At 63.1% G+C, this 56,667-nt stretch carries 51 protein-coding genes (2 of these 51 running past the window's edge); 34 read left to right on the forward strand and 17 right to left on the reverse strand.

Annotated elements, in window-relative coordinates; all coding sequences use genetic code 11:
• Together FXB41_RS30665 and FXB41_RS30670 are read left to right on the forward strand one after the other, a co-directional pair.
• Nucleotides 1-258, forward strand: the 3' end of a protein-coding gene (locus FXB41_RS30665) for a hypothetical protein (RefSeq protein ID WP_219684439.1). The gene continues 1,383 nt to the left of window position 1, outside the view; only the last 258 of its 1,641 coding nucleotides appear in the window; its start codon lies beyond the left edge, outside the window; its stop codon occupies nt 256-258.
• Nucleotides 212-706 carry a thiol-disulfide oxidoreductase DCC family protein gene (locus FXB41_RS30670; RefSeq protein ID WP_007595275.1) on the forward strand — a complete coding sequence of 165 codons (495 nt, stop codon included), beginning with the start codon at nt 212-214 and terminating at the stop codon, nt 704-706. Before FXB41_RS30665 ends, FXB41_RS30670 begins: the two co-directional genes overlap by 47 nt.
• Before the next feature lie 41 nt (nt 707-747).
• On the opposite strand, the gene FXB41_RS30675 is transcribed toward FXB41_RS30670, so the two are convergent.
• Entirely contained in the window at nt 748-1,899 is a 1,152-nt protein-coding gene (locus tag FXB41_RS30675; RefSeq protein ID WP_007595274.1) for a glycosyltransferase family 2 protein, read from the reverse strand.
• A 618-nt stretch (nt 1,900-2,517) separates the two neighbouring features.
• Entirely contained in the window at nt 2,518-2,808 is a 291-nt protein-coding gene (locus FXB41_RS30680) for a hypothetical protein (protein WP_007595273.1), read from the reverse strand.
• A 1,001-nt stretch (nt 2,809-3,809) separates the two neighbouring features.
• Here FXB41_RS30680 and FXB41_RS30685 point away from each other — a divergent pair.
• Complete coding sequence (locus FXB41_RS30685) at nt 3,810-5,033, forward strand: acyltransferase family protein (protein ID WP_219684440.1); 1,224 nt, start codon at nt 3,810-3,812, stop codon at nt 5,031-5,033.
• Nucleotides 5,034-6,523: 1,490 nt separating this feature from the next.
• Here the strand turns inward: FXB41_RS30685 and FXB41_RS42190 are convergent.
• The gene (locus FXB41_RS42190; RefSeq protein WP_446479886.1) at nt 6,524-7,597 is read right to left on the reverse strand and encodes a glycosyltransferase family protein; all 1,074 of its coding nucleotides are present in this window, start codon (nt 7,595-7,597) and stop codon (nt 6,524-6,526) included.
• Between the two features lie 307 nt (nt 7,598-7,904).
• Between FXB41_RS42190 and FXB41_RS30700 the strand changes: the two genes are divergently transcribed.
• From FXB41_RS30700 to FXB41_RS30710, 3 genes are all read left to right on the forward strand, one after another.
• On the forward strand, nt 7,905-8,912 hold the full coding sequence (locus FXB41_RS30700; protein ID WP_219684441.1) for an NAD-dependent epimerase/dehydratase family protein: 1,008 nt from the start codon (nt 7,905-7,907) through the stop codon (nt 8,910-8,912).
• 24 nt (nt 8,913-8,936) lie between these two features.
• Nucleotides 8,937-10,349, forward strand: a complete 1,413-nt coding sequence (locus tag FXB41_RS30705) for a mannose-1-phosphate guanylyltransferase/mannose-6-phosphate isomerase (RefSeq protein ID WP_219684442.1) — start codon at nt 8,937-8,939, stop codon at nt 10,347-10,349.
• 74 nt (nt 10,350-10,423) lie between these two features.
• Complete coding sequence (locus FXB41_RS30710; protein ID WP_219684443.1) at nt 10,424-11,314, forward strand: aldose 1-epimerase family protein; 891 nt, start codon at nt 10,424-10,426, stop codon at nt 11,312-11,314.
• A gap of 30 nt (nt 11,315-11,344) precedes the next feature.
• Here the strand turns inward: FXB41_RS30710 and FXB41_RS30715 are convergent, their stop codons facing one another.
• On the reverse strand, nt 11,345-12,193 hold the full coding sequence (locus FXB41_RS30715; protein ID WP_007595263.1) for an MBL fold metallo-hydrolase: 849 nt from the start codon (nt 12,191-12,193) through the stop codon (nt 11,345-11,347).
• A 248-nt stretch (nt 12,194-12,441) separates the two neighbouring features.
• On the opposite strand from FXB41_RS30715, the gene FXB41_RS30720 reads away from it, so the two are divergent.
• Nucleotides 12,442-13,254: a response regulator transcription factor gene (locus FXB41_RS30720; RefSeq protein ID WP_007595262.1), complete on the forward strand. Its 813-nt coding sequence runs from the start codon at nt 12,442-12,444 to the stop codon at nt 13,252-13,254.
• Nucleotides 13,255-13,486: 232 nt separating this feature from the next.
• On the opposite strand, the gene FXB41_RS30725 is transcribed toward FXB41_RS30720, so the two are convergent.
• Together FXB41_RS30725 and FXB41_RS30730 are read right to left on the reverse strand one after the other, a co-directional pair.
• The gene (locus FXB41_RS30725) at nt 13,487-14,293 is read right to left on the reverse strand and encodes a transglycosylase SLT domain-containing protein (RefSeq protein WP_219684509.1); all 807 of its coding nucleotides are present in this window, start codon (nt 14,291-14,293) and stop codon (nt 13,487-13,489) included.
• 97 nt (nt 14,294-14,390) lie between these two features.
• A complete protein-coding gene (locus tag FXB41_RS30730; protein WP_219684444.1) occupies nt 14,391-15,533 on the reverse strand; it encodes an alpha/beta hydrolase family protein in 1,143 nt (380 codons plus the stop codon).
• Between the two features lie 143 nt (nt 15,534-15,676).
• Between FXB41_RS30730 and pgm the strand changes: the two genes are divergently transcribed.
• From pgm to FXB41_RS41590, 6 genes are all read left to right on the forward strand, one after another.
• Complete coding sequence (gene pgm / locus FXB41_RS30735) at nt 15,677-17,323, forward strand: phosphoglucomutase (alpha-D-glucose-1,6-bisphosphate-dependent) (protein WP_219684445.1); 1,647 nt, start codon at nt 15,677-15,679, stop codon at nt 17,321-17,323.
• A 294-nt stretch (nt 17,324-17,617) separates the two neighbouring features.
• Nucleotides 17,618-18,667 carry an aromatic ring-hydroxylating dioxygenase subunit alpha gene (locus FXB41_RS30740; RefSeq protein WP_198957655.1) on the forward strand — a complete coding sequence of 350 codons (1,050 nt, stop codon included), beginning with the start codon at nt 17,618-17,620 and terminating at the stop codon, nt 18,665-18,667.
• 6 nt (nt 18,668-18,673) lie between these two features.
• Complete coding sequence (locus FXB41_RS30745) at nt 18,674-19,426, forward strand: GntR family transcriptional regulator (protein ID WP_007595257.1); 753 nt, start codon at nt 18,674-18,676, stop codon at nt 19,424-19,426.
• Between the two features lie 10 nt (nt 19,427-19,436).
• Complete coding sequence (locus FXB41_RS30750) at nt 19,437-20,417, forward strand: PDR/VanB family oxidoreductase (protein WP_219684446.1); 981 nt, start codon at nt 19,437-19,439, stop codon at nt 20,415-20,417.
• A gap of 72 nt (nt 20,418-20,489) precedes the next feature.
• A complete protein-coding gene (locus FXB41_RS41585) occupies nt 20,490-21,170 on the forward strand; it encodes a serine hydrolase (RefSeq protein ID WP_219684447.1) in 681 nt (226 codons plus the stop codon).
• Between the two features lie 55 nt (nt 21,171-21,225).
• Nucleotides 21,226-21,690 carry a serine hydrolase domain-containing protein gene (locus FXB41_RS41590; RefSeq protein WP_283843478.1) on the forward strand — a complete coding sequence of 155 codons (465 nt, stop codon included), beginning with the start codon at nt 21,226-21,228 and terminating at the stop codon, nt 21,688-21,690.
• A gap of 31 nt (nt 21,691-21,721) precedes the next feature.
• On the opposite strand, the gene FXB41_RS30765 is transcribed toward FXB41_RS41590, so the two are convergent.
• Nucleotides 21,722-23,683, reverse strand: coding sequence for a putative bifunctional diguanylate cyclase/phosphodiesterase (locus FXB41_RS30765; RefSeq protein WP_219684448.1), 1,962 nt, complete (start codon nt 23,681-23,683; stop codon nt 21,722-21,724).
• 410 nt (nt 23,684-24,093) lie between these two features.
• The gene (locus FXB41_RS30770) at nt 24,094-24,465 is read right to left on the reverse strand and encodes a hypothetical protein (protein WP_007595254.1); all 372 of its coding nucleotides are present in this window, start codon (nt 24,463-24,465) and stop codon (nt 24,094-24,096) included.
• A gap of 662 nt (nt 24,466-25,127) precedes the next feature.
• Between FXB41_RS30770 and FXB41_RS30775 the strand changes: the two genes are divergently transcribed.
• Nucleotides 25,128-26,585, forward strand: a complete 1,458-nt coding sequence (locus FXB41_RS30775; RefSeq protein WP_219684511.1) for a DUF1254 domain-containing protein — start codon at nt 25,128-25,130, stop codon at nt 26,583-26,585.
• A 165-nt stretch (nt 26,586-26,750) separates the two neighbouring features.
• On the opposite strand, the gene FXB41_RS30780 is transcribed toward FXB41_RS30775, so the two are convergent.
• Nucleotides 26,751-27,116, reverse strand: coding sequence for a nuclear transport factor 2 family protein (locus FXB41_RS30780; protein WP_219684449.1), 366 nt, complete (start codon nt 27,114-27,116; stop codon nt 26,751-26,753).
• 98 nt (nt 27,117-27,214) lie between these two features.
• Between FXB41_RS30780 and FXB41_RS30785 the strand changes: the two genes are divergently transcribed.
• Genes FXB41_RS30785 through hemC form a run of 3 tightly spaced genes read left to right on the forward strand, consistent with a single transcriptional unit; the run spans nt 27,215 to nt 30,490 of the window.
• Nucleotides 27,215-27,805, forward strand: coding sequence for a TetR/AcrR family transcriptional regulator (locus tag FXB41_RS30785; protein WP_219684450.1), 591 nt, complete (start codon nt 27,215-27,217; stop codon nt 27,803-27,805).
• Between the two features lie 53 nt (nt 27,806-27,858).
• Nucleotides 27,859-29,484: a GMC family oxidoreductase gene (locus FXB41_RS30790; RefSeq protein WP_219684451.1), complete on the forward strand. Its 1,626-nt coding sequence runs from the start codon at nt 27,859-27,861 to the stop codon at nt 29,482-29,484.
• 25 nt (nt 29,485-29,509) lie between these two features.
• Nucleotides 29,510-30,490: a hydroxymethylbilane synthase gene (hemC, locus tag FXB41_RS30795; RefSeq protein ID WP_219684452.1), complete on the forward strand. Its 981-nt coding sequence runs from the start codon at nt 29,510-29,512 to the stop codon at nt 30,488-30,490.
• Nucleotides 30,491-30,693: 203 nt separating this feature from the next.
• Here the strand turns inward: hemC and hemE are convergent, their stop codons facing one another.
• A complete protein-coding gene (gene hemE, locus FXB41_RS30800; protein ID WP_219684453.1) occupies nt 30,694-31,728 on the reverse strand; it encodes a uroporphyrinogen decarboxylase in 1,035 nt (344 codons plus the stop codon).
• Between the two features lie 110 nt (nt 31,729-31,838).
• Between hemE and FXB41_RS30805 the strand changes: the two genes are divergently transcribed.
• The gene (locus FXB41_RS30805) at nt 31,839-32,054 is read left to right on the forward strand and encodes a hypothetical protein (protein ID WP_007595236.1); all 216 of its coding nucleotides are present in this window, start codon (nt 31,839-31,841) and stop codon (nt 32,052-32,054) included.
• A 170-nt stretch (nt 32,055-32,224) separates the two neighbouring features.
• Nucleotides 32,225-34,129, forward strand: a complete 1,905-nt coding sequence (locus tag FXB41_RS30810; RefSeq protein ID WP_219684454.1) for a sensor domain-containing diguanylate cyclase — start codon at nt 32,225-32,227, stop codon at nt 34,127-34,129.
• Nucleotides 34,130-34,135: 6 nt separating this feature from the next.
• Here FXB41_RS30810 and FXB41_RS30815 read toward each other — a convergent pair whose 3' ends face one another.
• Together FXB41_RS30815 and trhO are read right to left on the reverse strand one after the other, a co-directional pair.
• Nucleotides 34,136-34,354, reverse strand: coding sequence for a SlyX family protein (locus tag FXB41_RS30815; protein WP_007595232.1), 219 nt, complete (start codon nt 34,352-34,354; stop codon nt 34,136-34,138).
• A complete protein-coding gene (gene trhO / locus FXB41_RS30820; protein ID WP_219684455.1) occupies nt 34,344-35,141 on the reverse strand; it encodes an oxygen-dependent tRNA uridine(34) hydroxylase TrhO in 798 nt (265 codons plus the stop codon). Before trhO ends, FXB41_RS30815 begins: the two co-directional genes overlap by 11 nt.
• Before the next feature lie 186 nt (nt 35,142-35,327).
• Here trhO and ggt point away from each other — a divergent pair, with 186 nt between their 5' ends.
• From ggt to FXB41_RS30845, 5 genes are all read left to right on the forward strand, one after another.
• On the forward strand, nt 35,328-36,914 hold the full coding sequence (gene ggt / locus FXB41_RS30825) for a gamma-glutamyltransferase (protein WP_219684456.1): 1,587 nt from the start codon (nt 35,328-35,330) through the stop codon (nt 36,912-36,914).
• A 169-nt stretch (nt 36,915-37,083) separates the two neighbouring features.
• Complete coding sequence (locus tag FXB41_RS30830; protein ID WP_219684457.1) at nt 37,084-37,698, forward strand: (2Fe-2S)-binding protein; 615 nt, start codon at nt 37,084-37,086, stop codon at nt 37,696-37,698.
• A gap of 4 nt (nt 37,699-37,702) precedes the next feature.
• On the forward strand, nt 37,703-38,719 hold the full coding sequence (locus tag FXB41_RS30835; protein ID WP_219684458.1) for an FAD binding domain-containing protein: 1,017 nt from the start codon (nt 37,703-37,705) through the stop codon (nt 38,717-38,719).
• A 2-nt stretch (nt 38,720-38,721) separates the two neighbouring features.
• Nucleotides 38,722-41,013, forward strand: coding sequence for a xanthine dehydrogenase family protein molybdopterin-binding subunit (locus FXB41_RS30840; RefSeq protein ID WP_219684459.1), 2,292 nt, complete (start codon nt 38,722-38,724; stop codon nt 41,011-41,013).
• A gap of 62 nt (nt 41,014-41,075) precedes the next feature.
• Nucleotides 41,076-41,540, forward strand: coding sequence for an FKBP-type peptidyl-prolyl cis-trans isomerase (locus tag FXB41_RS30845; RefSeq protein WP_219684460.1), 465 nt, complete (start codon nt 41,076-41,078; stop codon nt 41,538-41,540).
• 58 nt (nt 41,541-41,598) lie between these two features.
• Here FXB41_RS30845 and FXB41_RS30850 read toward each other — a convergent pair whose 3' ends face one another.
• Nucleotides 41,599-41,817: a CsbD family protein gene (locus tag FXB41_RS30850; RefSeq protein WP_007595214.1), complete on the reverse strand. Its 219-nt coding sequence runs from the start codon at nt 41,815-41,817 to the stop codon at nt 41,599-41,601.
• Between the two features lie 128 nt (nt 41,818-41,945).
• Between FXB41_RS30850 and FXB41_RS30855 the strand changes: the two genes are divergently transcribed.
• From FXB41_RS30855 to FXB41_RS30865, 3 genes are all read left to right on the forward strand, one after another.
• Nucleotides 41,946-42,458 (forward strand): cupin domain-containing protein, encoded by a 513-nt coding sequence (locus FXB41_RS30855; protein ID WP_007595213.1) that lies wholly within the window; start codon nt 41,946-41,948, stop codon nt 42,456-42,458.
• A 131-nt stretch (nt 42,459-42,589) separates the two neighbouring features.
• Nucleotides 42,590-43,018, forward strand: a complete 429-nt coding sequence (locus FXB41_RS30860) for a VOC family protein (protein ID WP_219684461.1) — start codon at nt 42,590-42,592, stop codon at nt 43,016-43,018.
• Between the two features lie 40 nt (nt 43,019-43,058).
• On the forward strand, nt 43,059-43,547 hold the full coding sequence (locus FXB41_RS30865; RefSeq protein ID WP_219684462.1) for a VOC family protein: 489 nt from the start codon (nt 43,059-43,061) through the stop codon (nt 43,545-43,547).
• A gap of 124 nt (nt 43,548-43,671) precedes the next feature.
• Here the strand turns inward: FXB41_RS30865 and FXB41_RS30870 are convergent, their stop codons facing one another.
• Entirely contained in the window at nt 43,672-44,835 is a 1,164-nt protein-coding gene (locus FXB41_RS30870; RefSeq protein WP_219684463.1) for a hypothetical protein, read from the reverse strand.
• 2 nt (nt 44,836-44,837) lie between these two features.
• A complete protein-coding gene (locus FXB41_RS30875) occupies nt 44,838-45,539 on the reverse strand; it encodes a FecR family protein (protein WP_007595209.1) in 702 nt (233 codons plus the stop codon).
• 51 nt (nt 45,540-45,590) lie between these two features.
• On the opposite strand from FXB41_RS30875, the gene FXB41_RS30880 reads away from it, so the two are divergent.
• The gene (locus FXB41_RS30880) at nt 45,591-47,021 is read left to right on the forward strand and encodes a phospholipid carrier-dependent glycosyltransferase (RefSeq protein ID WP_035993302.1); all 1,431 of its coding nucleotides are present in this window, start codon (nt 45,591-45,593) and stop codon (nt 47,019-47,021) included.
• Nucleotides 47,022-47,077: 56 nt separating this feature from the next.
• Here the strand turns inward: FXB41_RS30880 and FXB41_RS30885 are convergent, their stop codons facing one another.
• Nucleotides 47,078-47,719, reverse strand: a complete 642-nt coding sequence (locus tag FXB41_RS30885) for an OmpA family protein (RefSeq protein WP_219684464.1) — start codon at nt 47,717-47,719, stop codon at nt 47,078-47,080.
• 502 nt (nt 47,720-48,221) lie between these two features.
• On the opposite strand from FXB41_RS30885, the gene FXB41_RS30890 reads away from it, so the two are divergent.
• From FXB41_RS30890 to FXB41_RS30900, 3 genes are all read left to right on the forward strand, one after another.
• Nucleotides 48,222-48,467, forward strand: coding sequence for a hypothetical protein (locus tag FXB41_RS30890; protein ID WP_018455000.1), 246 nt, complete (start codon nt 48,222-48,224; stop codon nt 48,465-48,467).
• 119 nt (nt 48,468-48,586) lie between these two features.
• The gene (locus FXB41_RS30895; protein ID WP_007595197.1) at nt 48,587-48,835 is read left to right on the forward strand and encodes a hypothetical protein; all 249 of its coding nucleotides are present in this window, start codon (nt 48,587-48,589) and stop codon (nt 48,833-48,835) included.
• Nucleotides 48,836-48,951: 116 nt separating this feature from the next.
• Nucleotides 48,952-50,115, forward strand: coding sequence for a winged helix-turn-helix domain-containing protein (locus tag FXB41_RS30900; protein ID WP_007595195.1), 1,164 nt, complete (start codon nt 48,952-48,954; stop codon nt 50,113-50,115).
• Between the two features lie 92 nt (nt 50,116-50,207).
• Here the strand turns inward: FXB41_RS30900 and FXB41_RS30905 are convergent, their stop codons facing one another.
• Nucleotides 50,208-50,636: a ribosomal maturation YjgA family protein gene (locus tag FXB41_RS30905; protein WP_219684512.1), complete on the reverse strand. Its 429-nt coding sequence runs from the start codon at nt 50,634-50,636 to the stop codon at nt 50,208-50,210.
• Between the two features lie 79 nt (nt 50,637-50,715).
• Between FXB41_RS30905 and FXB41_RS30910 the strand changes: the two genes are divergently transcribed.
• From FXB41_RS30910 to FXB41_RS30920, 3 genes are all read left to right on the forward strand, one after another.
• Nucleotides 50,716-52,050 carry an MFS transporter gene (locus FXB41_RS30910; protein ID WP_219684465.1) on the forward strand — a complete coding sequence of 445 codons (1,335 nt, stop codon included), beginning with the start codon at nt 50,716-50,718 and terminating at the stop codon, nt 52,048-52,050.
• A gap of 222 nt (nt 52,051-52,272) precedes the next feature.
• Complete coding sequence (locus FXB41_RS30915) at nt 52,273-53,379, forward strand: efflux RND transporter periplasmic adaptor subunit (RefSeq protein ID WP_219684466.1); 1,107 nt, start codon at nt 52,273-52,275, stop codon at nt 53,377-53,379.
• Nucleotides 53,380-53,558: 179 nt separating this feature from the next.
• Nucleotides 53,559-56,667 carry the 5' portion of an efflux RND transporter permease subunit gene (locus tag FXB41_RS30920; protein ID WP_219684467.1) on the forward strand. The gene runs 29 nt beyond the window's last position, so 3,109 of the gene's 3,138 nt are visible here — the first part of the coding sequence; its start codon is at nt 53,559-53,561; its stop codon lies beyond the right edge, outside the window.

Genomic DNA, 56,667 nt, shown 5'->3' on the forward strand with positions numbered 1-56,667 from the left:
ATGGAGGCGGTGGAAAAATTAGTGCGCGAGACGGATCGCTTTTTCCGTGTCTATCCCTGGGTGAAGGACAACAACAGCTTCTATGCCTATCCGCACCACATGCTCTCCAATCCATGGCTGTATGGAGAATTCAACAAGCTGACCATGGACGATATTGTCGCCTATCACTATGTGGTGGACTCAGTATGCCTCGGTCTGGTGGAGGGCAAGCTTGTGCGCGACGTTCGGAAGCGAACGGATTATCGAATTGCCCCATAGCGATGACGATATCTGGGTGGTCTATGACGGCGAATGCCCGTTATGCAGTCGCTATGTTCTGCTGTACCAGTTGCGGGAACGTGGGCAGCGCATTCACCTGATCGACGCGCGTTCGGAGCATCCAATCATAGGCGATATCCGCGCGCGCAACCTCGATTTCAATGAAGGCATGGTGGTTCGCTGGCGTGGGCAGCATTACCATGGGGCCGATGCAATGCATCTGCTGGCAACGCTTGCCGGCAAGGCGACAGTCTTCAATCGCCTCAATCGACTCGTGTTCTCCCGGCCACGCCTCGCAAGGGCACTTTATCCGGCGCTGGTGCGCGGAAGGAAGCTTCTCCTTCGAGTTCTCGGCCGCAAGCTGATCGTTGAAATCAATGCTCCAGAGCAGCGGATACCGGTCGGTCCTTCCGACGAAGACATCAAGCACGACGACGGGGTCCGGTGACGATTGGAGGAAGGCTCCAGCGCGACTCCTGTGCGTCAGGATTATCGCATCGCGGCCTGGTAGGCCGGAGAGAGACGCATCAGACCGCAGCGGACAAGATCGTCGGATGATTGGTAGATCAGGCTTTTGGGATAGATGAGTTCGAATGACGGATTCTGATCGAGCCGCTCCGCGTAGCGTTGATACTCGACCGATCCGAGATAGTAGTTCCCCTCACGGACCGCGATTGCGACCTTATCGGTGAAGTCGTGGAGAAATTTGAAATGGAGCAGGGCGCCTGTGACGTCGCCTGGCTTGCCTGGCGGAGCCATCAGGTGACCGGCGGCGATATAGCGCCGGCCAGGCAACCAGCGCGCGAACGGCACTTTAGTGAGCAGCGGTGGCTGCCAGCGCGTGATGTTAACTGCAGGCAGCAGCCGCGCCAGCCCATATGGCTCAAGCAACTGTACAAGTGCGTCGTAAAGCGCGATCTTCGGCGGCATCGGTTCGTCATAAAACAGCCTCGCTCGCGCACCACCCACCAGGTAGCTGGTCGGAAAGCCGCGCCGACGGCGCTTCACATAGGTATCGGAATCGAAGTAGGAGGAGAAAGCGACGAGGCTCTCGCCGGCATGGTAGCGTTCCGGACCGCCGAGCCAGCGTGGATACATATCGACCATCTCCGCGGTCATGCAATCAGCGCCGACGCTCTCCAGATAACGGCACAGCCATCGAAGATCAAAATTTTCGCAGCCGGGGTAGACAAAGAGTTCGTCGGCGTCGAGCGTCAGCGCCCACCGTCCTGGCGCGAATTGGTCGAGCACGGCGCTGGTCCAACGCGCGCCACCACTTGATTCTGCAAAGGGCTCCCGGATCTCGAACACGTGAACGTCCGGCTGATCGAGCAGGAATGCTCGCGTGCCGTCATCCGAACGGTCGTCGATTGCGAGGAAACGTCCGACCCCGAGCCGGCGATGATGGCGCAGGAAATCGGGTAATCGCAGCATCTCGTTCCGGAGCTTGCCGACAGCCACGATCTCATCGGCGCCGAAGTCGAGCGGCCGGGTGTCGATCCGGTGAATGACCGGATCGGGGCGCTGCTTGGTCCGTGATCGCGTTGGCGTCACGACAGCCGCTTGACCCCTTACAATCGACTGTTGTAACGCGTTCTGCGCGCGGTTCCCGCCCGCCGCTGCTCTCGCCAGCAATTCCATAGAGTGTCCAGCCAACCGATCACATCTGCATTATTTTCGATAAAAGAAGGCGAATATAGGTGCTATGGACGGTCACGATGTCCCAACGGGTTGATCTAGCCTCATAAGCCGTGGTGAGGGACAATGTGCGCCTCTTCTTTGCAATCGAGGAATATCGGCCGGCGGCTTCGCGCCGGTTCTAAATAAATTGCATCGCCATTCGTTCCCAAACGTCTTGAGCATACAGTGATGTGTCGCGGCAGCTTGTTGCGCATTCGTCTCGTCCGAAAGCATTTGCGCCAGTTGATTTTGTGCAACACAGCCACTGAAGTTTCAAGGAGCTGACATCAAAGTCAAAGGAAGGAGCCTCCGCCACGCATTCACACGCGTATTCAGTTGGGTGCAGGAGATCTTTCGGTTGAGCAGATTAGCGCTTGGCCACCAGCTTGTGCGGAGCATCACTCGTGCGCGGGATCATGCCGCGTAAACGAAGCGCGCTCACAAGCACACCACCAGGAATGCGGCCCTGCGGGATGATCTACATGGTAATTAATCAGGTGCGGAGCTTCTACAGGAGGATGTGTCAATGAACCGGCTAAGAGCACAACATCCTCGCTGGCCGCTTATGATAGGGGCTGACTAGAAGGCAATTTGCGATTCAGGCATCTGCGGTGATGCCTCCGACTGCACCTGGTCGAGCACCGAGAGGTTCGCGATGAGCAGATAGATCAGCAGGCTCGCGCAATAGACGACTTGCAAAATCACCGCGCCAGCGACGAATGCTATCGCGCCCGTGGCGAAACCCTGCTCGAGGCCCAAATACCACGATGCAACTAGGATCAGCGCCGTTGCGGGAATAAGCGCGTATGCGCGAAGAAATCGCCCCAGAACAACTCCCGCCACGGCGCTGGCAATCATCAGCACGATCAAAATCTGCCCTCCTGCTCTTGCACCAGAGATGTTCCGGACGCATGACAGGCCGTATTGTAGCCACAGAACCGCTAAACACATACCACTTTTGCGCAGCGGACGCCAGTCTTTGGTGCGCCTGCCGCTGCGCTGCGGGCGGGCGGTTCTTTCCCGGAACGTGTTCGGCCATTGGCCCGGTTCCTTTGACCCCAGTCTCTCCGAAATCTGGTGCTTTGTTCCAGGGGTTTAATTCTTCGACGCGAAGTGGTCGACCTGGCAACGGGCCGACCCGCAGATGCCGCAAGAGACTTGTGACCAACACGCCCCGGGAGGGCGAGCGGCCTACCTTTCCTGTTTTTTGCGCAGCAGGAGCCCGACCAGTTCTTCGAGGCTCTGCTCAATCTCCACGGACTCCAAAGATCGCGTGTCGGGCTTAGACAAAGGAGGCTCGATGAGACGCAAGTTTGCGCCGGCAGGCCGGGCGGGTTTCACTGGGTTCGGCTCCCCGACGGATATGCCTTGAAACGACTGAGGCATGTCATGGCTCGTCCGCTCAGGCATTGCGGGATGGGATGAGGCGGATCGCGTCCTGGTGCTTTCATCCGAAGACGGTTGCCTGGTTCTGAGCACGGGGGAAACGTAGGGTTGCAAGTTCAAGTACTCAGTGTGCCGCTTACGAGAGATCAGCTCGCGCGTGGCATAGCCGGCAGCGAAGCCAATCGCGAGCAGAACGAATATGATGAGGAGGCCTCCCATTAAACTATACGTGTCCGCTCATAATTCTGCCTCACAGTCAACCTGCTGCCGTCTTTATCCTATCGTTGATAGCTGCCGTAATTGACGATTTGAAGGCACGTCGTTCGCCGAGTCCGAGTTGGGCTGTGCTCGCCTGAGCCTAGTTGCTGGTCAATGTGCCCTCCGTCTGGCATCGCCCTCGAAAGTGATGCGACAGCCATTTATTGACAGCTCGCTCAACGTAGCGAGCATCGCAACAGGAAGCCACGAACATTGAGATCGCCGTCTTGTCATTGCAATCCCCAGGTTCCACCATCATAGCCGACAGCCCCGCGCAGAAAATCGGGGCCGTCAACGGTTTTCGCGGACTCGCCATCATGATGGTGATTCTTTTTCACTTGCTTGTTCCGTTCACATCCAGCGCGCCGGCGTTTCCCGGAGAACTTGATCCGAACGGTTTCCTAGCCATTGTCGCGAAGCACGGCTTCCTCGGCGTAAATATCTTTTTCGTGCTCTCCGGATTCGTTCTGTACCTGCCCTATCGCACAAAGAAGCGAACCATCGATCGGCTCGCCGACTTCACACATTTTTATTGGCATCGCGCAGTCCGGTTGCTTCCGCTTTATTATACGGTCGTCCTGGTGACGGTTGCACTCCATGCCAAGTCGCCTGCTGGATCGCACGCGTGGTATTTGGAGCTCGGCGGGCTTCTATCTACGCTTTTCATTTTCGTGCCACATGGGTTTATGCCCCCCTCCAATCCGGTATTGTGGTCCGTAGGCGTTGAAATCTGGTTCAGCCTTTTGTTTCCGCTGCTGATTCTTCTGATCGCGCGCATCGGCCTTGGATGGCTGTTGCTGTCGAGCGTCGTCATCTGCTCAGCTTTCGTGGTGGCTGGGCATCTTATCGCGGTGGATCGGATTGGGATGTTTCGCCCGTTTGTGGGCGGAATATTCGGGTCGTGTTATCAGTTCATTTTCGGAATGTTGGCTTGCGATCTCTACGTCAAGTCCAGGGACAGCGTTTCAGCCAGGAGATTTCAGTCGCGCGGGCTGCTGCCCGGACTGCTGCTGATGATTGCCGCCATATATCTCAAGGATAACGGCCCCTGGGCTGTGAGCATTCTCTATGCCACGATCTTTTGCGCCGGGTTTTCCATGCTGCTGCTGGCGGTCTTGTGCGGGGCCTGGTCCGCAAATCGCTTGTTCGAAGCATGGCCAGTCCAAGTCGTCGGATGCATGTGCTACAGCATCTATGCGTGGCATTCGGCCATTATGGTTGAAATGATCCCGCCTGATACCTCTTCGTTAAAAGACACGCTTCGATTATCATTGCCATATCTCACGATAGTGATCGCGCTGAGTGCTTTGAGCTACCGCTATATTGAGTTTGGCCATCAGCGTGATTGGAGGGCTTTGTTCTTGTTGCGCAACACAAAATCCAACGAGGTCCCCGGCAATCAGGGATTCATTGGTGATCATGCCGACTCTAAGGCCTCTGCATCGTCCTGAAAGACAATTTCTATTGGAACACGTGCGATGCCGCCATTGGCATATCGGGTTCGGGTCGCTAATTTGCTATTTGGTTTCCACTTCTCGCGGCCGGTGTCGTCGTTGCGCTGCCTTTCGTAGCCTTCACTAGATCTGGCTTACTGCGGCGGAGTATCGCCAGCTGCCATCGAAATCGCGCTGCCCTTGCTGATGTTTTGACTGTGCGGAAACCTCAAGCTGCACTTCCTCTATCAGAGGTGGGCGTGAGTACTTGATTGCTGGTAAGCGCGCGTTTGTGCGCTTGGATCAGCAGCGAGCCGGGACGTTGGCTTTCTGGCTAGAAATGTAGGTGGCGACAATCACGGACATTGCTCGGGACCTGAAACGATGGCTGAGCAAGGTTGGGAAGTTGCTGAATTCGGGCGAGACCTCGCTCGAGCGGCACGAAACCGCGGTCAAAAGCTTGAGGCGAGGTCTCCCTTGAGGGGCTTGAGGCGAGGGCGTCGGAGCTGATGGGCAGCGGACGTGGCTAAATCGGCTCGTGACAGATGACTTTGATCCGGATCTTCGAACAATCGCGCGGTGGCACGTCGTAACTGCGGTGATGCAATAGCTCTCGCTTATGTCACACTGGCAAAATGCGAGGGTCCATCCGCTGGGGTTGGCGCCACCTTGGATTCTGCAACTCTTGGAATCGACACCTGGTGGCTCGCGCGGACCCGGCAGGTCCGCTAGCGCCGGGAATGTCTTCTGCGACTCACGCCTTTGGCGCGACCTCGACTTTCACGCCTTCTCTCTTTGAGCCGTTGCACCCGGTGACGGAGTCTCTGCAGCTCCGTAAGGAGAGTGACCAGCCTCTGAACTCTCTGACGCAGAATAGCCGAACGACTATAAACTTGACTTCGATTACTCATAGCTGCCTGGAAATGACTACCTGCTGAAAAAGGACGAGCAAAATGGGGAGTCTGGGTAGCGGGCCGGAAAACAACCGCTCTAGTGCTTCAGTTTTAAAGGTTGTCCCAGTATCAAACGAAATGATTTGATCGATTGCAACCCGATTTTCTTCGCATTTTGCGATAGTCAGCTCGGAACCAATATGAGGGCCGCAGGCCCTCCAAACTGGCGGCTCGGCTCCTCCAAAAGAGTATGCGTGTTGCCGAACAGCTGCCCCATTTCTTTCGATCGAATTGGAGCTGAGCTCAGCTGCACTGTCACGGTTGCTGCGTCGCAGTCGCAAGCGGAACTGATCTTTGTGCGCTCGCATTATCCACCCTCGGCAAAGTCCACGCGAAAGGTATGCCTCGGGTGGAGGCCGCCTTCCCGGATCGGGTTCGAGCGTGAGATGATTTGCTCATTAATTCGCAAGCAACTGAGCAAACGGGACGACGGTTACGGTTCTATCCGGTCCAGAGCGGCGACGGCGGTGGACAAGTGCCGAAAAGCTTCGGATTGTGGAGGAGAGTCTGGCGCCTGGGGCCACCTGTTGTCGAGGTCGCTCGGCCACATGACGTTCACCGCAATCTGGTTACGGCTTGGCGGGGGCAGGCGCGCACAGGCGGCCTTGCGGCCCGGAGCCGATGCAGCGGCAGGATGGCGAAGTCCGTTTTGCGGCAGTGTCCATTGCGCCCGACCGGCGATCGTTGACTGCGCCCTCCGGAAGCTGCGGTGCGATCGAGATTGAGTTCTCGGCCGGGGCTCGGATGCGGATCACGGGCGCAGTTGACGCGGCGACGCTGAGCGCAGTCGTGGCAGCGCTGACTGATGGACGGCCACGATGATCCCGTTGCCGGCCGGCGTGCGGGTATGGCTCGCAGACGAGCGAAAACACCCACACGATCCGCAGCGGCGGGCTCACCGCGACCATCAAGGCGCAAGGCGCGGAGATGTGTTCGCTGGCGAGCGATGCCGGCCTCGAGTGCGTCTGGCAGGCAGAGGCGGCCTGGCCGCGCCATGCGCCGCTGCTGTTTCCAACTGGGATCGGGCGTTGTGGATTTCGAAATGCTCTGCGCTGTTGGGAATATCGGAATGTCCGTTTTCGAAAGGCCAAGCATTGCAGCCAGTTCATTGCGAGAAAAGGCTGATACGGTCGCGATCGTGGCCCGGCGTGCAAGCAGGCAACCCATCGTTCGGTGGACGGCCAAATAGCGCCAATTGAAGAAATCGGGCCGGCGGAAGACCTGTGCGTCGTGGATGACGACGATATGATCGCGATGAAAGACGGGTCCGGCATTGGCTAGACTGATCAGGCGACCTCCAGCGGCAGCGCGCGCGAGTTCAATCTGATCCCAGGCATGTCCGCTCAGCCGTCCTATCTTGTGGACCTTGATGCGGGTGAGTTTGATCGCTTCGCTCGTCTCGCTCGGCACGAGCAATTGCCACTCGGCTCCTTTGAGGGCAGCGGGCGATTGGTCGGACGCAAGCAGGGCATCGATCGCTTTGACCAGTTCGGCGGCATAACGCTGAACGCCGGTCAGCTTTTGCGAGAGAAAGCGGCCGTTGATGAAATGCTTCAATTTTGTGCCGTTCGGGTTGTCGATGCCATAAAGCGTGGTCGCGATGTGTGCTTTCGAACCAAATGTGAGCACGGAAAGAAGCAGCCCGAAGGCACGGAATTATGACGACATCGGTCGCGTGATCGCGCTGTTCGTTCGGTGCTCCCGGGGAACACTTGTTGAAAGTCTTGCCGGGCAGCGGGCAGCCTTTTATGGACGCGCGTCCGATGTTGCGTCCGCAGGCAGAGGGCGCCCCTTCTGGTTAATTGGGAAGGCTGACAACCGAAGCGCCCGGCATTAAGGTTGCCGATGCGAGGCGGCTGTTCTCCAATGCTGAACCCTTGCCTCTACCGGTTCAGTCTGGCAATGCGGTATATGAGGACGGACAACGGAGTTTATTTTGGCCCCCGTGGTGGTTACCGGCGCTGCCGGCTTCATCGGCATGCATGTCTGCGAGCGCTTGCTTGCGCGCGGGGAACGAGTTGTCGGCATCGACGCAGTAACTCCCTACTATGATCCGGCGCTCAAGCGCGCTCGCCTCGAGACGCTCAAGCATGACGCCTTCACATTCCACGAGATCGATCTTGCAGACTTCGCTGCGGTGGCGCGTGTGTTCGACGAGGTCTCGCCCGACCGCGTGGTGCACCTTGCGGCGCAGCCCGGCGTGCGCGCTTCGATCGACGATCCCATCACCACCATCCGCGCCAATTGTGATGGCTTCGTCACCGTGCTCGAAGCCGGCCGGCGCCACGGCCTGGCGCATCTCGTCTACGCCTCGTCGAGCTCCGTGTATGGCGCCAATCGCACCTTGCCATATTCGACCGAGCATTCGGTCAATCATCCGGTCAGTCTCTATGCCGCGAGCAAGAGGGCCAACGAGCTGATGGCGCACACGTTCGCACATGTTCACAAGCTGCCGGTGACCGGCCTTCGCTTCTTCACTGTCTATGGTCCATGGGGCCGGCCCGACATGGCCGCCTGGCTCTTCACGCGCGCGATCTTTGCGGGTGAGCCGATCAAGCTTTTCAATCATGGAAATATGTGGCGCGATTTCACCTATGTCGACGACATCGTCGAGGGCGTGATCCGCACCCTCGATCGGCCCGCGACGCCGAATCCCGCGTGGAACGCCGAGCAGCCAGAAAACTCGTCGAGCTATGCGCCGTATCGCGTCTATAACATCGGCAACAATTGCTCGGTCAATTTGATCGAGTTCGTCGAGACACTGGAGAAGATCATCGGCAAGCCCGCGATCCGCACGCTTTTGCCGATGCAAGCTGGCGACGTCCTCGAGACGCGCGCCGACATTTCGGCCCTGCAACGCGACGTCGGCTTCACGCCCTCGACGCCGTTGGCGGATGGCTTGGGCCGCTTTGTCGAATGGTATCGAAATTATCACCGCGTATAAACCCCTCTCTTGAGTAGCTCACACGTGTCCCAAAAAATTATCCCCCTGATCATGTGCGGCGGTGCCGGAACGCGGCTGTGGCCGGCTTCGCGCGAGGTGCGGCCCAAGCAGTTCCTGCCGCTGTTCGGCACCCGCTCGACCTTCCAGGACACGCTGTTGCGCGTCTCGGAGGCCTCGCTGTTCGATCGCCCGATCGTCATCACCAATGCCTCCTACCGCTTCATGGTGCTGGAGCAGCTCGCCGAAATCGGCATCGAGGCCGACGTGATCCTCGAGCCGATGCGGCGCGATTCCGGCCCGGCGATCGCAGCCGGCGCGGTGTTCGCACAGAACCGTTCGAGTGAAGCGATCGTGCTCGCGCTCGCCGCCGACCACGTCGTGCAGGACAATGCCGCCTTCGTCGCGGCCTGCCGCCAGGGCCTCACCGCCGCGAGCGCCGGGCGCATCGTCACGTTCGGCGTCAAGCCAGAGCGGCCGGCGACCGAATACGGCTATATCCGCCCGGGCGAGGTCATCTCCGGCGAGGTGCACGCGGTCGCGCGCTTCGTCGAGAAGCCGGATGCGGTGAAGGCGGCCGACTACGTCAATTCCGGCTATCTCTGGAACAGCGGCAACTTCATGTTCCCGGCCAGCGTCCTGCTCGACGAATACCGCAAGGTCGATGCGGCAAGCGTGGAGGCGATTTCCAATGCCGTTAGCAATGCCGGCCGCGATCTCGGCTTCGTGACGCTGGAGCCCGAGGCGTTCGGCGCGGCCAAGGCGATCTCGATCGACTATGCGGTGATGGAGAAGACCGCGCGCGCCGCGGTGGTGCCGGTGTCGTGCGGCTGGTCCGACGTCGGCTCCTGGCACGCGGTGTGGGAATTGTCGGACAAGGACGCGCAAGGCAATGCTTCGCATGGCGCCGCGGTGTTCGAAGATAGCCGCAACTGCAACGTCACCACCGATGCCGCGCTGGTCGCGCTCGAAGGCGTCGACGATCTCATCGTGGTTGCGACTGCCGATGCGGTTCTCGTCTCGCGCCAGAAGGATGCCAACGGGCTCAAGCGGCTGGTCACAAAACTCAAGGCGGTCGCGCCGAAGGTCACCGAGGAGCATCTCAAAGTGCATCGGCCCTGGGGCAGCTACCAATCGGTCGACAATGGCGAGCGCCACCAGGTCAAGCGCATCGTGGTCAAGCCGGGCGGACGTCTGTCGCTGCAGAAGCACCATCATCGCGCCGAGCACTGGATCGTCGTCCGCGGCACGGCCCGCGTCACCGTCAACGAGACCGTCAAAAGCGTGCACGAGAACGAGTCGATCTACATCCCGATGGGCGCGGTGCACCGGATGGAGAACCCCGGTAAAATCATGCTGGAGCTGATCGAGGTCCAGACGGGAAGCTATCTCGGGGAAGACGACATCATCCGGATTGAAGACGACTATCAAAGGTCGTGAGCAGAGTGTCTCTCCAACATTCCGCGAACATTTGGAAATTGTCCTGCGAACTGCGATGATCTGAACAGGCTGTTATGACCGACGATACGCACACGATCCGCAGCGGTGGGCTCACGGCCATTATCAAGGCGCAGGGCGCTGAGATGTGTTCGCTGGCGAGCGATGCCGGCATCGAGTTCGTCTGGCAGGCGGAGCCGGCCTGGCCGCGCCATGCGCCGCTGCTGTTTCCCATCGTCGGGCGTCTCGCCAATGACGAATTGCGGCACCGGGGCAGGACCTACCGGATGACCCAGCACGGCTTCGCGCGTGACAGCCGCTTTGCGTGGGCGGAACGTGGCGAAAGTCGCTGTGTCCTGGTGCTCGAAGACAGCGAGACGACGCGCGCGCTCTACCCCTTCGCGTTCCGTCTGACGGCAACCTATGCGCTCGACGAATCCGGTCTCGATCTTTCACTCACGGTCGCGAACACCGGCAAGGAGATATTGCCGGCCTCGCTCGGCGGCCATCCCGCTTTCAACTGGCCGCTCCAACCGGGACTGGCGAAGGAGAGCTACGCGCTGAGCTTCGCGAACTCAGAACCATCTCCCGTCCGCCGACTCGACGGCGGCTTGCTGCGTCCGGCAACGGAGCCGAGCCCGATCAAAGGCTCCGTGTTGCCCTTGTCCGAATCCTTGTTCGTCGACGACGCAATCATCTTCGATCGGATCGCGAGCAATTCGGTCCGCTATGCCGCCGAGCAGGGGGCGTCCACCGGGCCGTGGTTGAAAATGTCATGGGACGGCTTTCGCGAGCTTGGCGTCTGGTCGAAACCGTCGGGCGCGCCGTTCCTCTGCATCGAGCCCTGGCGCGGCTATGCCACTCCGGCCGATTTCGACGGAGAGTTCAGCGACAAGCCGGGTCTGATGCACATCGCGCCCGGAACGGAAGAGCGATTGTCATTTCGGGTTGAGGTTGGATCGGCCTGAGGCCGGACGGCGTTCGCACATCTCAAGTTCTCAGACCTCGATCCGTGTGAGGTCCTCGCCGAGCACGACAGGACCCGAGTAGTCCCGCCTGACGTCCACGAGCAGCGCGTTCAGCATGGAATCGTCGGTGCGAGGCCGGTGATGGGTCAGCGCGAGCTTCTTGACGCCGGCCTTGGCCGCGACCTTGCCGACTGTATCGCCGCAGGCCATCGTGAATTTCGCAAGCCGGCGTAGGTGCTCGTTGTCGATCTCCGGCGTGGCGAGGAAGCAGCACTGGACCAGCAGGTCGGCCCCCTCAGCCAACCGCTCGAGACCGGGGCAGGGCACCGTGTCGCCGGAAATTGCGATGACCTTGCCCTCGGCCTCGAAGCGGTAGCCGAGACACATCCAGCGTGCGAGGAAGGCCGGTGACATGTCGAGGCCGTCGCCATGCGAGACGAGTTCGGCGCTGATCTTCCAGCGCCCGGTGTCGAGAACGGGGCCCGCTATAATGTCGGTCGCGACGACAGGTTTCCAGCCGCCGAAGCTCGGCTCGCCCTGATCGCGCCAGGCGATGTCCTTGTCGTAGACCTGCGTGACGAGCGTATTGACGAGCCGTTCGGTATCCGGCGGTCCATAGATGCGCAGATCGTCTTTGCGCCCGTGCAACCATGAATTGAGCATCACGTCGTAGAGGTCGCCGATGTGGTCGAAATGGTGATGAGTAAGGAACACCGTGTTGATGGAGCCGAGCGGCACGCCGGCCTTGCTGAGCTGCACCATGACGCCGCGGCCTGCGTCGATCAGGATATTTTCCTCGCCGAGCCTGATCAGCGTGGTCGTCGCCATGCGGCGCGGGTCCGGGCGCGGGCCGCCGGTGCCGAGCAGGATGACTTCCATGGCGCCACCTCCTGGGGCAGACTTTTCGGGACGCCACAGTAGATTTGAAGCTCTTGGCGTGGCAAGCGGCCGCGGGATGGGCTTCAGCCCGCACAACAGCCGCGCGTACGGGGCCCTCGAACATGCTGCGCGAGATGAGAAGTGTGGGCCAATTCATACTTAATCCAGCTGGATCGTGACCAATGTTGTTTGGGCGCGCTAACGCGCCTAGTATTGCAGCAGGCAATTCGAGGGGGCTCGAACAAGTCGTGAATGTACGTTCACAGGGCGGCGCGCTCGGCGACCTGAGCTTCCAGGTCGGCCCGCAAGCACACAGGACATCCAACATCGTGGCTGATTCCGCAGTTCAGGAATTGCGTGTCGCCGGCCGCGAGCGACTGATCGTCGTCGAGGACGATCCGGTGACGCGGACGATGCTGGTCGGTTATTTCAGCGAGAACAATTTCGACGTGGTCGGCGCCGGCTCCTGCGCGGAATGCCGCCAGGCGCTGCGGATGCGGACCGATCTCGTCTTCCTCGACGTGCAACTGCCCGACGGCGACGGTTTCGATCTCGCCAAGGAGATCCAGGCGACCAGCAATGCGGGCATCATCTTCGTCACCCGCCGCGACACCGACGTCGATCGCATCCTCGGCCTCGAGGTCGCGGGCGACCACTACGTTACCAAGCCGATAAATTTGCGCGACCTGCTCGCGCGCGCGCGAAGCGTGCTGCGGCGGCGCTCGATCGACCGCAAGGCGGCGCGCACCCACAATTCGATCGCGTTCGGCGACTGGATCATCGACCTGACGCGGCGCGAGCTGCTCGGCAGCGACGGCAAGCCGGTGGCGCTGACACGCGCCGAATTCGACCTGCTCGCGGCACTCGTCGGCGCCGACGGCAGGCCGCTTAGCCGCGACTATCTGATCGAGGTCGTCAGCAACCGCCAGGCCGAGGTCGACATCCGCACCGTCGATGCCTTGGTGGCGAGGCTGCGCCGCAAGCTCGTCGGCAGCGGCACGCCCGTCATCACCACGGTCACCGGCGTCGGCTACAAGCTCGCCCTGAGCGAGCGGCTCTAGACGGAGGCGCAGCACGAAATCGTGCCGGCTGCGCCATCGGGTTCAACCACTGAAACCGACGAGGAACCGAATGGCGAGAAAGGCGGACAGCGCCACGGCGCCGGTCGCGACGATTGCAAACAAAACTCTCAAACTATTGTGCATGATCTCTATTCACGTTCGGTTTCAAAGTTCGGTTTCAAAAATGTCGTTCGTCCAACCGCTGCTCGTCTCAAGGCAAGCAACTCTAATTCTATTGGCGTGATGCGACCCGTTTCCACTTGGCTTCGACGCGAGCCTTGATGAGGCGAACCCGGGCTTCCTGTGCTGCCCAATATGCCCTGCTCGCCGCGGCCGTGCCTTGGCGGTAACGCGCGTAAACGTCCTTCGGCTGTGCCGGTGTTTTTTGATTATGCGCTGACTTCTGATTGTGCGCGGACGTCGAGACGGTGGGTGTCGCTGTTGGCGCCGGTGCCACATCTGTGACGGCCGCAGCCTGGTTTCCTACATTCGTCGAGTTCATGGAGACCAGACGGTTGCGGGCGCGATGACAATAGACCTGCGAGCGCGGAGTCATGGACTCCTCGTCGTGACCTGCTCGATATTTCATCAGGGCACGGCAAAGGTCCCCGCCTGCGAGGCGCCATGCGCGGCTCAGATAGAGAACGCCGTAGTGGATGTTGATATCGGGCTCTGCGAGTTCTGCGTTATTTCCCCGAAATCCAAGCATCGCTGCCGTTTCGGGCCGAACCTGCATGAGGCCGATCTCGCCGACGGCGCCGATGGTGCCCGGATTGTATCCGCTTTCAACGAAGACGACGGCCTCCGCGATGTCCGGGGGCAGATCGGTCTTGGCCGTTTCTCTTTCGATGATTTTTCGGATTGCCGCCCGCGAGGCCGGCGTCTCTCCGGCGCCGAGATCTGCATTGTGACCGCCAGCCGCCAACGCCGGTTCCACGTCGTTCTGGGCGTACACGGAGGTGGATGCCAACCAAAGCACAGCGATCGCAACGTGTGTCCACGTCGCGCGGGCATTGATGTGTGTTCGATCCCGCAGCATGGACACGTATTATATCTTTCGAGTTAACAACCGATTTTCTGGCGGCCCGGGGGACGGCCCGGCCCGGACGGCGCGAGCGGCCGGCGGCGCAGCGAGGCTATCGCGACCGCGAGCTCTGGTCGGTTGATATGCTTGGCGCAGCCCCGGCCAATTTGTCGTCGACCGCATAGAGCGTGCAGGTGGGCGACCATTTTGTGCAGGCGGCAAGTGAATCGCGCTGGGCGTCGTCTACCGTTGCCCGCCCCGAACGCCAGCCGTAACCGCCGTTCGGCGACACCGCAAAGGCCTTGTGCGGCATCGTGCTGGTAAGATAGCGCGCGAACTCGGCGCGCGCGGCCTCGCTGAGCTGGCCCGGCGGCGGGAGCGGATCAGGCGGGCTCAGGACATCGTGGCCGAGACCTCGCTCGCGCAGGAAGGCGTCGAGATACGGCGTCCATTGCGGACGGCTCACGACCGAATAGAGGTAGTGGCCATCGTCGCCGTAAGGCGGCGCTGCGACGAATTTCGCGTTGCCGCCATTGGCGCGAAATTCGTCAAGGAGGCGCCGCGCGAGTTCGGGACCGAAGTATGAATCGTTGGCGGCATAGACCCACAGCATCGGCGCGCGCGAGGTTTTGCCGAACGTGGCGAAGGCCTGCACCAGCCCGTCGGGATTGCAGACATCGTCGTCGTCGCGCGAGCCGCGCCCGCCGGCAAAGCTGATCGCGGCAACGAGACCCGCTGGCGCCTGCGCGGTCAGGGCGACGGTGGCGAACCCGCCGGCAGAATGACCGGCCGCGATCATGCCCGAGGTGGTCACGTCGGCCCTGCGCACCATCGCATCGATCGCCGCGCGCAAATCCGCCACCGCGACCGCCGCGGCCGGCAGATAAGCGGCATTGGCGCAGCCGCCGACGCTGTCGACGCGCCCACCGGGCGAGGTGCCGTAGCCGCGCCGCATCACGATCAGCGCGGCGAAGCCGCGCCGGGCATATTCGAGAGCGATGCCGTAATATTTGTGCGCGGACATCGTCGCGCGATCGTCGAAACTGCGCGGCGAACCGTGGCTGAGCAGCGCGAGCGGATAGCGCTTGGTCCCGGCCGGCCGGACCAGGAACGCCTCCAGCCCCTGCGGTCCAGCCTCGACCATCGGGATACGCAAATCCTCGGTGTAGAACTCCGCGGCCATCGCATCGGGCACGATGCCGGCCGTCGCAAGCCAAGCCATCAGAACAACCAAGAGCCTCTGAAACAGCGTCATGCCCCGACTCGAAAAGCCCCGATCGGAAAGACCATAGCATGATCCCAGGAACGGCCGCCCCATTGCGGGTGTTGTGCTCTTGGCGGGGGCTTGGCCGATGCTATGGTATCGCGCAATCTCTGACGACAGACGAGGTATATCCAGTGGCTGATGTTCATCCCGCGGCGGGCAAGCAGGCCTCGCCGGACGCGCTCACCAACGTTCCGCGGCTGGTGACGGCCTATTTCGCCGGCAAGCCGGATGTCGCGGATCCCGCGCAGCGGGTGGCGTTCGGCACCTCCGGCCATCGCGGCACCTCGTTCAAGACTAGCTTCAACGAGGGCCATATCCTCGCGACGACGCAGGCAATCTGTGATTACCGACGTGAAAAGGGGCTGACCGGTCCGCTCATTATCGGCATCGACACCCATGCGCTGGCCGAGCCTGCGCTGGTCAGCGCCGTCGAGGTGTTCGCGGCCAACGGCGTCGACATCATGATCGACAAGGACGGCGGCTACACGCCGACGCCGGTGATCTCGCATGCGATCCTGACTTACAACAAGGGCCGCACCTCGGGCCTTGCCGACGGCGTCGTCGTTACGCCCTCGCACAATCCCCCCGAGGACGGCGGCTACAAATACAATCCGCCGCATGGCGGACCGGCCGACACCGATGCGACCTCCGTGATCGAGAAGCGGGCCAATGCCTATCTCGCCGACGGCCTCAAGGGCGTGAACCGCATCGACTACGCCAGGGCGCGCAGGTCTGCGAACGTCCACGCCTATGACTACGTCACACCCTATGTCGCAGACCTCGGCAACGTCGTCGATCTCGACCTGGTCAAATCCGCCGGCGTCAACATTGGCATCGATCCGCTCGGCGGCGCCGCCGTGCATTATTGGCATCCGATCATCGAGCGCTACGGCCTGAAGGCGACCGTGGTGAACGAGGCGATCGACCCGACCTTCCGCTTCATGACGGTGGATTGGGACGGCAAGATCCGCATGGACTGCTCCTCGCCTTACGCGATGGCGAGCCTGATCGCGATGCGCGACCGCTTCGACGTCGCGTTTGCCAACGATACCGATGCCGACCGCCACGGCATCGTGACGCGCACCGGCGGCCTGATGAATCCGAACCATTACCTCGCGACCGCGATCTTCTATCTGTTCGCGCACCGCCCGAACTGGGGCAGGGACGCCGCGATCGGCAAGACCGTGGTGTCGAGCTCGATCATCGACCGCGTCGCGAAAAAACTCGACCGCAAGCTGGTCGAGACCCCGGTCGGCTTCAAATGGTTCGTCGACGGCCTGCTCTCGGGCGGCTTCGGCTTTGGCGGCGAGGAGAGTGCAGGCGCCTCGTTCCTGCGCCGCGACGGCACGGTGTGGACCACCGATAAGGACGGCATCATCCTTGGCCTGCTCGCGGCCGAGATCATGGCCAAGTCCGGCCGCGATCCGAGCCAGCTCTTCAACGACCTCACTGCCGAGTTCGGCGTGCCGCATTACGCGCGCATCGACGTCGCCGCGACCACACCGCAGAAGAACATCCTGAAGTCCGTCACGCCCGAGCAGCTCGGCCTGAAGGATCTCGCCGGTGACCCCGTCCGCGCCACCCTGAGCAAGGCGCCCGGCAACGGCCAGCCGTTCGGCGGCATCAAGGTCGAAACCGATTTCGGCTGGTTCGCCGCCAGGCCGTCAGGCACCGAGGACGTCTACAAGATCTACGCGGAGAGTTTTCGCAGCCCCGAGCACCTGAAGGCGATTCAGCAGGAGGCTCAGGCAGGGTTGGCGAAGGTGTTCGGGGCGTAGAACACTCCAGCGGCAGGTGCCGCTTCTCGCGCTTCTCCGGGGGGAGAGCGCCGTATGCTCGGTGTCATCGTCCGCGCAGGCGGGCGATCCAGTACTCCGCGGCGGAAGTTGTGTGAACCCAACGTCTGCCGCGGAGTACTGGATTCTCCGCTTTCGCGGGGAATGACCGTGGATTTTTTGATGTATACAGCATTTCACTTTAAGGTATTATAATACGCCATATTCGCCCTTGAACGATTCCATTCCCCCGCTATTGTATACATAACGTATTCATAAGCTCTGGGAGTGAGACCGGTGACAAAACCCTTCCCGATGAACGCCTGGTATGCCGCCGCCTGGGACGCCGACGTCAAGCCGGCGCTGCTGCCGCGGACGATCTGCGGCAAGCACGTCGTGATGTACCGCAAGGCCGATGGCTCGGTCGCCGCGCTGGAGGATGCCTGCTGGCACCGCCTGGTGCCGCTGTCCAAGGGACGGCTCGAAGGCGACACGGTCGTCTGCGGCTATCACGGCCTGAAATACAACGCGCAAGGGCGCTGCACCTTCATGCCCTCGCAGGAGACCATCAACCCGTCGGCCTGTGTGCGCGCCTATCCCGTTGTCGAGCGTCACCGCTACATCTGGCTCTGGATGGGCGATCCCGCGCTGGCCGATCCCGCGCTGGTGCCCGACCTGCACTGGAATCACGACCCGGCCTGGGCCGGCGACGGCAAGACCATCCACGTCAATTGCGACTACCGCCTCGTGCTCGACAATCTCATGGACCTCACCCACGAGACCTTCGTGCACGGCTCGTCCATCGGCAACGAGGCGGTCGCGGAGGCGCCGTTCGACGTCACCCATGGCGAGAAGACGGTGACGGTGACGCGCTGGATGCGCGGCATCGAGGCGCCGCCGTTCTGGGCGAAACAACTCGGCAAGTCCGGACTCGTCGACCGCTGGCAGATCATCCGTTTCGAAGCGCCGTGCACCATTGCCATCGACGTCGGCGTGGCGCCGACCGGCACCGGCGCGCCGGAAGGCGACCGCTCGCAGGGCGTCAACGGCTTCGTGCTCAACACCATCACGCCAGAGACCGAGAAGACCTGCCACTATTTCTGGGCCTTCGTGCGCAACTATCAGCTCGGCGAGCAGCGCATCACCACCGAGATCCGCGAGGGCGTCTCCGGCATCTTCCACGAGGACGAGCTGATCCTCGAGGCGCAGCAGCGCGCGATGGACGAGAACCCGGATCGCATCTTCTACAATCTCAACATCGACGCCGGCGCGATGTGGACGCGCAAGCTGATCGACAAGATGGTGGCAAAGGAAAACCCGCCGCAGCACCTCCAGGCTGCGGAGTAAGCCGACATGGCCGAGCGTGAGGTCGACCGCTCCGTCTCGCAGACCGTGAAGGCGCAGCTCGCGCTGCGCGACCAGCTCCTCTCGGGCTCGTTGCGCCCGGGCGAGCGCATCTCCGAGCTCCAGGCGGTGGAGACCACCGGCGCCTCGCGCACCCCGGTGCGCATGGCGCTGGTGCGGCTGGAGGAGGAGGGCCTCTTGGAGGCGATTCCCTCCGGCGGCTTCATGGTGAAGGCGTTCTCCGAGCGCGACATCTCCGATTCCATCGAGCTGCGCGGCACGCTGGAAGGGCTCGCCGCGCGCTTTGCCGCCGAGCGCGGCGTGTCCGCGCGCGAGCTCGAGCCGCTGAAGGAGTGCCTTGCCGCGATCGACGAGCTGTTGCGCCAGGTCCCGATCTCGGTGGATGCGTTCTCGTCCTATGTCACGCTGAACGCGCGCTTCCACGCCCTGCTCACCGAATTGTCGCGAAGCCCGCCGCTGATCCGGCAGATCGACCGCGCCTCGTCGCTGCCGTTTGCATCCCCAAGCGGTTTCGTGATGGCGCAGTCCGCGCTGCCCGAGGCGCAGCAGATCCTGATCATCGGGCAGGAGCACCACCGCGTCGTGATCGACGCCATCGAGAACCGCGAAGGCGCCCGCGCCGAAGCGGTCATGCGCGAGCATGCGCGGCTCGCGGTGCGCAATCTGCGGCTTGCGCTACGCAACCGAACCCATCTCGACCTGCTGCCGGCGCTCGCGCTGATCAAGTCCGCAACCGATTGAGGGGAGTGTCATGCGCTTCATCGAAACCTGGAGTCCGGCGACGCTCGTCTCGACGCGCGATCTCGCGCCGGGCATCCGCGAATTCCTGATCCGGCCGGACCAGTTCGACGGCGCCGCCTATCCGGTCGGCAGCCACATCAATATCAGCGTCACCATCGACGGGCAGCCCGAGACGCGGTCCTATTCGCTGGTCGGGGAAGCGTCGTCGCGGGGTTTAAGGATCGCGGTGCGCCGCGCCGAGGACTCGCGTGGCGGCTCGCGCTATATGTGGTCGTTGCAGCCGGGCGCGCGGCTCGACATCACGACGCCCGCCTCGCTGCTCGCAGTCGACTGGGCGCGCCAACATTACTGCCTGATCGCCGGCGGCATCGGCATCACCCCGATTCTCGGCGCGGCGCAGGCGCTGGCGCGGCGCGGCGCCGATGTCACGCTGCATTACGCGGTGCGCTCGCGCACCGAGGCTGCCTATCTCGACGATCTCGCCGCAACGCTTGGTGATCGCCTGGTCGTTCACGCCAGCGATGAGGGCAAGCGGCTCGATCTCGACGCCCTGTTCGCCTCGGTGCCCAAGGATGCGCTGGCGCTGTTCTGCGGCCCGATGCGGATGCTGGATGCCGCGCGCCACGCCTGGATCGGCGCCGGCCATCCGCTTCCCGATCTGCGCTACGAGACGTTCGGTTCCAGCGGCACGCTGCCGACCGAGACGTTTCGCGTGCGCTTGAAAGGCTCCGATGTCGAGCTGGAGATCCCACGCGAGCGCTCGATGCTGGACGTGCTCAACGCCAGCGGCCACGACGTCATGTACGATTGCAAGCGGGGCGAATGCGGCCTGTGCGCCATCGACGTGGTCGCGATCGACGGCGAGATCGACCATCGCGACGTCTTCTTCAGCGACCATCAGAAGCAAAGCAACCAGAAGATCTGCGCCTGCGTCTCCCGCGCCCGGGGCACCATCACGGTGGACACGCTGCTGCGGGCGGATCCTGTCTGAGGAGAAGCTGGGGCGGGGACGCCGCGGCAACACCTGGTCAATGGCGTCTTTCATGATTTTCGAGTCTTTGGCATGGTCGCGGGCATGTTCTGGTTGCGCCGTGGCCAAATGCAGCCTGGAGACCTGACCATGAATGAGTTGGGATTAAGCCGACGTCGGATGTTGACGGGCGCAGGAGGGGTGTTGATCGGCCAGATGATTGGCGAGAGTTCGGTCGCGGGTTTTGAATGGCAGCCGACCTCGTTGCGCGAAGCCGGATTCTCCAATGATCTGGACGCTCGGCTCGACAAGGCCATTGCCGACAAGCGGGTCTGGAATCTCCACAGCGTCATCGTGGTGCGCAATGGACGGCTGGTCTTCGAGCGCTACTTCGAGGGCGAGGACACCGCGAGAGGAAGCCGGCCCATCGGCGTGGTGTCGTTCAAGCCGGATTCGCTTCACGATTTGCGCTCGGCATCCAAAAGCGTCGTCGGCTTGCTCTATGGCATTGCGCTGGCCGCCGGCAAAGTGCCGGCGCCCGAAGATCAACTGCTGCCGTCTTTTCCCGAATATGCGGATCTCGCAGCCGATCCGGTTCGCAGCCGCTGGACACTCCACCACGTGCTGTCCATGACAATGGGCACCGAATGGAACGAGGCGATGCCCTATACCAACCCGGCCAACAGCGAGACCGCCATGGACATGGCGCCTGATCGCTACCGATATATCCTCGACCGGCCGATGATAATGGAGCCCGGCAAGCGCTGGGTCTAATGGTGGCGCCACTGCGCTGCTGGGACGGCTGATCGCCAGAGGCACGGGCAAGTCGCTGCATGAATACGGGCGTGAGGTTCTTTTCGACCCGCTCGGTATCGGCCCGACCGATTGGTACGCCGACAACGGCGGTGAACTGATCGCGGCTTCCGGCCTGCGGATGACCCCGCGCGATTTCGCTCGGATCGGCGAGCTGACTTTGCGCGGTGGCGTTTGGAAAGGCCGTTCGGTGGTTCCCGCGGAATGGATCGCGCGCAGCACTTCGCCTTTGGTGCACATCGCGGAAGAGCGCCATTACGGCTATCAATGGTACAATCTGGATTTCACCATGGAGACACCGACGATATCGCGCTCGAACCAGCGTCTCTGGAACGCCGCCGGCAATGGTGGTCAGCGTCTGACCGTGTTTCCCGGGCTCGATCTGGTCGTCGTCACCACAGCAGGCAACTACAACGCCAAGGACAACAATTTGCCGCCGCTGCGCATCATTACCGATGTCGTGATGCCAAGCCTGCTGTGACCCGAGAAAACTTCAGTTGCGAGTATACGCCCTAGGCTGCGTATGTCGCCCGCAGCTTTTTCGTTTCGAGCAGGGCTAGGACTCTATCCGCCGACACCGGCCGGCTGATGAGGTAACCCTGCACTTCGTCGCAACCGATCTGGTGCAGATATTCGAGCTGGTCGGCGGTCTCGACACCTTCCGCGACCACGCCGATGCGCAGGTCGCGCGCGAGCCCAATCACCGATTTCACGATTGCGGCGCAGTCCGGCTGCACCAGCATGTCGCGGATGAAGGACTGGTCGATCTTGATGCGGCTGAACGGCAGCTTGCGCAGATAGGTCAGCGAGGAGAAGCCGGTGCCGAAATCGTCGAGCGCCACGGTGACGCCGAGCTCCAGCAGCGCGTTGAGGACGGACGCGGCGGAGGCGTATTTCGACAGCAGCATCGATTCCGTGATCTCGATCTCGAGCCGGTGCGGGGCGATCTTCGCGTCCGCAAGTGCCTGCACGATGATCTGGAGGAGGCCGTTGTTGTGAAACTGCGCGGCCGAGAAATTCACGGCGACCCTGATCTCTTCGGGCCACTCGGCAACCGTCGCGCAGGCGCGGCGGACGACCCATTCGCCGATCTCGTGGATCAGCCCGGTTTCCTCGGCGATCGGAATGAACTCGCTCGGCGGCACCAGTCCGCGCTGGGGATGCTGCCAACGCAGCAGCGCCTCGAACCCGGTGATGCGGTTGCCGTCGAGGTCGAGAAAGGGCTGGAACACCAGGAACAGCTCGTCCCTGGCGATGGCGCCTTCCAGATCCGATTGCAGCGCCTTGCGGTCGCGTGATGAGCGGTCGTCGGTTTCCTCGAAGAAACACACCGTGCCGGGTCCGGCCTTCTTGGCGCGGTAGAGCGCGGCGTCGGCGTTCTTCATGATGTCGAGTTGCGTGCTGCCGTCACGCGGCGCCAGCACGATGCCGACGCTGGTCGCGCCGACGATCTGGCGGCCCTCGATCTGGAACGGTTCGTCGAAGGCCGCGACGAAGCGCTCCGCGATCTCGAGCGCATCCTCCGGCCGCGCCAGATTGGCCATTACCAGCGCGAACTCGTCGCCGCCGATGCGTGCGACATGCTCGGCCGCGCGGGTGCAGCGTTGCAGGCGACTCGCGATCTGGACCAGAAACTCGTCACCGGCAGGATGGCCGAACTTGTCGTTGACCTCCTTGAAACGATCGAGATCGAGCAGAAGGACCGCGAATTCCTCGCCGGACAGAGCGAGCCGCTTCAAGGCTGCATCCAGCGTTTCGTTGAAGGCGACGCGATTGGGCAGATGGGTCAGCGGGTCCTGCCGCACCGTACGCTCAGCCTCAATCTGCCGCATCACGCGCCGTGCGAACGCGATCGAATTGACGAACACGCTGCGCAGCAGCACCGATCCGTAGACCACCACCAGGAAAGCGATCAGCAGAAACGCCGGATCGCCATTCCTGCCGAGGCAGATCGCGATGCCAGCGAAGATCGGGGCCGTGAATGCGATCGCCGCGATCGGGATCGTGGCGAAGGCCAGCGCGCCCCCCGCCAGCATCCCCGAACAAAGGCAGGTGATGACGAGCTGCCCGCCGGTTGAGGCATCGGCGAAGAATGCGACCGGAACGGTGCCCCAGGCGGCACCGAGGATGAAAGCATTGCGCACCAGCCGATGCATGGCCCGGCGCGAGACGAATTGCGGTTTGGTGATGCGGCGCGCGGCATGGGATTGCAGGCCGAACGCGATCGCGGCGCCCGCCACGATGGCGGCCCAGATCAAGGCCAGCTTCAAGCCCGGCGAATGCCACAGCGCGACGACGAGCACCCCGGCGTTGCAGGCATTGGCCAGCATGATGCCGACCGAATAGCCGAGCACCAGCGACATCTGTTCGGCGCGGATATGGCCGGCGACGGCTTCGTCGGTTACGGGACCGCCAAAGGCCGACAGATCGCCGGCGAACAGCCGCGCGAAATAGCTGGTCGTTTGAGTCCGCATTCCAGAGCCCAGCAGCATGGGCCGTTTGTCCGGCCCGATCCGGAGAATTCGCTGCAAACCTTTGACGAACTATGAATTATCCCCGCTTGTGACGATAGCCGCGACCACTTCTGCGTGTTCTCGATAACAAATCGATACAAATGCGCGCCGGCGAGGTTACGGTCACGGAGCTTGGGGCGCTGAAGCTACTATGGCGCCATGGCCGGGCTAATCCGTTCGAAGGACAGCGTCGCGTCCGCTCGCCTATGTCCCGGCCATCGACGCCTTTGAGGCCACGAGGGAACGTGCGTCCAAACAGCTTCGAGCCGGCGGTCGGCTCGGTGCTGAGACTTCCGATCACGCGATGCGGTTAGGGCGGGAGCGCCTGGACTTGGCACGGCACCCGGCTGCAAATAATCCTCGGCGCCATCTCACAGCTTGTTTCGGTTCTTGCTCGCTCCCTTCAATTTTGGAGCGTCCGAAGTCGATTTTGCCCAATCTGCCATTTGCATGCAGGTCAGCAGGTCGACATAGCTGTCACTGCCGCCAGCCGTCGCTTCGCCTTCGCATCGGGTTCGAAGGCTGTCGGAATTCGTGAGCCAAACGGAATGAAGTTGTTGCAGCGCGGAATTTTCGTCGCGCATGCAATCGTCGTAGGACTGCGCCAGATCCAGGCCCATCGCCTTGTCAGTGGCTACGGTGGCCTTGCAGGTCGCCTCGACATTGAGTTGAGGGACGCGTTCGCTGACTGGAATTGTTGTTTGGCCGCCTATCATCGCCAAGGTCAGCAATACAATCTTCATGCAGGACTCCCCGTTTGAGATTTCACTGAAGCAATTTCATCAGGCGACCGAGCGGGCATCGTATTGATTTGAATCAAGGGGAACGAAGGAGATTGTCTCTCAATATTGCGCGAGTAAACACACCGACCAGCACCGAGACAGTTTCGGGCAACCAGCCCGATCGCGCGAGCAAGAACACGAGGCAGATTGTGATAGTAGTGGGGTATTGAAGACGCAGACGATCCCTGCTGGCCCAAACGTTCAGGTTGTGCTAAAGTAATTCTAGAGGGCCCGTATTGCGCAAGCGACCGAAGATGCCCCTCAAGCGACGCTAGTTCGACCAGGCTTTATATCTCTGTTTCTAGCAATTTGTTTCGAGTTCTGCAGACGCCGTGCGGCGTTTGATGCGGTCGGTGACGCACGTTATCTTGCAAGCAATAAGCGCCCCTCGCGCTGGATCGAAAATACTTCAATTCATACCGCCGCGAGCGGTGTGAACGCATCTGACATCGGCTTTGCTGCCATTCTTCTCTTCGTTTTGATTGCCGTCGCGCCACTCTGCAAGGCAATACGCTGAGACCTTCAATGCTCAGATCCTCGAACGCGATCATGCCGACGGTAACAAGGTGAATCGAACGAAGTCGCAAATCAGAGGTCACCAAATCAGAAGAGGAGGATTCGACATGTTTCGAGGAATTCTGACGCTGACAATTTCTCTTTGCCTTGGTGCGGCGGCCGTGCCTACCGCGCGGGCGCAGGGCACTGCACCGGCCGTTACCGAACAAGAGGCGCATGCCATCGCAGTGGATGCCTATGTCTACTTTTACGCGCTAATGTCGATGGACATCTCGAGAAAGCAATTCACCAACGGCACGACCGATTTCAGAGGTCCGATGAATACCTTTGTCAACGTGCCGGAATACCCCCCGGCCAATTTCAAGGGCGTGGTGCGGTCGAACTTCGACACGCTGTATTCCGTCTCCTGGCTGAACATGACCAAGGAGCCTGTCGTCATCTCCGCACCAGATACAAGTGAGCGCTACTATCTGCTGCCGATGCTCGACATGTGGACCGATGTCTTCGCGTCGCCCGGCTGGCGAACGACGGGCACCAAGGCCGGTACGTTCCTGATCACACCCCCAGGCTGGCGGCCCGATCTGCGCGAAAGATTCGCGGAAGAATTCAAGCTTCCGAGCGACACCCAGCGCATCGAGGCGCCGACGCCCCATGTCTGGGTGATCGGCCGCACCAAGACGGATGGCCCGCCCGATTACGATGCCGTCCATAAGATCCAGGCCGGTTACAAGGTCACGCTGCTTTCCGAGTACGGCAAGACACCCAAGCCGGTCGAGTTCAAGCCGGACCCAAGCGTCGACATGAAGACGCCGCCGAAGGTCCAGGTCGATACCATGTCGGCCGGCGTGTACTTCGCCAGCGCCGCAGAACTGCTCAAGCTTCACCCGCCGCATGCTACCGATGAGCCGATCATTGCGCAGATGAAGAAAATCGGCATCGAGCCCGGCAAGAGCTTTGACATCGGCAGGCTCGATCCGGTGTTGCAACGGGCGCTGGAGACCGCTCCGCACGACGGCCAGAAGCTGATGGCCTGGAAAGTGCCGACACTTGCGCGGGTCGCAAATGGCTGGTCGATGAACACCGATACGATGGGTGTCTACGGCAACTACTACTTGAAGCGGGCCATCGTCGCCCAACTTGGGCTGGGCGCGAACCTGCCTGAGGATGCCATCTATCCGCTCAATCTCGGCGACGCGACCGGCAAGCCGCTGGATGGAGCCAACAAGTACACAATTACGTTCGAGAAGGGCGCCGCCCCGCCGGTCAACGCCTTCTGGTCGATCACGCTATACGACCCGGAAGGTTTTCAGGTCGGCAATGCGCTCAACCGTTTTGCCGTGAGCAGCTGGATGCCGTTCAAGTACAACGCAGACGGGTCGCTCGATATATTCTTCCAGAATGATAGCCCGGGCAAGGACAAGGATGCGAACTGGCTTCCGGCGCCGAAGGGAGCCTTTAGTCTGACCATGCGCCTTTACAGCCCGAAGTCCGATGCGCTGACCGGAAAGTGGAATCCGCCGCCGGTCGTGAGGACGGAGGCCGGAACAGTGGGCTTGGCCCAATAAAGTTGATTTGAGCGCCGGCGCTTCGGCGCCGGCGTTCGACCGCATGAACACAATGGCGATGCGGCTCCACTGGCCCAGGACCGAAGCACCGTCGATCCTGCCTTCGGGCGAAGGGACGTGGTACCCGCCGGGCGTGAAGCTGGTCTTGTAGAGACAGTCAGCGGCTCAGCGTCCCAACTGCTTGGGGTCGTAATAAAAGCGTTCCTCGACGAGTTCATCCCCCCGCCATGTCTGCCATGCGATCTCATCCAACGTTCGGATGATGCCCTCGGCGGTGGTGAAGCTGAAGGTCCAGCGCGTCGCGACATGATCGCCCTCGATCAGGCTCGGCCCGATGCGCACCGCCTTGACTTCCCTGGAGGCCGCCAGCGCGCCGCGCTCCTTGGCGACGAGCTTGTCGCGGCCGACTGTCGGTGCCGCGTTGTTCTCGTAGGTCGCGGCCTCGGGCGTATAGAACTGCTCGATTGCGCCGATGAAATCCCCGGTCTCCAATCGCTTGGCAAAAGCTTCGACGACGTCACGGCTCGGCATGGCACACCTCACGAATAACCGACTGATGGTTGGTAAATACCGACCGATAGTCGAAAAGTCAACTGGCCGCTTGTGCCGAATTCGATTAGACGAGACCCATGGCAAAACAGGCGGAGCGACGGGCGGGGACATCGGAGGCGATCCTGACGGCGGCGCGTCGCCTGTTCGGGGCGCAAGGATTTGCCGCGACGACGATGGACGAGATCGCCGAAGCCACCGGCGTCGCCAAGGGCGCGGTCTATCATCACTTCAAGACAAAGGAAGCGGTGTTCGAAGCGGTGTTCGACAACGTCTCGCGCGACCTCGTCGCCGAGATCGACGGCGCCGCGCGTTCCGAGAAGGATGTGCTCGCCGCGATGGTCGCCGGCACCCAGCATTATTTCGCCGCAACCGCCAAGGGGCCGACCGGCCAGATCATCCTGCGCGATGGCCCGGCGGTGCTCGGCTGGGAGCGCTGGCGAGAGATCGACGCCAAACATTTCGGCGGCAAGCTGCCGCGCGCGATTGCGGCGGCGATGGAAGCCGGCCTGATTGCGCGGCAGCCGATCGAGCCGCTGGCCCGGCTGCTGCTCGGCGCGGTAACAGAGGCCGCGGTCGCCTGCGCCGGACGCGCCGATATCGCAAGGGCGGGTGCGGAATATACCCGTGCGTTCAGGTCGCTGGTCGAGGCGCTGCGCGTCGCTGCATGATCGTGCTAAGTGACGATTGGAAACGCCCCCACCAACAAAAAGAACAGTAGCGCATGAACGCAACTTCCTCCCTGACGCCCTCCGACCCTGAATTCGACTACATCATCGTCGGTGCCGGCTCTGCCGGCTGCGTGCTCGCCAACCGGCTCTCGGCGAACGGCAAGCACAGCGTGCTGCTGCTCGAGGCCGGCCCGAAGGATTCCAACATCTGGATTCACGTGCCGCTCGGCTACGGCAAGCTGTTCAAGGAAAAGACCGTCAACTGGATGTACCAGACCGAGCCGGAGCCCGAGCTGAAGGGTCGTCAGGTGTTCCAGCCGCGCGGCAAGACGCTGGGCGGATCGAGCTCGATCAACGGCCTGCTCTATGTCCGCGGCCAGCACGAGGATTACGACAGATGGCGTCAGCGCGGCAACGCCGGCTGGGGCTATGACGACGTGCTGCCCTATTTCAAGAAGGCTGAGAACCAGTCGCGCGGCGCCGATCAATATCACGGCAGCGGCGGCCCCCTGCCGGTGTCCAACATGGTCGTGACCGATCCGCTGTCGAAGGCCTTCATCGATGCCGCGGTCGAGAGCGGTCTGCCCTACAATCCTGATTTCAACGGCGCCACGCAGGAAGGCGTCGGCCTGTTCCAGACCACGACCCGCAATGGCCGCCGCGCCTCGACCGCGGTGGCCTATCTCGGCCCCGCCAAGGCCCGCGGCAATCTCAAGATCGAAACTGGCGCGCTCGGCCAGCGCGTGCTGTTCGAGGGCCGCCGCGCGGTCGGCGTTGAATACCGTCAGGGCGCCAATTTGCGCCGCGCCCGTGCGCGCAACGAGGTCGTGCTGTCGAGCGGCGCCTACAACTCGCCGCAGCTGCTCCAGCTCTCCGGCGTCGGGCCCGGCGACCTCCTGCGCAAGCACGGCATCGATGTCGTGCTGGACGCGCCGGGCGTCGGGCACGATCTCCAGGACCACATGCAGGTCCGCATCGTGATGCGCTGCTCGCAAAAGATCACGCTCAACGACACCGTCAATCACCCGCTCCGCCGCACCATGGCCGGCGCGCGCTATGCGCTGTTCCGCAAAGGCTGGCTGACGATCGCGGCGGGCACCGCGGGCGCGTTCTTCAAGACCAGTCCGCGGCTGGCCTCGCCGGACATCCAGGTTCATTTCCTGCCGTTCTCGACCGACAAGATGGGCGAGAAGCTGCATGCTTTCTCCGGCTTCACGGCGTCGGTGTGCCAGCTCCGCCCCGAAAGCCGCGGGTCCTTGCGCATCAAAAGCGCCGACCCGACAGTGCCGCCGGAGATCCGCATCAACTACATGTCGACCGAGACCGACCGCACCACCAACGTGGAAGGCCTGAAGATCCTGCGCAACATATTGCATGCACCGGCGCTGAAGCCGTTCGTGGTCGACGAGTACGATCCCGGGACGAAGGTAGCCACGGATGCCGAGCTGCTGGATTATTGCCGTGAGCGGGGCAGCACCATCTACCATCCGACCTCGACCTGTCGTATGGGCAATGATGCGCTCGCGGTGGTCGATCAGCGGCTGAAGGTGAGGGGCCTCGAAGGCCTTCGTGTGGTCGACGGCTCGATCATGCCTGACCTGGTCTCGGGGAACACCAACGCGCCGATCATCATGATCGCCGAAAAGGCCTCCGACATGATATTGGAGGATGCGCGGTAAACTCGCGTCTTGAGAGGATTTGGGCTTGGCTACGCGATTCAAGATCGGCACACGCAAGAGCGCGATGGCGCTGGCACAGACGGAAGAGATCGCGCGCCGCCTGACCGCTGCCATGCCCGATCTCGACGTCGAGATCGTCAAGTTCGACACCACGGGCGATCTCGACCAGACCAGCAAGCTGTTGCCCCATGGCGGCAAGGGTGGTGCCTTCGTGGCCCAGATCCGCGCCGCCGTGCTGTCGGGCGAACTCCAGGCGGCGATGCATTCGCTAAAGGACATGCCCGGCAACGAAGACACGCCGGGCCTCGTGATCGGCGCCACGCTCTCGCGCGATCCCCCCAATGACGCGCTTGTGCTGCGTGACGGCGTGACGCTGGAGGCATTGCGCCAATCTCGTGGCAAGGGTTTCAAGATCGGCACCAACGCCGTCCGCCGCGCCGCCTATGCGCGGCGATTGTTTCCCGACGTCGAGATCATCCACTTCCGTGGCGCCGCCGACACGCGCGTGCGAAAACTCGACAATGGCGAGAAGCAGCGCCTGCCGGATGGCGGCGCGGTGGGGCCTGCGGATGCGCTCATCATGGCGCGGTCCGGCCTCGACCGCGTCGGCCTTTCACAGCGCATCGCCTACGAGTTTACCGCAGCGGAGATGCTGCCGGCAGCGGGGCAGGGCATCGTCGCCGTCGAATGCGCGGCACAGGACTGGCAGACGCGTCGCATCCTCGCATCGATCGACGATCCCGCCGCGCACGCCTCTGCCGATGCCGAGCGCGAAGTGCTGTGGGTGCTGAACGGCCATTGCAATTCGCCGGTGGCGGGCTTTTCGACCATTGCGGGCGATCAGATGTCGCTCACCGCGTCCGTGCTCGATCTCTCCGGCAACACCATCATCGAAGCCTTGCGTTCGGGCCCCGCCAATCGTCCCCGCGAACTCGGCCGTGCGGTGGGACTGGATCTGCTGGCCAAGGGCGCCGCGGAGATCATCGAGCGCAGCCGTCCGCGGTAAGTCGGCCGCGAGGCGGGCATCGGTGTGATGATGGCATCATGCGCCTGTTTTGCCCGACGGGTCAAATGTTGGTGCGATCCGATGCGATGACGGCGCACCTGATTTCCGTCCGCCCTAAGTCATTGATCGGGCGTGGCCTCTCTACTGTGCATGGGGTTGTTTTCGTGCTTTTTTGTTTTCCCACTCCCCAGGCGCAAAATAAATCAGCCCCGCACACGCTTCAGCATCTGCTCAACATGGGCGATCGGCGTCTCCGGCTGGATGCCGTGGCCGAGATTGAAGATGAACCGCCCCTGCGCAAAATTCGCCAGCGTGTTGTCGATCGCGCGGTCGAGCGCGGCGCCGCCTGTGATCAGCACCAGCGGATCGAGATTGCCCTGAACCGCAACCTTGCTCTGCACGCGCTCGCGGATGAAGGCCGGCTCCGCGGTCCAGTCGATGCTGACAGCGTTGACGCCGGTCGCCTCGACGAACCCGGGCAGTTGCGCACCGGCACCGCGCGGAAAGCCGATGATCTTCGCATCCGGCACCTTGGCGCGCACGCCTTCGACGATGCGCCGGGTCGGTTCGATCGACCAGCGCGCGAACTCGGCGGGTGGCAGCACGCCGGCCCAGGTGTCGAAGATCTGCAAGGCGTTGGCGCCTGCCGCAAGCTGCGCCAGCAGATATTCGATCGAGTTCTCGACCAGCACGTCGATGATCTCAGCGAACGCCTCCGGATGCCGGTAGGCCATCATCCGCGCCGGCGCCTGGTCAGGCGTGCCCTGGCCGGCGACCATGTAGGTCGCCACCGTCCACGGGGCGCCGCAGAAGCCGATCAACGCGATCTTGGGATCGAGCGCCCCGCGCACGATTTTGAGCGCCTCGAACACCGGCGCGAGCTTGCCGAAATCGGCGTGTTTCGCCAGTGTCACGACCTTGGCGGGATCATCCAGCGGTTCGAGCCGCGGACCCTCGCCGACCTCGAAGCGCACGGAGCGTCCGAGCGCATAGGGGATCACCAGGATGTCGGAGAAGATGATCGCCGCATCGAAGCCGAACCTCCGGATGGGCTGCAGCGTCACCTCGGCGGCAAGCTCCGGGTTGAAGCAGAGGTCGAGGAAGCCGCCGGCCCTGGCGCGCACCTCGCGATATTCCGGCAAGTAACGGCCGGCCTGCCGCATCATCCAGATCGGCGGAATGACCTGCCGCTGGCCGGAGAGGACGTCGATGAAAGGCTTTGTCGCAGACTGGGGCACGAACGGTCCTGAGGATGGTTAGGGCTCCTGATACACCGCCGCGGCCCTGAGCGGAACAGGGGAACCAAGCGCAATTGGACCGCGTTGACCAGCCAACGGAGGACGAGACCATGGCTGAGACATTCAACCCCGCGCCGCATGACAAGCACGCCGACGATCTGCACGAAGCGCTCGCCGCCGATCGCCACGCCAAGCTCGATGCCGGGCTGAAAGATACCTTCCCGGCGTCCGATCCCGTGAGCGCCGCCCAGCCAACGCCCTCGAAGGCCGATGCGGAGGCCGACAATCCCTCGCTCTGGGACAAGGTTAAGGCCATCTTCAGCTAGCCGCGGGAGCGCCGGATTCCGATAGGTCTGCTAATGCCCTGTTAGCGATGCGCTGATTCCGGTGTCCGTACGACTACGGGAACCGCCGACATCGCCGCATATTTCTGCGGGCGTTTCAGAGTTCAATAACAGAAGCAGCAGAGTTTCCGATCTTCGGAGAATTCTGCCGCATGAGTGCTGTGACCCAAAGAGCCGGATTGAGCCGCCTGCCGCTGCGGGCAGCTGCGTTCGTCGCGCTGACCTGCGTGGCCATCCTCGGCGTCAGCGGCTGGCGGGAATGGGCGGCCCGCGACGCGGTGCTCAAGGGCGCCGAGACCGAGATGGCCAACGTTGCGCGATCGCTGACGCAGCATGCCGATGACAGCCTCGATCTGCTGGATTCTGGCGTCGTCGGCGTCGTCAGCCGGCTGGAGATGGACGGCACCGAGCCGGCCACGATCGCCAAGCTCAGAACCCTGCTGGAGGCGCGCAAGAAGGCGATGGAGCGTGTCCACAGCCTCGCCATCATCGACGAACACGGCAACTGGTTGACCTCGCCCGGTACGATCGGCTCGACTCTCAACGACGACGCGTTCTTCCGTTATCACCAGCTCTCGCCGAAACGGGAGCCCCATGTCGGCCGTCCCGTGAAGAGCCTGCTCGACGGCGAATGGCTCGTCACCTTGTCGCGGCGGTTCAACAAGCCCGACGGCAGCTTCGGCGGCGTGGTGCTCGCGACCATCAGCTCCAACTATCTCTCGCATTTCTACGAACAGTTCGAGATCGGCCGCAACAGCTCGGTGGCGTTGACGCACGGCGACGGCCTGATCATCGCGCGCTACCCGAGCAACGAGAAATACATCGGCCGCAGCGTTGCCAATACGCCGCTGTTCCGCGACGCCGCTCTGCAGCGGCCGGGCGGCGTCTATCATTTCAAGTCGCCGCTCGATGGCGCCGAACGCGTCAGCTTCTTCAAGCGTTCTGGCCGTTATCCGCTGGTCCTGCTCGCCACCGTCGACAAGGACGAGCTGCTCGCACCCTGGCGCGCGGCGGTGATCTCCCGCATGCTCTACGTGCTCGCGTTGGTCATGCTGATCGCAATCATTGGTGCGGTGCTGGTGCGGCAGTTGCAGCGGGGCCAGAGCATGGCGGCCGCGCTGGTCGAGAAGGAAGCGAATTTCCGACTGCTTGCCGAAAGCTCCAGCGACATGGTGACGCGTATGGGGCTCGACGAGCGGCTGCGCTATGTCTCGCCATCGTCGATTGGCGTCGTCGGCTGGCGCGCCAATCAGCTGATCGGAACCCTCGCGCTCGCCGGCATTCACGCGGACGACCGGCCGCAGGTCCAGGCTCTCGTCGACGCCATGAAACGCGGCGAGAAAGAGGAGGTGCGCGTTACCTATCGCAACGCGCACCGGCAGAACGCCGAAGTCTGGCTCGAATCGACCATGCGGGTGACCCGCAAGGAGAGTGGCAGCGTCGACGGCGTGGTCGCGATCTCGCGCGACATCACCGAGCAGAAGAAGCTCGAGACCCGGCTCGAAACGCTCGCGATCGAGGACAGCCTCACCGGGCTTGCTAATCGCCGCCGCTTCGATGAACGACTGAAGGAGGAGTGGGCGCGTGCCTATCGCGAGCGCTCCAGCCTTTCCCTGCTGATGATCGACGTCGACCACTTCAAGTCTTACAACGACGAATACGGCCATCCCGCGGGCGATGCCTGCCTCCGGCAGGTGGCGCAGATCATCGCCGCCGAGATGCATCGTTCCGGCGATCTGGCGGCGCGTTACGGCGGCGAGGAGTTCGCCATGCTGCTGCCGAACACCGACGCTGCCGGCTGCGCCCTGATCGGCGACCGGATCCGACGGGCGATCCGCGATGCGGGCCTCGTCCACGCCAGCAACCATGCGGCTGGCTGCGTCACCGCTTCGCTCGGCGGTGCTGCCTGCCGGCCGGCGCTGGAGCGCACGGCCGGCGTCACCTCGCTGATCGAGGCCGCCGACCAGGCGCTCTATGCCGCCAAGGAAGCCGGGCGCAACCGGCTGATGATGTCGGGCGAGGTGAGCAACCTTCTTCTCAAGGCGTCCGGTCAGTAACCCCGCTCAATAATGCGGGGGGCGCTCATTGGCGGCTCCCGGCGCATTCGCCTCGGCCTCCTGCAGCCGCTCGCCGAGCTCTGCGATCCTTCGCGTCAGCGCGTCGATCTGCTTCCACTGCGCGGTGATGGTCTGGTTCAGCGTCTCGATCGCGTCGTCCTGATAGGCGAGGCGCGTCTCAAGCGTGTCGATGCGCTCGCCGAGCGTCTGGATCTCATTCGTCACGTGCCGCGTCCTTATTTCGTTCGGGCGAGCCAAGTTCTTGCAAGCCGAGTTGTTGCGCGCCAAGTTGCTGCAAACCATGACCGAGCGCGACCCGTTCGTCGAACACGAAGCATTCGCCGCGCCAGCGACTCTGAGCCTCCGGCACCTCTTCCAGATATTTGAGAATGCCGCCCTTGAGGTGATAGACCTCGGCAAAGCCGCGCGCGAGCAGATGCGCGCTCGCTTTCTCGCAGCGGATGCCGCCGGTGCAGAACATCGCGATTCTGCGGTGTTTGACAGGATCGAGCCGTTCGGCCGCAAATTCCTTGAACTGGCCAAAGCTCTCGATGCCTGGGTCGAGCGCGCCGTCGAACGTCCCCATCGCCACCTCGAAGGCGTTCCTGGTGTCGAGCACCAGCGTGTCGGGCGCCGCGATCAGCGCGTTCCATTCGCTCGCATCGACATAGGTGCCGACCTGCCGGGTCGGATCGGCGGCTTCGTCGCCGAGCGTGACGATCTCCTTCTTCAGCCGCACCTTGAGCCGGCCGAATGGCATCGCCTCGGCGGTCGAGAACTTCAATTCGAGATTGTTCAACCTGCCGCTGAAGATGTCGCCGTGCGCGAGCTCATGGACGAGAGCGTCGATCGCCGCGCCCGCACCCGCGACCGTGCCGTTGATGCCCTCCTGCGCGAGCAGCACGCTGCCCTTCACCGCCAGGCCGGCGCAGAACGCGCGCAGCGGCTCGCGCAACTCCCGGTAATCGGGCAGGGCGGCGAATTGGTAGAAGGCGGCGACCTTGCAAATCATGGCGCCCGTTTAGCAGGCGGGGCGCGCCCGGAAAACCCGCAAGAAGCAGCTCTATTCCCAGCGGATGGCAGCCATTTCCCTGGTATGCCAGCATTGCCCCGGCGGGCTGGAATGTGTCATGTAGGCGCGGCTTTTTCCGAAACGACACGCCATCCGCGCCAGACGCCCAACGAGAGCAAGAATTCGATGAGAAACTTCCATTTCCCCGGCAGGTCCACGGTCCACGCCACCAACGCGATGGTGGCAACCTCGCATCCGCAGGCGTCACTCGCCGCGATCGAGGTGCTGCGCGAGGGCGGCACGGCGGTGGACGCGGCCGTTGCGGGCTCGGCCATTCTCGGCGTGATCGAGCCGCAATCGACCGGCATCGGCGGCGACTGCTTTGCGCTGATCCAGCCGCGCGGCGAGGGCAAGATCATCGCCTATAACGGCTCCGGCCGCGCCCCGAAGGCGGCGAACGCCGACTGGTATCTCGAGCGCAAGATCAACTCCGTGCCGCTGACCTCGGCGCATGCGGTCTCGATCCCCGGCGTGATCGACGCCTTTGCGACCGTTTTGCGCGATCACGGCAAGTTCGGCTTCGACCGCCTGCTCCAGCCCGCGATCAAGGCCGCCGAGGAAGGCTACGTCGTCGCCCCTCGCATCGCCTTCGACTGGAAGAACCAGTTCGAGAAGCTGAAGGGTGGCACCAACACGGAGCGGTATCTGTTGCCGCACGGCAAGCCGCCGGTGGCCGGCGACGTCATCCGCCAAGCCGAGCTCGGCAAGACGCTACGGGCGATCGCCAAGGACGGCCGCGACGCCTTCTACAAGGGCCCGATCGCCGAGGACATGGTGGAGACCCTGCGCGGAATCGGCGGCCTCCACACGCTCGACGATTTCGCCGCGCACACCACCGAGACGACGACGCCGATCGGCACCATGTACAAGGGCTACGACGTCTGGCAGTGCCCGCCGAACGGACCCGGCCTCACCATGCTGCTGATGTTGAACATCCTGTCGCGGTTCGACCTGACGAAATACGCGCCGCTCTGCGTCGAGCGCTTCCACCTCGAAGCCGAGGCCGCGCGCATCGCCTACATGCATCGCGAGCTGCATGTCGCCGATCCCGAGCATATGCAGATCGAGGTCGCCAGGATCCTCGCCAAGGAATACTGCAACGAGCACATCGACAAGATCCGCATGGACGGCATGCTCGACCTGCCGAACGTCGCGCCGCCGATGAATCCCTCGACCATCTACATCACCGTCGTGGACAAGGACCGCAACGTCTGCTCGTTCATCAACTCGGTCGCGCATTCCTTCGGCTCCGCCATCGTCTCGAACAAGACCGGCATCCTGCTCCAGAATCGCGCCGGCGGCTTCCGCATCCAGCCCGGCCACCCGAATTGCATCGCCGGCGGCAAGCGCCCGCTGCACACGATCATGCCGAGCCTGCTCACCAAGGGCGGCCGTTCGGTGATGCCGTTCGCGGTGATGGGCGGACAATATCAGCCGGTTGGCCAAGCCCATGTGGTGACCAACATTCTCGATTATGGCTGCGACGTGCAGGAGGCGATCGATATGCCGCGCGGCCTGCATTACGAAGGACAGTACCAGCTCGAGGACAGCGTGCCGGCCAATATCGTCGAAGGCCTGAAGAAACTCGGCCACAAGACCACCAGCGTCGTCGGTCCGCTCGGCGGCGCGCAGGCGATCTGGATCGACTGGGACAAGGGCACGCTCACCGGCGGTTCCGATCCGCGCAAAGACGGTTGCGCGCTCGGATACTGACCGCCGCGCACGGGGTTCCCCGCGCAACATCAGCAAAATTTGACGAAGGGCGACGCGGCATTTGCTGCGTCGCCCTTTCTCGTTCGGAACGGAGTTCACTGCTTCAGGTTAAGGGCCGATGAGCGGTGCAGGCGTGCGCTGCTCTTGCTCGAAGCGGCGGAGGCCCTCCATGTCCGAAAAATCAGGTTCCGGACCGACCGGATTCGATCGGCGCGCCTTCATGGCTGGCGCTGCCGGCAGTGCGCTGGTCCCCATGACAGCGCGTGCGGCCGCGCAGGATGCGAGCGTGTCGGCCGCGCAGGATCCGGCGCTCCCCGTCGATGTCACGCTGCGGGTCAACGGCAAGGACAAGCGCCTGCACATCGACGCGCGCACAACGGTGCTCGACGCGCTGCGGGAGCATCTCAAGCTCACCGGCAGCAAAAAGGGCTGCGACCACGGCCAATGTGGTGCCTGCACGGTACTGATCGACGATCGACGCGTGGTGTCGTGCCTGACGCTCGCGCTCGCGGCCGAGGGGCAGGAGATCACCACGATCGAGGGCCTTGCCACCGACGATCATTTGCATCCGATGCAACAGGCCTTCGTCGACAACGACGCGTTTCAATGCGGCTATTGTACGCCGGGCCAGATCATGTCCGCCGTGGCCTGCGTCAAGGAGGGGCATGCGGGCAGCGAGGCCGACATCCGCGAATACATGAGCGGCAACATCTGCCGCTGCGCCGCCTATCCCAACATCGTCGCTGCCGTGAAGCAGGCCGCGCCCGAGATCATGAAAGGCTAGGCCCATGCGATCGTTTTCCTACCAAAGGGCAACAGACCCCGACATGGCCGTGCAGGCGCTCAGCGCTGCCGCAACTGCGAACAATCCGCTGACCAAGGCTACAGCACAGCCGCTCGCCGGCGGCACCACGCTGATCGACCTGATGAAGCTGGACGTGATGCGGCCCGCGGCAATCGTCGATATCAATCCGCTGGCGCGCAGCTGGTCGGCGATCGAGCCCGGCAGTGACGGCTTGCGGCTCGGCGCGCTCGCCAAGATGTCCGACGTGGCCGCGCATGCCGAGATCCAGCGCAACTATCCGGTGATCGCGAATTCCCTGAAGCTCGCCGCCAGCGCCCAGCTGCGCAACATGGCGACGCTCGGCGGCAACGTGATGCAGCGAACGCGTTGCAGCTATTTCCGCGATGTCTCCTATGAGAATTGCAACAAGCGCAATCCCGGTTCGGGCTGTGCCGCCATGGACGGCGTCAATCGCATGCATGCGGTGCTCGGTACTTCCGATCAGTGCATCGCAACCTATCCCGGCGATTTTGCCCAGGCGCTGATCGCGCTGGATGCGGTGGTCGAAATCACCGGCAGGTCTGGCACGCGCAGCCTGCCGTTCGCAGATTTGCACAAGGCGCCCGGCACGACGCCCGAGATCGAGACCACGCTTCGGCCCGGTGAGCTGATCTCTGCGTTCTCCATTCCCGGCCGCTGGCCGCGCTCGGTGTATCTCAAGGCGCGCGACCGTCAGTCCTACGAGTTCGCGCTGTCGTCGGCTGCGGTCGCGCTCGATGTGCAGGATGGCACGATCAGGGACGCGCGTGTCGCGCTCGGCGGCGTCGCCACCGTGCCGTGGCGGGCGCGCGAGGCTGAGGCGCTGCTGAAGGGACAGAAATTCGACGACGGTCTGGCGCAGCGTGTGGCCGATGCCGCGTTTGCCGACGCCAAGGGCCGCCGGCACAACAGCTTCAAGATCGCGCTCGGCAAGCGCGTGGTGGCGCGCGCGCTCCAGCAGGCCGTAACCATGGAGATCTGATCATGACCGCTGCAGCTCCCGAGCCGAAAGCAAACATGGGCCATCCCGTGCCGCGCTATGACGCGGCCGCAAAGGTCACGGGCCGGGCGACATATGCGTCCGACATGCCGCTCGACAATCCAGCCTACGCATTCCTGGTCACCAGCGCCATCGCCAAGGGCCGCATCGACGGTTTCGATCTCGACGATGCCAGGCAGGTCCGCGGCGTGATCGACATCGTCACGCACGAGAACGCTCCGAAGCTGAAGGAATCGAAACTGTTCAGCAATGGCGGCTATGCCGGGACCACGATCCAGCCGCTGAAATCAGCCGACGTCGCCCATGATGGCCAGATCATCGCCGTCGTCATCGCCGAAAGTTACGAGGCGGCGCGCGAGGCCGCCAATCGCGTCAAGGTCAGCTACACGGCCGTGGCGCCGAGTGCGAGCTTTGAGTCGCCGGGGACCACCACGACGGCGGCAAAGGGACAGAACGCACAGTTCAAGGAAGACCCGGAGGTCGGCGATTTCGCCAAGGCGTTCGACGCAGCCGAGGTCAAACTCACCGCCTCCTATGACACGCCGACCCAGCACCACAATCCAATGGAGCTGTTTACGACGAGCTGCGCCTGGATGGGCGACAACCTCGTCATCTACGAGGGCAGCCAGTATGTCTACGGCCTGAAGAACGGCGTCGCCGAGCAGCTCGGCATCGACGCCGACAAGGTCCGTGTCGTCAATCCCTATGTCGGCGGGGGCTTTGGTTCGCGCGGCTCGATGACGCCCCGCACCGCCATCATCGCCGGCATTGCCAAACGCCTGAACCGGCCGATCAAGCTGGTGCCGACCCGCGACCAGGGTTTCACCATCGCCACCTACCGGGCCGAGACGCGCCACGAGATCAGGCTTGGTGCGGGCCGGGACGGCAAGCTGGTGGCTTTGAGGCACGACGGCGCGGAGGTTTCGTCGCGTCCGGATGCCTATTGCGTCGGCGGCACGAAGACGACGACGCGGCTCTATGCCTGCCCGAACGTCGCAAGTCTGGTGTCGATCGTGCGCGCTGACCGCAATACGCCCGGCTTCATGCGCTCACCGCCGGAGGTGCCGTATCTCTTCGCGCTTGAGAGCGCGATGGACGAGCTTGCGGTGAAACTGAACATGGACCCCGTCGAGCTCCGCCGCATCAACGACACCACCGTGGAGCCGATCGGCGGCAAGCCTTATACGTCGCGGTCCTTGATGGCGTGCTTCGACGAGGCCGCCAGGGCGTTCGGCTGGTCGCAGCGTTCGCCGCAGCCGAAATCGATGTCGGACGGCGACTGGCTGATAGGCTATGGCTGTGCCGCCACCTGCTATCCGACGCAGATGGCGCCCTCTGCCGCGCGCGTCCGCCTCCAGCGCGACGGCCGTACCCGGGTCGAGATCGCCGGTCACGAGATCGGCACCGGCGCGTATACCGTCATCGCCCAGACCGCGGCCGAGCGGCTCGGCGTGCCGCTGGAGAAGGTCGCGGTGTTCCTGGGCGACAGCGATCTGCCGCCGGCGCCTGTTGCCGGCGGTTCGAACTCGACTGCCAGCACCTGCTCGGCGGTGATGATGGTGTGCGACCGAATTCGTCAAAGGCTGTTCAAGGCCGTGACGCCGAGCGACAGCCTAGCCGACAAGGCCAAAGAGACCGTCGGCATCAGCCAGGCGCCGAGCACGCAGGCGGCGCAGAGCGATCGTCCACTCGATATCGAAAAGGCCTTCGACGCACTCGGTGTCGGTATCGTCGAGGAATACGGCGAGTGGAAGCCCGAAGGCGCGCCGCTGGATTCATTCACGGCGATGCACAGCGGGCACGCGCGGCTCGTCGGTGGCCATCAGATGAAGGACAGGATCGCGTACGCCTTCGGTGCCGAGTTCGTCGAAGTCCGCGTCAACCGCTTTACCCATGAAATCCGCTGCCCCCGGCTGGTCGGAGCGTTCGCGGCGGGCCGCATCATGAATCCGCGCACGGCGCGCAGCCAGCTCATGGGCGGCCTGATCTGGGGCATGTCCTCGGCACTGCTGGAGGCCACCGAGATCGACGAGCGCAATGCGCGTTACGTCAACGACAATCTAGCCGACTATCTCGTGCCAGTGAATGCCGACGTCCCCGGTGTCGAGGTGATCCTGCTTTCCGAGCAGGACGATCACATCAACCCGGCCGGCGTGAAGGGCCTCGGCGAGCTCGCCAATGTCGGCACCAATGCGGCGATCTGCAATGCGATCTACCACGCCACGGGCCAGCGCATCCGCAAGCTGCCCGTGCGGCTGGAAAATATCGAGGCCTGAAGGGGGTGGCAACGGCGTCGGCGTTGCGCTAGACCCCTTCCGCCTCAAACGTAAGGTGTCTTATGCAGCGTTTACAGCGCGTGCTCCTCGCCATCATGTCGGCACTCGCGATCACCGTGATCGCCGGCGTGTCCGATTTCGTCTCCACCACGGCCTCGGCCCAGACCGCAGGGAAGACCATGACCACAGCTTCAAGTTTGCAGATTACCGACAGCGTCGTCGGCACCGGCGCTTCGCCGAAGCCCGGCCAGATCTGCGTGATGCACTACACCGGCTGGCTCTACGAGAACGGCCAGAAGGGCAAGAAATTCGACTCGTCGGTCGACCGCAACGAGCCGTTCGAATTCCCGATCGGCAAGGGCCGGGTCATCGCCGGCTGGGACGAGGGTGTTGCCTCCATGAAGGTCGGCGGCAAGCGCACGCTGATCATTCCGCCGCAGCTCGGCTATGGTGCCCGTGGCGCAGGCGGCGTGATCCCGCCGAACGCAACGCTGATGTTCGACGTGGAATTGCTCGGGGTGAAGTAAGCCCGCAAACAAAAAGACCGGCCTCTCGGCCGGTCTTTCACTTTGAGTGCGATGCTCGTTATTCCGTCGCGCGCTTGGCCGAAGCCGCAGCGCGATCGACCGCGTCTTTCGCGGCATCCTTGGCATCGCCCATGGCCTGCTGGCCCTTGCCCTTCACTTCCTGGACCGCACCTTCGCCCTTCATGCGCTCGGAACCGGTGGCTTCACCGATGCCCTGTTTGGCCTTTCCCATTGCCTCGTTTGCGGTGCCCTTGATCTTGTCGGTCGTGCTACCCATGAAATCCTCCTTGCGGTTTGCTCGTCAGGACAACGTTCGACGGTTATGAGGGTTCCGATTTTGGTATGGCTCGATGTCGCGGCTTTGGGTTAGTTTGCCGCGCACGGAACCAACAGAAAGCAAGTCTCATGACCGGTCATGACCATTCGCATTCCCACCATGACCACGATCACGACGATCGCTGGAAACATGACGGCGTGCGCGTCATTCCCGGCAACCAGCTCGATACCAACGTGCCGTCGACGGCGGGCATGGACCGCGCGGCCGCGATCAATTTCGCGCGCGTCGGTGCGCAGAAATTGTGGGCGGGCACGGTCAGCATCAAGCCCGACGCCAAGACCGGCGCGCATCACCATGGCCATCTCGAAAGCGTCATCTACGTCGTGAAAGGCAAGGCGCGGATGCGCTGGGGCGAGAGCCTCCAATTCACCGCAGAGGCCGGCCCCGGCGACTTCATTTTCGTCCCGCCCTACGTGCCCCATCAGGAGATCAACGCCAGCCGGGACGAGGTGCTGGAATGTGTGCTGGTGCGCAGCGACGGCGAGGCGGTGGCGATCAACCTCGACATCGAGCCGGTCGAGAAGCCCGAGACCGTGCTGTGGGTCGATCCCATTCACCGCGATCCGAACGAGAAGAAGTGAGGAACACCTGAAAGCCAGCGGGTTCTGTGCGACAGAACCTCGCAGGCAGGGGTCCAAAAAAGGTCCGGAAGCCGTGTCGGATCGCCGCTTGGCCATCCGTCCTTGGGCAGAACCCCGCCCAAGGAGCTCCGATGCCCAGGATGATTTTCCTCAATCTGCCCGTGACCGACCTCAAGCGCGCCACTGCCTTTTACGAGGCGGTCGGTGCGACCAGGAACCCGCAATTCAGCGACGAAACAGCGAGCTGCATGGTCTTTTCCGAGACCATCTATGCGATGCTGACGACCCACGAGAAATTCCGGCAGTTCACGCCGAAGCCGATCTCGGATGCAAAGACCTCAAACCAGGCGCTGTTCTGCCTGTCCGCCGATAGCCGGACCGAGGTCGACGATATCGTCAGCAGGGCCGCGGCTGCAGGCGGGGTGGCCGATCCCAGCCCGAAGGACGAATACAGCTTCATGTACGGCCGCAGCTTCGAGGATCCGGACGGCCACATGTGGGGCGTGAACTGGATGGACATGGCAGCCTTCCCGGCGCAGTCCGACATGGCGAACGCCTGATCTAGCGCGCGAACATCACAACTGAAGAGGAGCATTCACGATGTCGAAGGTCGTTCCCTGCATGTGGTTCAATGGCGATGCCGAGGAAGCCGCGAAGTTCTACGTCTCGCTCGTGCCGAATTCGGCGATCACGCATGTTCAGCGCAACGTTTCAGATGGCCCGTCCGGCAAGGAAGGCTCCGTGCTCGTCGTCGAATTCTCGGTGGCGGGACAGCCTTTGGTCGCGCTCAACGGCGGCATGAAAATGGAATACACCCATGCGATCTCGCTGATGATCCATTGCGACGATCAGGCCCAGGTCGACAGCGTCTGGAATGCGTTCCTGGCCCATGGCGGCAAGGAAGAGCAGTGCGGCTGGCTCAGGGATCGCTGGGGCGTGGCCTGGCAGGTCGTGCCGAAGGTGATATTCGAATTCCTCTCGAGCCCCGACAAGGCGGCTGCCGCACGCGCGATGCAGGCCATGATGAAGATGGTGAAGCTCGACGTGGAGACCTTGCGCCGCGCGTTCGAGGGCAAGTCGGCAGCGTGATGTGGAAGCCACAGTATCGTAGGGTGGGCAAAGGCGCGCTTGCGCCGTGCCCACCATTTTTTCTCGGCGAGAGAAAGTGGTGGGCACGCTCCGCTTTGCCCACCCTACGAGATTGAGCCCGCCGCTAATAATTGATCCGCAGCCCCACGCCGCCATGGATGGTGTTACCCACTGGCTGCGGGCCGAGCGTGCCGTTGGCGAACAGGTCCACGATCCAGCCCTTCTGCATGCGGAAGCCGAGCCGGCCGCCATATTCGAACCAGCCCTGGTTGCCCATGGTCGGCACCACCACGCCGTCGCCGGTCACGGTGGCGACGATGCCGCTATGGCCAGCGAACGACTGCACCCAGCCGCCATTGATGTTGGCCTCGATATTGCTGCCGTAGAGATGCGTCCACTGGCCGCCGATCTTGACCAGGCTGGTGCGGTCGGTGCCGGTCGCGATGCTGGCATCGAACGGATTGAACGCCACTGCGCTGTCGGTGTAGCCCGAGACGCGCTGCCAGAGCTGCCAGACCTCGATCGAGGCGGCGACCTCGTCGCGGGGCGACACGCGGCTCATCCAGCCGGCGCGGCCGTAGACGGCGTAGTTCGCGGCGTTGGTCGAACTCGTGACGCTCACCGGGCCGAGGCTGGTGTTGTAGCTGCGGGTGTAGCGCGCCTTCTCCCACGGCGTCAGGATCGTGCCGACGTCGAAGAACGGACGCGACGAGCCCCAGTCGGTGAAGTCATAGCGTAGCGCGAATGCGCCGATCGGCGCGTTGGTGATGTTGTAGCCGCCTTCGCTGTATTGCGTGTAGGCGATGCCGGCGAGCAGCGACAGATTGTTGGTCAGCTCCTTGCGGCCGTGGATGCCGGCCGAGAACGAGCCGGCGGAGCCGAACGCGCTGACGCAGTTGCTGCAATTGACCTGCTCGTTGACGCCGAGCAGCACCGTGCCGAGCACTCGGTTGGTGATCATCTGGTTGAAGCGCTGGTTGGCGAGGTCGCCGATCGAGCCGCCGCTGGAATCCGCGCCGGTCGGCGTCGGTGTCGGCGTCGGGCTCGGCGAAGAGGACGGATAAGGGCTCGGCGACGATGACGGGTAGGGGCTGGGCGCGGGCGAGGGGCTGTAGGTTGTCGTTGGAGAGGGTGAATATGTCGGCGAAGGGGAGGGCGTCGGCTCTCCGCACCCGGATTCGCACGTCGCCCCCTGGGCTGCCGCCGGACGGGCATCCAACGCGACAAACGCAAACACGGCGGTCAGCACGCTCGCGACGATGAAGCGCCTGACGTTGAATACCGCCATCTTCAGCGTCCGCACAGCATGCCGTCGTCGTGGACGGCAGGCGTGATGGTCGGCGAGGCGTCCGCATATTGGTTGACCGCGCACAGTCCCGCGCTCGCGGCGCAGGTCGCGGCAAAGGTCCAGGGCGGCGTATTGGTCTTACTGATGGAGACCTTGCCGCCGGTCGAGCTGATGATTGCGGTGTCGCCGGGCTGGGTGAGCTGCACGCACTGTTGGCTCGTCGTGCAGACACTGGCGGCGCCGTCCTGCAGCACGACGACCGAGCGGCCGCGCTGGGACAGGATATCGAGTGTAGTACCGCGCACGCCGATCGTCGCAAGCGGGGTCGTGATCTTGTAGGCGGTCTTCTCGGAATGTCCGGTGACGAAACGGAATGCGCCGGTCGTCATGCGGATCGCAACGTCACGATAGCTGTGCTCGTCGTTGAAGACGGTGCGGTCGAGCTTGAGCGTGGCGCTCGGACCGAGCGACAGATTGGTGCTGTCGGCCATCACGAAGCGCGCTGCGCTGCCGGCGCCGGTGCGCACGGTCTCGTCCCGCAGCATGCTGTCGCCAATGCTGATCGGTGTCGTGGTCGCGGCCACGCGAACGACCTCATTCTGGATCACGACGGCTTCCCCGACGCGCGTCTGCGCCTGCGCGCAAGGGGCCACGCACAAGGCGATCGACAACAGCGTGGAGAAAAGCCAGAAACGCAAATTCATTTCGCAACCGATCGATGTGTCCCTGATCGTACCGGATCGCGCGCGCTTGCGATGTGGCGGAATTATCACAAGCAGCGCGAGACCTGCGCTATGCTTAGTGACAGTCGCGGCAGAATGCGTTCAATGAAAACTGCGATGTCTATTATTCTCGGCGGTGACGCAAATTTGCCACGCAAAACATCCCCACAAATGCCGCTCGACTTGCCCGCGGTTCCGAAGGTGTCGCGGAGCGCAGTGATTGCTGTCGCGATTTTCCTGGCCGCGCATCTCGCCCTGCTGATCGGCTTGACGACGCCGGAGAAGTTCGTCTTCGACGAAGTGCACTACGTGCCGGCGGCGCGGCAGATGCTGGCACCGACGATGTCGCAACCGATGCTCAACCCGATGCATCCGCCTTTGGCGAAAGAGCTGATCGCGCTATCGATAGCGACCTTCGGCGACACCGCGCTGGGCTGGCGCTATCCCGCGACATTGTTCGGCGCGCTCGCGATCGTCGCGATCTATCTGTGCGGCCTCGCACTATTCGCCGCGCAAGGGCCTGCGATCGCCGCTGCGCTGATCGCCGGCTGCAATCAGATGCTGTACGTGCAGGCGCGCGTCGCGATGCTCGACATTTTTGCGCTCGGCTTCGGCCTGCTCGCAATTGCCGCCTTCATGCACGGTTTTCGAAAGGATCGTCCTCATGCGTTGTTCGCGGCTGCCGGCAGCCTGTTCGGCTGTGCTGCCGCCTGCAAATGGAGCGGCCTATTTCCACTCGGAATCTGCATCGTCATCGTCGCGGTGATTCGCCTGATGCAGGGCTGGCACACCCTGTTTGCCGACGCGAAGCCGGGGGATTGGTACCGGCCCGACCTCTGGCCCGACTTCAGATTACATCACGTCGTGCTCTGCTTCACCGTCCTGCCCGCGATGACATATCTTGCGGCCTTCGTCCCGCTGTACGGCGTGTCGCTGCCGGATCTGGTCGAGGCGCAACGCCGGATCTTCGCCGACAACACCACCACTGCCATCGCCGGCCACACTTATATGAGCGCGTGGCCGTCATGGCCGCTGCTCGCGCGCCCGGTATGGTTCCTGTTCGACAAGACCGCGGACGGCAATGTCTCCGCGATCGCCTTCCTCGGTAATCCCCTGGTGCTGTGGCCGGCGCTGCTCGCGCTCGCCGTCGTGCTGCGCGACTTCGTCGTTGCGCGCCGCCGGGATGCGTTCCTGATCGCGGTCTTCTATTTCGGGTGCTGGCTCGCCTGGGCGTTGCTGCCGCGCACGCTCGCCTTCATCTATTACTATCTGCCGGCTGCGACCCTGGCGTCGCTCGCGCTGGTCTATGTGCTGCGCCGGGACGGACTGCCACGCTGGCTGCTGTGGGCCTATGTCGGGGTCGCCGCGATCGGCTTTGCCGCCATGCTGCCGATCTCGGCGGCCTTCATCGGCACGTCGATGCAGACTTTCAACCGGCTGATGCTCTTCCAGAGCTGGATATGATATCGCCGCCTGCCGGGGAACGACAGGCGGCGCCTTTATGGGCGGTGACCTGGGAATTACTTTGACGCGGTCTGGGTGTCCATGTTCACGACCTGGACGCGGCGGTTGATCGGGTCGGCGCCGTTGGCGGCATCCTTCAGCTTGGTCTTGCCGTAGCCGACGGTGACGAGATCGGTGCCGGTGAGTCCGTAGTTCTGCACCAAATACTTCTTGATGGTGTCAGCCCGCCGCTCGGAGAGCCCCTGATTGTACCCCTCGGTGCCGACCGCATCGGTGTGGCCGGCGACCACGAAAGTCGAGCCCTTCAGCGAGGGATCGGACAGCGCCTTGCCGAGCGCCTGCACCGACGGCACCGACGTCTTGGCGATGTCGGCCGAGTTGTAGTCGAACTGGATCTCCAGATCGATCTTCGGCTTGGTCGCGGCGAGCTCGGCAATCTGCTCGCGCTCACCCGTCGACAGCGACCGCGTCGAGCGGTTGCGTACGGTGTTCAGGAACGTCGATTCCTTGGCCTGCACCGCCGGATCGACCTGCGGACCTGCGGAGAGCCCGCGGGTCGCGGCCTTCGGCTTCAATGCATCCAGGATCTGGTTGGTCGAGACATTGCCGTCGCCGGCCATAGCCAAGCCGGCTGTCATCGACAGAATGGCCGAGAGGGTCATCGCCTTCAGTGCAAAAGACTTATTGAAACTAGTCATTGTCGTATCCTCGTTGTGACGCCTGATGGCTATTTGATGCTGCAAGCATAGGGCAGGTTCAAAACCCCTGGTGTGATCTTGGTCACAGTGGAAACGGGGCCCTCCGAGGCCATGGCAGCGAATTTCAAGCGGTTTCGGGTTCATGGAGGGCCGACCCGCGGTCCACTCCGAGGACCGACGCTGACGCGTGAAGAGAGTGGTCGCACGCTGCCCCGCGAGCGTTCGAGCCGTCGCAGTCCTGTCGTGATCCGCATCACTGAGGACCGCCGCGCCCAAGTGCCACTCGGGGCCCCGGTTCACTCAGGGAAACCTCTGCTGACCGATTGTCGCAAAGCCGTCGCGTGATGGCCTGTCTGCGGACAATTTTTCGGCCAGATGGACGCCTAGGGCGGAGCCTCCGACAAGCGCAACGAAGGGAGCCGAGTTCCAGCCAGTGCCGAGGCCAAGTGATTATCAGTTCTATCGCAGTGGCCCGCCAGATCGGACCGTGTCCCTGAATTCCATGCCCATTTACATCGGGGCCGCGATGATCGCGGTGGCGATCCTGCTGTCGACGCTGATCACGGGGCTGACCTCCCGCTATGTCGGGCTTCAAGCGCCGACCGACGAGAACATGTGGCTGGTCGATCGCCTCACCGGCAACGTCTATCGCTGCCAGGCGGAGGAGCGCGGCAAGGCCTCGTGCGAACCCGATGTCGCCACAGGCAGCGTTGGCGACCGGTCCAAAGCCCCGAAAGCCGGGCGCTGAGCGCTCCGCCTTCGCACCGCAGCAAGAAGATTTTCTTCTCCCCGAAACGTCTTCGCCGGAGAATACGTAATGCGAAGGCCGGTATGACGCCGGTTTCGTTTTACGGAGGAGACCTTTCGATGAAAATATTGCTCACAGCCGCAGCTTTGGTCGCGTTCGCCGTTTCCCCTGCATCCGCCGCGATGATGGCGTGCACCAGCGATAATATGATGAAGTCCGCCGCCATGATGGGCGGCACGGCGGATACGCCAGCCAAGACGGCCATGAACAAGGAAATGGCCATGGCCAACACCGACATGAGCAACGGCAAGATGAAAAGCGCCTGCATGCATTACATGAAGGCGCAGAAGGCCATGTCGATGAAGTAGGCGCGGGTAGCGCACCTTCCGACCGCGCTGTCAGCAGATGGCAGGGCGGTTTTTCCTTGTCCGCTCCTTGATCGGCTTCTTGCCTGGATGCGAATCCCGCTACACTGCATTCCGCAATGTCCCGCGCGCCCAAACCGATTCCACTCACCACGACACAGGCCCGGCAAATCTGGCTTCATGCCCAGCGGCTGGACGAGCGCGCGCCGTTCGGTGACGGCGCGCAAGCCGTCTCCGACGCGGTCGCCCATCTCGGCTATGTGCAGATCGATACCATCAACGTGATCGAGCGCTGCCATCATCACATCCTGTTCAGCCGCATCCCGTCCTACCGCCGCGCCGATCTGCGCCACGCCCAGAGCGTCGACAAGAGCGTGTTTGAATATTGGACGCATGCGCTCTCTTACGTGCCGGCCGGCGACTTCCGCTTCTTCCTGCCGGCGATGCGCGAGCACCGCCGTGAGGGGCACAAATGGTTCGCCTCGGTGAAGCCTGCCGACATGCGCAAGGTGATGCGGCTGGTGCGCGCCGGCCCGCTGACGATCCGCGACATCGAGGACGACGTGCTCACCGAGAAGGAGCATCTGTGGCAAAGCCGAAAACCCTCGAAGCGGGCGTTGCAACTCGCCTTCTATACGGGCGCCGTGACCGTCAGCGAGCGCCAGGGCATGCTCAAGACCTATGAGCTGATGACGCGCCATTTCGGCTGGGACAAGCTGCCGAAGCCGGCGTCGGCAAAGGACATTACGGCCTATCTGCTCGATCGCGCGCTGCGATCGCAAGGTGTCGTGAGCCTCGATTCGGTCTGCCATCTCGACGCGCCGCGCAAGACGGCGGTGGCTGCCCTGATCGCCTCGCGCGTCCGCCGTGGCGAGCTCGTGCCTGTCGCCATCGACGATGCCGGCAAGCAGCAGCACTGGGCACTGCCGGCTGCGCTCGAGCCGGGCGAGCGCGCGCCACCTGATCTCGTTCACATCCTATCGCCGTTCGATCCGCTGATCATCCAGCGCAAGCGCACCAATCTCATCTTCGGCTACAACCATTTGTTCGAGGCCTATGTGCCGAAGGCCAAACGCAAGCTCGGCTATTTCGCGCTGCCCGTGCTGGTCGGCGACGAGATCGTCGCCGCGCTCGATCTGAAGACCGACCGGCAGGCAAAGAAGCTTCTGATGCAGAAATGGACCTGGGTCGGCAAGGGAAAGAAGACCGCGGGGCGCAAGGAGCTCAAGCAAAAGATCGAGGAGGAGCTCGATCGGTTTGAGAAGTTTCAATTGGCGGAGTGAAATGCGCCCTCGTCGGTCTGTAGGGTGGATTAGCGAAGCGTAATCCACCTCTTTCACTTCCGCGGAGACAAACAGTGGTGGGTTACGCTGCGCTAACCCACCGTACGCACCCTGGCGAGCCGATCAATCCAAACGCCGAACGCAATCCCAACCGCATACGCCAGCAAATTCCATGGCGAGAAGATGCGCCCGAGCAGCAGCGCCCCGGCCGTGGTCAACCGGAACGCGTCGAGCCAGGGCATGTGCACCAGCCGGGAGAATTCGACCACGACCGCGATCACGGTCGCGATGGCCGCCATCCGCGCCCGTGGCAGCCGCGGCAGCAAAACGCCGACCAGCAGAAACACCATCGTTGCCCATAGCAGCGAGCCGCCGTACTTCACCACGAAGGCCGGCAGGCCGATCGGAAAGCCGTACCAGCGCAGCGAGAGTCCGCAGGCAATAACCGCCAGCGCCAGACCGGCGCGGATCAGCGATGTCCGAAGTGGCGCAATGGGTTTGACCGGTTGCGCCTCGTGCATTGCTTGCTCCATTGACTCTTTCGCGGCGATGCTCAAAACCCCCGATCAGCCCATAAAAGCAACAACCCCGGGGGAAGCCATGAGCCAGACCACGACCTATGCCGGTTCGACCGGCGCAGCCAAGTTGGAAATCGAGACCTCGACGATTCGTGCCATCTCCTGGCGCCTGATCCCATTCCTGGTGCTGGCCTACTTCTTCTCCTATCTCGACCGCGTCAATCTCGGTTTCGCCGCGCTGACCATGAATGCCGAGCTGAAATTCACGCCGCTGATCTTCTCCTGGGGCGCAGGCATCTTCTTCATCGGCTATTTCATCTTCGAGGTGCCGAGCAATCTGGCGCTGGAGAAGTTCGGCGCCAGCCGCTGGATCGCCCGCATCATGGTGACCTGGGGCATCATCTCGGCGCTGATGGCGCTCACGAGCGGCGTCACGAGCTTCTACGTGCTGCGCTTCCTGCTCGGCGTCGCCGAGGCCGGCTTCTTCCCCGGCATCATCCTCTATCTCACCTATTGGTATCCGGCCGAATACCGCGCCCGCTTCCTCGCGGCCTTCGCCATCGCCGTGCCGGTCTCCACCTTGATCGGCGCGCCGGTCTCGGGCCTGCTGCTCGGCCTCGACGGCGCGATGGGCCTGAAGGGCTGGCAGTGGCTGTTCATCATCGAGGGCATTCCGTCTGTGCTGCTCGGCATCGTCACCTGGTTCTATCTCACCGACAGGCCGGAGAAGGCGGATTGGCTCTCGGCCGAGCAGAAGGCCTGGCTCAAGACCAAGCTCGATGCCGAGATCGCGGCCAAGCAGGCGGTGAAGCATTTGTCGCTCAGTGAGGCGCTGACCTCACCGAAGGTGATCATGCTCGCCCTGGTCTATTTCGGCTTCGTTGGCGCGCTGTATGGCATGCAGTTCTGGTTGCCGCAGATCGTCAAGGCGTTCGGCCTCACCAACGCCCAGACCGGCTTCGTCACCGCCATCCCGTATCTGTTCGGCACCATCGCGATGATCCTGTGGGCACGGCATTCCGATGCCACGCGCGAGCGCGTGATGCATGTCGGCGCGCCGTTGCTGCTCACCGCCGTCGCTCTCGGCGTCTCCTCCTATCTCACCGACCCCACCCTGACGATGATGGTGCTGACGGTGGCCGCGATCGGCGTGTTCTGCTGCTTCGGGGTGTTCTGGACCTTGCCCACCGCCTGGCTCTCCGGCACGGCGGCGGCCGGTGCCATCGCCTTGATCAACTCGATCGGGAATCTCGCCGGCTTCGGTGGGCCCTATCTGATCGGCTGGGTCAAGGAAGCCACCGGCCAGACCTCGACCGGACTGCTCGTGCTCGCGGTGCTGCCGCTGATCGCCGGCATCCTGGTCTTCATCGGCGGTCACGAAAGCAAGCACGAGTTCGCGGAGCAGGGGCGGCGATAGCCTCGAAATGTCGCCTCCGCGAAAGCCAGGGCCTATTTCCACGCGGCCCTCTGGGGGACCTGCGGTGCGACGCTTTCTTCGAACAGTCCAGGCTTCCGCCAGGGGCAGCCCGCGGAGGTTACCACCTCTTAACGATCACAGATTCCTGATGACTGACGATTATTGACTTTTATCAGTGATTAGTCGACATTCCTCTCATTGCAGCCGAGGGAGTGTCCTCCGATGTTCGTCCGATCCGTTTTGTCCAGCTATTCGAGGCTCTTGGCCGGTGTTTCGCTGGCGCTGATGGCTGCCGCCCTCGCTGGGTGCAATGACACCGTCGCTGAAAAGGCCGAGCCGCCGCGGCCGGTTCTTGTCGCCACCGCCCATTATGATGCCGAAAAGCCCGAGCGCAGCTTCGTTGGCACCATTAGGCCGCGGATCGAGAGCGATCTGGGCTTTCGGGTCGCCGGCAAGGTCGCCAAGCGTCTGGTCGAAGTCGGCCAGACCGTCGAAATCGGCCAGCCGCTCGCGGTCCTCGATGAGGTCGATCTGAAGCTCCAGGCCGAGCAAGCCGTCGCCGAGCAGACCGCTGCGACCGGCGTGCTGGCCCAGGCCGCCGCCGCCGAGCAGCGCGCCAAGGATTTGAAGGCCAAGGGCTGGACCACCGACGCGCAGCTGGATTCGAGCCGCGCCGCCGCCGACGAGGCGCGTGCCCGCCTGAACCGGGCCGAGCGCTCGGTCGAACTGACCAACAATTCCCTTTCCTACGCGACGCTCAACGCCGACGCCCGCGGCGTCGTCACCGCAACGCTGATCGAGCCCGGCCAGGTGGTCGCCGCGGGCCAGGCTTCGATCCGTGTCGCCCGCTTTGCCGAGAAGGAAGCGGTCGTCGCGATCCCTGAGACGCTGGTCGGACGTGCCAAATCGGGCGCCGCCAGCGTCACTCTTTGGTCGGAGCCGGGCAAGAAATATACGGCCAAGCTGCGCGAGATCGCGCCCACCGCGGATCCTGCGACACGCACTTATCTCGCCAAGTTCTCGCTGCCCGAGGCCGACGACAAGGTCTCGCTCGGCATGACCGCGACGCTGACGCTGTCGGACGCTGCGACCGAGCGCGTTGCGCGGCTGCCGCTGTCGGCACTGTTCAACGAAGGCGGCAAACCGTCCTTCTACGTCGTCGACGACAACGGCGGGGTCACGCTGAAGCCGGTGACGGTGAAGTCCTATGAGAGCAACGACGTCGTCATCACCGGCGGTGTCGAAGAGGGCGCCAAGATCGTCGCCCTCGGCGTTCAGAAGCTCGATCCGGGCCAGAGGGTGCGGATCGTCTCGTCACTGTCCTTTTAAGTCTCGTTTACGAGTTGCGTCGTGTGAGGTGAGTTTCGGCCCGAGCGCAAATGCTTTGGCTGAAGCGGCGAAGCGATCCAGAACCTGCCCAGCCCCCTGGATTGCTTCGCTGCCTCGCGACGACGCGTTGAACAGAGTGGCTGTCGTTTTTTGCAACCGGATCATCTTTGGAGAGTGCGATGAAGCGCTTCAATCTTTCGGCCTGGGCCGTCAGCCATCCGACGCTGATCCTGTTCCTGATGCTCATCCTCGGCGTCGCCGGGTTCTTCTCCTATCAGAAGCTCGGTCGCGCCGAGGATCCGTTCTTCACGGTGAAGGTGGTCAACGTCTCCGTGCTGTGGCCGGGCGCGACCGCGCAGGAGATGCAGGCGCAGGTCGCCGATCCCATCGAGAAGAAAATCCAGGAGCTGCCTTACTTCGAGAAGGTGCAGACCTATTCCAAGCCCGGCTTCACTGCGCTCCAGGTGACCTTCCGCGACTCCACGCCGCCGAAGGACGTTCCGTATCTCTTCTATCTGCTGCGCAAGAAGCTGGCCGACGTGCAGGGCCAGTTGCCCGCAGGGATTCTCGGACCCGTGGTCAACGACGAGTTCTCCGACGTCGATTCCATCCTCTACATGATGACCGGCGACGGCGCCGACTACGCCCAGCTCAAGAAGGTCTCGGAGGGTTTCCGTCAGCGCCTCCTGAAGGTGCCGGGCGTGACCAAGGTCGACGTCTACGGCAACCAGGATGAGCGCATCTTCGTCGAATTCAGCCATGCCAAGCTCGCCACCCTCGGCATCACGCCGCAGGCGCTGTTCGATTCGCTCGCCAAGCAGAACAACGTGACGCCGGCCGGCACGGTCGAGACCTCGTCGCAGCGCGTGCCGCTGCGCGTCACCGGTGCGCTCGACGGCGCCAAGGCCGTCGCGGAGACTCCGGTCGAGAGCAACGGCCGCGTGTTCCGCCTCGGCGACATCGCCACCGTCAGCCATGGTTACGTCGACCCGCCGAGCTTCATCGTGCGCCAGGAAGGCAAGGCCGCGATCGGCATCGGCGTCGTCACCGCCAAGGGCGCCAACATCCTCGATCTCGGCAAGGAGGTCGAGAAGGCGACGGCTGAATTCATGAAGGCGGTGCCGCAGGGCGTCGACATCAAGCTGATCGCCGACCAGCCCAAGGTGGTCGAGCACGCCGTCAGCGAATTCGTGCACTCCTTCATGGAAGCCCTCGTCATCGTGCTGTTCGTGTCGTTCCTGGCACTCGGCTGGCGCACCGGCATCGTGGTCGCGTTGTCGGTGCCGCTGGTGCTCGGCATCGTCTTCGTCGTCATGAACACCATGTCGCTCGACCTGCACCGCATCACGCTCGGTGCGCTGATCATCGCGCTGGGCCTGTTGGTGGATGACGCCATCATCGCCGTCGAGATGATGGTGGTGAAGATGGAGCAGGGCTGGGACCGCATGCGTGCGGCGTCCTTTGCCTGGGAATCCACTGCGTTTCCGATGCTCACGGGAACGCTGGTCACGGCCGCTGGCTTCCTCCCCATCGGCTTTGCCAATTCCGCGGTCGGCGAATATGCCGGCAGCATCTTCTGGATCGTGGCGATCGCGCTGGTCGCGTCCTGGTTCGTGGCGGTGATCTTCACGCCCTATATCGGCGTCATGCTGCTGCCGAACATCAAGGTGCACCACAATCACGATCCGCACGCGGTCTACGAGACCCGCATGTATCGCGGCCTGCGCGCCATCGTGCAGTGGTGCGTCAACCACCGCATCACGGTGGTGGCCGCGACCGTCGGCGTCTTCATCGCCTCGATCGTCGGCTTCGGCCACGTCCAGCAGCAGTTCTTCCCGCTGTCCGAGCGCCCCGAGCTGTTCCTCCAGCTTCGCCTGCCCGAGGGCACCGCCTTCAACGTCACGGAAAAGGCGGTGAAGAAGGCCGAGACCATGCTCAAGGACGACAAGGACATCGAGACCTACACGGCGTATGTCGGGCAGGGCTCGCCGCGCTTCTGGCTCGGCCTCAATCCGCAGCTTCCGAACGAGGCTTTTGCCGAAATCGTCATCGTCGCAAAGGGCGTCGAGGCGCGCGAGCGCATCAAGGCCAAGCTTGAAAACGCCGTTGCCGACGGCGCGCTCAACGAGGCCCGCGTGCGCGTCGACCGCTTCAATTTCGGTCCCCCCGTTGGCTTCCCCGTGCAGTTTCGCGTCATCGGCCCCGATGCCAACAAGGTGCGCGAGATCGCCTACCAGGTCCGCGACGTCATGCGGCAGAACAAGAGTGTCAAGGATGTCCAGCTCGACTGGAACGAGCAGTCCCCTTACCTCAAGCTCGTCGTCGACCAGGATCGCGCCCGCGCCATGGGGCTGACCCCGCAGGACGTGTCGCAGGCGCTGTCGATGCTGATCTCGGGCTCACAGGTGACGACCGTGCGCGACGGCATCGAGAAGGTCGGCGTGGTCGCGCGCGCCGTCTCGTCCGAACGGCTCGACCTCGGCGCTGTCGGCGATCTCACCATCACCTCGCGTAACGGCGTGGCCGTGCCGCTGCAGCAGATCGCCAAGATCGAGTATGCCCACGAGGAGCCGATCATGTGGCGGCGTAACCGCGACATGGCGATCACCGTGCGTTCCGACGTCGTCGACGGCGTGCAGGCGCCCGACGTCACCGGCCAGATCGCGCCGAAGCTGAAGGCAATCAAGGACAACCTCGAGCCGGCCTACCGCATCGAGGCGGGCGGCGCGTTCGAGGAATCCGCCAAGGGCAACGCCTCGATCTTCATTCTCTTCCCGCTGATGGTCATGGTGATGCTGACGCTGCTGATGTTCCAGCTGCAGAGCTTCTCGCGCCTGATCCTGGTGTTCCTGACCGCACCGCTCGGCATTGTCGGCGCCTCCTTCGGGCTCAACCTCGCCAACGCCCCGTTCGGCTTCGTGGCGCTGCTCGGCCTGATCGCGCTTGCCGGCATGATCATGCGCAACGCGGTCATCCTGGTGGATCAGATCGAGACCGACGTTTCGCATGGCCTGACCCGCCGTGAGGCGATCGTGGAGGCGACTGTCCGCCGGGCCCGTCCGGTGGTGCTGACGGCGCTTGCCGCCATCCTCGCCATGATCCCGCTGTCGCGCTCGGCGTTCTGGGGGCCGATGGCGATCACCATCATGGGCGGCTTGTTCGTTGCGACCTTCCTCACGCTGCTGTACCTGCCGGGCCTCTACGCCCTCTGGTTCCGCAAGAGCCTGGACGAGGCGGGCACCCCCGAGCAACCTGCCGCGCCGCAGCATGGGAGCGATGACCAGAACG

The sequence above is a fragment of the Bradyrhizobium canariense genome, from assembly GCF_019402665.1.
Taxonomy (GTDB): domain Bacteria; phylum Pseudomonadota; class Alphaproteobacteria; order Rhizobiales; family Xanthobacteraceae; genus Bradyrhizobium; species Bradyrhizobium canariense.

What these genes read in the sequence shown, in the direction of transcription:
- FXB41_RS30675 (WP_007595274.1), bottom strand. Translation starts at nt 1,899, where the DNA reads ATGGAATTGCTGGCGAGAGCAGCGGCGGGCGGGAACCGCGCGCAGAAC.
- FXB41_RS30710 (WP_219684443.1), top strand. Translation starts at nt 10,424, where the DNA reads ATGACCGACGATACGCACACGATCCGCAGCGGTGGGCTCACGGCCATT.
- FXB41_RS30715 (WP_007595263.1), bottom strand. Translation starts at nt 12,193, where the DNA reads ATGGAAGTCATCCTGCTCGGCACCGGCGGCCCGCGCCCGGACCCGCGC.
- FXB41_RS30725 (WP_219684509.1), bottom strand. Translation starts at nt 14,293, where the DNA reads ATGCTGCGGGATCGAACACACATCAATGCCCGCGCGACGTGGACACAC.
- FXB41_RS30730 (WP_219684444.1), bottom strand. Translation starts at nt 15,533, where the DNA reads ATGACGCTGTTTCAGAGGCTCTTGGTTGTTCTGATGGCTTGGCTTGCG.
- FXB41_RS30745 (WP_007595257.1), top strand. Translation starts at nt 18,674, where the DNA reads ATGGCCGAGCGTGAGGTCGACCGCTCCGTCTCGCAGACCGTGAAGGCG.
- FXB41_RS30750 (WP_219684446.1), top strand. Translation starts at nt 19,437, where the DNA reads ATGCGCTTCATCGAAACCTGGAGTCCGGCGACGCTCGTCTCGACGCGC.
- FXB41_RS41585 (WP_219684447.1), top strand. Translation starts at nt 20,490, where the DNA reads ATGGTCGCGGGCATGTTCTGGTTGCGCCGTGGCCAAATGCAGCCTGGA.
- FXB41_RS30765 (WP_219684448.1), bottom strand. Translation starts at nt 23,683, where the DNA reads ATGCGGACTCAAACGACCAGCTATTTCGCGCGGCTGTTCGCCGGCGAT.
- FXB41_RS30770 (WP_007595254.1), bottom strand. Translation starts at nt 24,465, where the DNA reads ATGAAGATTGTATTGCTGACCTTGGCGATGATAGGCGGCCAAACAACA.
- FXB41_RS30775 (WP_219684511.1), top strand. Translation starts at nt 25,128, where the DNA reads ATGTTTCGAGGAATTCTGACGCTGACAATTTCTCTTTGCCTTGGTGCG.
- FXB41_RS30780 (WP_219684449.1), bottom strand. Translation starts at nt 27,116, where the DNA reads ATGCCGAGCCGTGACGTCGTCGAAGCTTTTGCCAAGCGATTGGAGACC.
- FXB41_RS30785 (WP_219684450.1), top strand. Translation starts at nt 27,215, where the DNA reads ATGGCAAAACAGGCGGAGCGACGGGCGGGGACATCGGAGGCGATCCTG.
- FXB41_RS30790 (WP_219684451.1), top strand. Translation starts at nt 27,859, where the DNA reads ATGAACGCAACTTCCTCCCTGACGCCCTCCGACCCTGAATTCGACTAC.
- FXB41_RS30805 (WP_007595236.1), top strand. Translation starts at nt 31,839, where the DNA reads ATGGCTGAGACATTCAACCCCGCGCCGCATGACAAGCACGCCGACGAT.
- FXB41_RS30810 (WP_219684454.1), top strand. Translation starts at nt 32,225, where the DNA reads ATGAGTGCTGTGACCCAAAGAGCCGGATTGAGCCGCCTGCCGCTGCGG.
- trhO (WP_219684455.1), bottom strand. Translation starts at nt 35,141, where the DNA reads ATGATTTGCAAGGTCGCCGCCTTCTACCAATTCGCCGCCCTGCCCGAT.
- ggt (WP_219684456.1), top strand. Translation starts at nt 35,328, where the DNA reads ATGAGAAACTTCCATTTCCCCGGCAGGTCCACGGTCCACGCCACCAAC.
- FXB41_RS30830 (WP_219684457.1), top strand. Translation starts at nt 37,084, where the DNA reads ATGTCCGAAAAATCAGGTTCCGGACCGACCGGATTCGATCGGCGCGCC.
- FXB41_RS30835 (WP_219684458.1), top strand. Translation starts at nt 37,703, where the DNA reads ATGCGATCGTTTTCCTACCAAAGGGCAACAGACCCCGACATGGCCGTG.
- FXB41_RS30840 (WP_219684459.1), top strand. Translation starts at nt 38,722, where the DNA reads ATGACCGCTGCAGCTCCCGAGCCGAAAGCAAACATGGGCCATCCCGTG.
- FXB41_RS30845 (WP_219684460.1), top strand. Translation starts at nt 41,076, where the DNA reads ATGCAGCGTTTACAGCGCGTGCTCCTCGCCATCATGTCGGCACTCGCG.
- FXB41_RS30850 (WP_007595214.1), bottom strand. Translation starts at nt 41,817, where the DNA reads ATGGGTAGCACGACCGACAAGATCAAGGGCACCGCAAACGAGGCAATG.
- FXB41_RS30855 (WP_007595213.1), top strand. Translation starts at nt 41,946, where the DNA reads ATGACCGGTCATGACCATTCGCATTCCCACCATGACCACGATCACGAC.
- FXB41_RS30860 (WP_219684461.1), top strand. Translation starts at nt 42,590, where the DNA reads ATGCCCAGGATGATTTTCCTCAATCTGCCCGTGACCGACCTCAAGCGC.
- FXB41_RS30865 (WP_219684462.1), top strand. Translation starts at nt 43,059, where the DNA reads ATGTCGAAGGTCGTTCCCTGCATGTGGTTCAATGGCGATGCCGAGGAA.
- FXB41_RS30870 (WP_219684463.1), bottom strand. Translation starts at nt 44,835, where the DNA reads ATGGCGGTATTCAACGTCAGGCGCTTCATCGTCGCGAGCGTGCTGACC.
- FXB41_RS30875 (WP_007595209.1), bottom strand. Translation starts at nt 45,539, where the DNA reads ATGAATTTGCGTTTCTGGCTTTTCTCCACGCTGTTGTCGATCGCCTTG.
- FXB41_RS30880 (WP_035993302.1), top strand. Translation starts at nt 45,591, where the DNA reads ATGTGGCGGAATTATCACAAGCAGCGCGAGACCTGCGCTATGCTTAGT.
- FXB41_RS30885 (WP_219684464.1), bottom strand. Translation starts at nt 47,719, where the DNA reads ATGACTAGTTTCAATAAGTCTTTTGCACTGAAGGCGATGACCCTCTCG.
- FXB41_RS30890 (WP_018455000.1), top strand. Translation starts at nt 48,222, where the DNA reads ATGCCCATTTACATCGGGGCCGCGATGATCGCGGTGGCGATCCTGCTG.
- FXB41_RS30895 (WP_007595197.1), top strand. Translation starts at nt 48,587, where the DNA reads ATGAAAATATTGCTCACAGCCGCAGCTTTGGTCGCGTTCGCCGTTTCC.
- FXB41_RS30900 (WP_007595195.1), top strand. Translation starts at nt 48,952, where the DNA reads ATGTCCCGCGCGCCCAAACCGATTCCACTCACCACGACACAGGCCCGG.
- FXB41_RS30905 (WP_219684512.1), bottom strand. Translation starts at nt 50,636, where the DNA reads ATGCACGAGGCGCAACCGGTCAAACCCATTGCGCCACTTCGGACATCG.
- FXB41_RS30910 (WP_219684465.1), top strand. Translation starts at nt 50,716, where the DNA reads ATGAGCCAGACCACGACCTATGCCGGTTCGACCGGCGCAGCCAAGTTG.
- FXB41_RS30915 (WP_219684466.1), top strand. Translation starts at nt 52,273, where the DNA reads ATGTTCGTCCGATCCGTTTTGTCCAGCTATTCGAGGCTCTTGGCCGGT.